Raw genomic sequence first — 57,671 nt, 5'->3', positions numbered from 1 at the left:
GCCCAAACTAATGTCCCGATAGCGAGGGCGAGAAATATCGTCCCGATAATCGCACGCGGCCAGATAGGTTTTTGGGTTTGGGTATTTTGCCTCATAGCTTCTATCGGGGCGGTAAGGGCAGCTGCGCGGGCAGGCCAGAGGGAACCAAGCACGGTTACTATGATTCCTACCGTTAAAGATAGCCAGGTAATCGACCATGACCAGCCGATTTGTAAGGCTTCGTATCCGGTTGTAACTAGCGCCCATGATACTAGCCGGGTCAGTAAAAACCCTGCTCCTACCCCGATTACGGATCCTATAATCCCTACCAATAACCCCTGGAGCGCAACGATAGAAAATACCTGGGTAGGTCCGGTTCCGATTGCCCGCAGCATCGCGAATTGGGATTGCTCGGCACGCACCATCATTTGGAAAGTATTGGCAATGATGAACGCCCCCACAAAGAGGGCGATTGCCGCGAATACCAGCAAGAATATGTTCACAAAAGCTAGGGAGCTAGCAGCTGCCGCATTGATTTCATCGTTGTATTGGGTCTGGGTCATAACTTCGGCAGTGCCTGAAAACTCTTTATTAAGTTCTGCCTGTAGGTTGTGGGAAGATACCCCTTTTTCGCCGGTGATACCGATAGCGCTGGTAAGGGTTGGACGTGGTTTTTGGGTGAAGCTCGCAAAACTGTCTGCGCCTACAAACACATAGTTAGTGAATGCTACCGGAGTGGGGAAACGGTAAATCCCGCTAACCTTGGCGTCTTTTCCCTCGCTAGAGACATAGACTTTAAGAGATTGACCGGTGGTTATTCCCAGGCGTTTGGCGGCGGATTCCTCTAAGGCGACTTCGGAACTACCCGTAGGGGCATTTCCTTTAACTAGGCGTGGTTGGCGGGTGTGACCAGGGAAAAATGCCTGTAATACCGACACTTGTTCCCCTTGTCCTAGACGTTGATTGTCTTGATTGGCAAGCATACAAACATCTACCAAGTAGGGGTCGGCGTACTTTACGCCAGTTACGTTACTTGCCTGGTCAGCCAGTTTTATAGGGAGGTTTGCTCTTACCGGGGCTTGCCCGACGACTTTTTCACCTTGAACCTTGCCTACCAGGTAAAACTGATAGGTGTTCGCAGAGGAAATCAATGAATTATAGGAATCAGCGAGAGTGGCGCGGAGGGCGAAAATCCCGGATAGAAACCCCACCCCCAGCACTACTGCTAGCAGCGCCATTTGAAAACGTACCAGGTGGGCACAAAGATTACGCCAGGCTAGTTTTATCATGCTTTGTCCTGTGAATCTTGCAGAGAATCAATCGCATCTTGTGAGGACTCTAGCAGCGCTTCTGCTTTTTTAATCATGTTGAACAGGCGTTGTTTTTCTTGATTTAGGGTCTCCTCGGGGGTGCGCGCTATGGGTGCCGAGCTCTCCCTGGGTTTGACTTGGTTACTTACAAATGCTTGCGAACTGGATTTAGCGCCTGTTGGAACTGCCGATTTAGGTTTAATGGGGGAAGCGGCTCGGGGTTTGACCCCCGTGCTTTCCCCAGCGTTATTTGAGGTGTTGGTACTGTGAGAGAGAGCAGAGTTAATAGTGTTTGTGGCGTTAGAGACAGATATTGTCGCCTGTGCCTTGGATTTTACGTCACGATTTGGGTTCTCTGGTTCTATTTCTGAGGGCGCGTCCTCCCAAAAACCAGAAGTCTCGTTTACCGGATTAGAGAATACCGAGTAAAGTCCTGACCAGCGTTCATTATCGGCCAGGTGGCGAGATTTCTTGGCGGGTGTCGCCTTTTTAGGCAGTTCCCGATTTGGTTTCCCGCTAGCTTTTTCCTGCTTTTTACTGGTTGTAGGCGGTTTTGTCTGTTTAGGGCGCGGCAATGAATCTTTTTCGCTGGCCAGCTGATTTTGTCCAGGCTTTGGTGTCCAACCTCGCCAAGTAGTGCCACGTTCATCACGGCTTTCCCAGGCGCTTCCGTTAAGTCGCTGTTTGGGTAGCTTATTAGTGCCGGGCGTATCCGTTTTAGCGGGGGCGGGTTTTAGCGGTATCTTCCGGGTATTAGATGCTGATTTAGTGGTTTGCGGCTTTTCCTGCCGGCTTTGTGCCAGGGCTCTCCGCGCGCCCTCTTTAGTTAGTAATTCCGCTGGTACTACCGGTTTTGCGGTTCCCATTAGAGCGTTAAGGGCGCCCGCATCTATCGCCGGTGCTTTGGCTTGTGGCATGACGGCAGGAGCGGTATCTATTTTTGCTCCCCGCGCTATCTGTAAGTTCGCTAGTCGGGTCTGCATTTTCTCCCTATCCGGCCAGGTTCCCGCCTTATTAGCGGCGGGAAGATAGTCGGGACTAGATAGCTCACCGTTTTGAGGTTTATCGGCATTTTGGGAAGTAGAGCTGAGCGGATGAGTTTGTATGAAGTGAGGCAATTCGCTTTGTGCCGCTAGCACGCTTTTACGTTCAGGATGGTTCAGTTCGGCAACTATTTGACCGTCAGAGAGGAAAAGTACCCGGTCAGCATAGGCAGCAGCAGCGGCCTCGTGGGTAACCATCACCACTGATTGCCCAAAATCATTAACAGCTTCCCGCAGGTAGCGGAGCACCTGCTTGGAGGATTCAGAATCTAGGTTTCCGGTTGGTTCATCGGCAAACAGCACTACTGCATCTTGCATTAGTGCCCGCGCGCAAGCTACTCGCTGCTGTTGCCCACCAGAGAGCTCACTGGGGCGATGATGTAGCCTATCTTCTAGTCCTAAAGCCGTAACTACCTGCTCGAAACGGTCTTGGGGAACTTTACGGCGGGAAATTTCAAAAGGTAGAAGAATGTTTTCTTTCGCGCTGAGGGTGGGGATTAGGTTAAAGGCTTGGAAAATAAAGCCGATATGGTCGCGACGTAGCCGAGTTAGACGACGCTGATTCATTCCCACAATTTCGGTGCCATCAATTTTGATAGATCCGGAGGTGGCGGATTCAAAACCGGCTAAACAGTGCATAAATGTGGATTTTCCAGAGCCAGATGGACCCATGATTGCGGTAAAACGCCTCCTGGCGATTCCTATTGAAATATGGTCTAGGGCGCGCACGCTGCCCGCGCCAGAAACATAATCTTTGGTCAGCTCATTGACCTCAATTACCGGATCGGGAACGCTTGAGGGCAGCTTCAGCCCTGCCTTCAAGCGAGTTTGTGCGGGTTTCACCATGTGTTTCATGTTATCTCATAGGGCGAGCTCTGCCGTTAGTCTTTTACGCGCGTTTAGTGCACACCGGGTAATGGAGGGTAGTTTTCCCGGCTTAGTTATTGCTGAAAAGAATAGCGAATCTTCTAAAAGTTAGGGTGCGAGTAACGAGTCGAGAGGGGTAAATATGGCAGGTGAGATTGCGATAGTCTCCAATATCGCTACAAATATGCAGCAAGCAGCGTCCCTAGCTGGTAGCAGTGCGGTGCAGTTAGCAACAATAAATCTGCGTGAACAATGGGAATCAGAAGCCGGGATGGTTGCCCAAAGTGTTTTGCAGCGCCGCCAGCAAGATATGGGCGCACTGGCTCAAGCGGCAGTAAATGCTGGCCGGTTGGCAAGGGAAACTACCGGAGCGCTTTTGGCACTGCAACAAGCTGGCAAACTGTGATGAATAGGCAGACCATGGCGGATTTGGTGGATAAGGCAGGGCGGATTGCTGCCCGGAAAACTTTATCTAGAGTTCGGCTCTATCTAGCGTAAGGAGGCGTCATGACCCAGAATGATAATCTGCTTCCTATTAGCGTAAATGGCGGTCACCAGCTGGGGATTAATACTGCCAATATCCGCGCTAATGCCCGTGATTTGAGCGCTGCGATTTTGAAAGTATCAAAAGTGAAAGAAATTTCTTTCGCGGCGCTTACTTCCGCTTGCGCTTTGCCTAACATTTACGCGACTACCACTTTGAAAACCGCTCTACGTGGGTTAATACAAGCAGCTACTGATTTATGTTCGCAAATTATGGCTCTGCAAAACAACTTGGATTTAGCGGCAGCTCGCTACGAGAACTGTGAAGCTCGTTCTCGTCAATTGTTTTCACCACTTTCTAGCCTGCCCACTTCGGCAAGTTTAGGACTGCCAGTAGCGCTTAGCTGGTGGTACTTAAATAAACAGCTAGATATTAATGCCGCTGCTGCTAGTAAAACCTCTCAGCAAAATGAAGAATCTCGGCTGAACTATTTTCAAAATGCCCGCGAGAGTATTTCTGGCTTCTTTTTAGCCCTACCATCTGCCCATTTAGCGGGACTAATCGCCCTTGCCAGTGGTTCTACGGGGGTATCGGTTACGCCAAAAATTGGTTCTAGCCAGCAAAAAGTTCCGGTTCCTCTTTCGGCATCCCAACTGGTTACCCAGTTTAATCAGGCTCCGGCCTATCCAGATCACGGAGAGCTGAGGGTAGTTAAGTATCGGACAGGTAATAAAATCGCCTGGCGGGTAGATATTCGCGGTACCCAGGTTTGGAGCGTCACCGGTGCAAACCCACAGGATATGCGTACTAATCTACAAACGAATGCTTGCGGATTGGCGGGTAAATCCGATATGACCAAGGCGGTTACCCGCGCACTTGATCAGGCTGGTTACCGCAGCGGGCAACCGGTAGAGCTGATAGGTCATTCCCAAGGCGGCGCGGTTGCCGCCCAAGTAGGTTCCGACCCTAAATTGGCGAAGAAATATAACGTAAAAAGCGTGGTTACGTTAGGTTCTAACACTGGAGGGTTCCGTCCAGCTCCGGGGGTTCACATGGTGGCGCTAGAAAATACTGCCGATATTGTGCCTCGCCTAGATGGCAGAGCAAATCCCAACGTGCCTAATCTGACTACGGTGCAAACCTACAAGAATGCTGGCGGTATCAGCGCCAATCATTCCAAAGAATTATATGCCCAGGTAGCAAGGGCGTGGGAACGGTCTGGGGATGGTGATTACGCGCGTTTTATTGAAGCTAGAAATTACAACCTGGGGATTAACCACACCACCCAAGCAACTGCCCAATCCTTTGTAGTGCAGCGGGAGGCCAGTCCCAGCAGTTTCGATCCCAAAGTATATGAAAAGGTGGTGAAACGCCTCAGATAGCTAAAAATTAGGCTTACCTTAAAACAGCAAGGTGATTATTACCAGCATTGCCACCGCAACCTCGATGAAACCAATCCTCGAGATGGTGACGGTCTGCGGGAAACGCTGCTGAATCAGGGGGACGGCAAGGGAGCGTGCAAATAGCCCTAGCCACACCAAAAGATGCCAGAAAGTGACCCAGCCCAGAATAAAAAACGCCAAGATTACAGCGGTCAAAACAGCGTGAACGCCAACCGAGAAAGCCAGGAATGTCTGAGAGCCGCGAGCCCTAACCAGGGAACGCACATACGGGATAGTTACCCAGTAATAGGAGGTGATAGCCCAGGCAACTACTAACATCCAGCCCCAACCTTGCAAGGTGCCGGTAGGGGAAACCACCCAGTCTACATTGGCAGTGCCGGTATGCTCTAGCCAAGAAATAGCTGCAAAAGAACGAGAAAACTGGGTTCCAATATCGTAAGCGACCAGACTCATAACTCCGGTTGCCAAAATAGTGCTGGTGCGCGCCAAAAATGAGCGTTCATGGTGACGCATAGACTCGGTCACTGCAATAAGAATCAGCGGGAAGAAAACTAGAGCCCACTCCAGCAAGGGCGGAGCCAGTAGAACACTGATTATTCCCAATACCAGGGTTATTGAGCCATAGACCTGCAAGGGAAGTAGGTAGCGGTCTTTACGGCGCGAGCGCAGCCAAATTCCCCCCACGTTAAAGGCAAAATATCCAAAAATCCATAAAGCAAAAACCAGCCAGTGAATCCAAAGTAGTGACGACTCGATAACCCCAACCCAATAGGGGATTAACGCCATTGCCCACGCGCCCTCTTGAGTGGGAATCCAGCCAGCGCGCGCCCAGTGCCTAAAGCCTTTAGCTTTATTGCTGTTACGGCTAACTATTTCTGGGTTTTCGGTGTTTACCTGGGTTTTCGCGGTGTTTTCGCTCTTGTGTACCCGCCGAAATCGGGAGGTGCGTGCCTTTACGCCTGGCAGTTGCAGTTTCTCTAATACGGAAGAACCGTTATCTGCTGTCGGTTTAACCGCAATCTCCTCCGACGTAGGTTCGCTCGCAGCAGTGCCGAGGTTAGAGGTATCTTTGCCTAGCAGCGGAGCGCGAACTTTTTGAATATTTCCCGTGTTGGGAACGGCAGTAACTCCGCCGGTGGCGGTAACCGTATTTCCGTCCTCGGCGCTAAATCCTTGAGGTTTACGTAGCAGCAGTGAACGCCGGTTAGGGCGATTTTCCGGCAGGGGGCTAGCGGTGTCCTGCTCGCTGCTTACGGGGATAGTGGTATCGGGTATGTTTGTGCGCGAAGTATCGCTTAGTCCCTCTTGGCTGCGAGGGCGTTCGGCTTCGTTCGCATTTAACACAAGGGCAACCATACTATGACCAAATCAGATTATGCTTAATCCCCGAGATTCACCTAGGGATACCTATCGTAACTAACGGCACGTTATTGCTGGTTAAAGGGTTTTGTAACACTTCGATTACATTTTCATATCAACCGCAAAGGGTGATTTTTCTTATTTAAGATACATCGGTGTCAGGGAATCCCTGAACAGCGTTAATAAAAATGGACATTAAAAATGCTGGTAGCGCGAATTTAGAACAAAGGATACGAATTGTCTGGGACAGCAGTCCTAAGGTGAAAGTATGACTGAAGTTCGTATTCATGGCAGAGGCGGACAAGGGGTTGTGACCGCAGCCGACCTGATTGCCTACGCGGCATTCACCGATGGGCATCACGCACAGGCATTCCCCTCTTTTGGCTCTGAACGCACCGGTGCGCCGGTAGTTTCCTATTGCCGGATTGCAGATAAAGAAATTCGTACCCGCGAACCCGTTCAAGAACCAGACCTGGTAGTGGTGCAAGATGCCACCCTACTGGCGATTATGGACGTATTTTCGGGGCTTAAACCCGGTGGCTTCGCCCTAGTAAATTCGGCAAAAACCGCTCAGGAGCTGGGGATAGCGGAAGTGGTAGCTGCTCACCCCAAAGGGCACGTGGTGATGATTCCCGCAACTGATCTCGCTAAGAAGCACCTGGGTCGCCCGCTGCCGAACGCGGTAATGCTGGGGGGAGCCGCCGCCTTAACTGGGATGGTCAGGCTATCTAGCGTTACCCAGGCGATTCAAAACCGTTTCCACGGAAAAGTGGGGCAGGGCAACGTAGCAGCCGCGGTTGCTGCCTATGAAATGGTCAGCTCAATGAAAGAAGAGGGCAACTAACGTGCTAAAACAGATTGAAGGTTCGCAAGCAATCGCGCAATCGGTTGCCGCCTGTAGCCCCGAGGTAATCAGCGCCTACCCGATTAGCCCGCAAACCCATATCGTAGAGGCGCTATCTGCCCTGGTAAAAGCGGGCAAGATGGGCAGTGCGGAATATATTAACGTTGAATCCGAGTTCGCTGCCATGTCGGCGTGTATCGGGGCTTCGGCAGTGGGGGCGCGTACCTATACCGCTACCGCTTCGCAGGGGCTTCTCTACATGGTAGAGGCAGTTTATAACGCTGCCGGGCTGGGGTTGCCCATCGTAATGACGGTGGCTAACCGGGCGATTGGCGGTCCTATCAACATTTGGAATGACCATTCGGACACTATGAGTCAGCGGGAATCCGGCTGGCTGCAACTATTCGCCGAAAATAACCAGGAAGCCTCGGATCTGCACGTACAAGCGTTCAGGATCGCCGAAGAACTTTCGGTTCCCGTGATGGTCTGTATGGATGGCTTCATTTTGACCCACGCGGTCGAACAGGTAGATGTACCTGAAAAAGAGCAGGTAGAACAGTTCCTGCCTCCCTATAATCCCCGCGTCGTCCTCGACCCGGCAGACCCTATCACTATTGGGGCAATGGTGGGACCGGAAGCATTCACGGAAGTTAAATATCTCCAGCACGTAAAACAGCTGCAAGCTTTAGAGCTGATTCCGCAGGTACAAGCCGAATTTAAGCAGATATTTGGGCGCGATTCTGGTGGACTGGTTCGCCCCTACCGGATTGAGGACGCAGAAACCGTTATCGTGGCAATGGGCTCGGTGCTGGGCACGATTAAAGACGTGGTGGATCAGCGCCGCGACGCGGGCGAAAAAATCGGGGTGCTCGGGATTTGTTCTTTCCGTCCTTTCCCCTTTGAACAGGTTGCCCACTATCTTGGCGGTGCTAAACGCTTCATTTGCTTAGAGAAAGCCTTCAGCCTGGGTATCGGCGGAATTGTGGCTCCTCATTGCCGCTCTGCCCTTTCGATGGCCGGAAAATCGGTTCGCGACTACGAAGTGATTGCCGGCTTGGGCGGACGTAACATTACGGAGCGTTCCCTAAATCAAATGATTGACCAGGCACAAACTGACCAGCTTGAACATTTAACGTTCTTAGATTTAGATCGCGAACTGGTCGAAGCGGAACTTAAACGCGAACAATCTACTCGCCGTTCTGGCCCGGTCAGTGAAAACATTCAACGTCACGCCACTCAGCGCGCCAATGCGGCGCGCGGAATCTAGGAGGTTGGCAATGTCAGCAACTATGAGTGTTCCTCTTCCGACACCAAGTTTTCGTGAAAGCGCCGAAACCGCGATTCCAGCCCGCGAGAACGTAAAGTTTTACCAGGTGGGCTCCTATGCGGTGGGTAACCGCCTGGCAGAACTTGATTATCGTTCGGTGCAATCTGACCCGAACCGGGTTAATTCATTAACTTCCGGTCACCGCGCTTGCCAGGGGTGCGGGGAAGCCTTGGGGGCGCGTTACGCCCTCGATACCGCAATGGAAGCTGCTGGTCGCGACCTAGTAGCGGTTAATGCTACCGGCTGTTTGGAGGTTTTTTCTACTCCTTACCCGGAAACTGCTTGGACGATTCCCTGGGTACATTCCCTGTTTGGTAACGCTCCGGCGGTTGCTTCGGGGGCGGCGGCGGCGCTTCGCGCTAAAGGCAAGAAAACCCGAGTGGTTGCCCAGGGCGGTGATGGCGGCACTGTCGATATTGGTATGGGTTGCCTGTCGGGAATGTTTGAACGCAACGACGACGTTCTCTATATTTGCTATGACAATGGTGCCTATATGAACACTGGGGTGCAGCGCAGCGGGGCGACTCCGCCCGCGGCGCGGACTGCCACTACCCAGCCGGTTGGCGAAAAACCCGGAAACGTGTTTGGTCAGGGTAAAGATGTGCCGCGAATCGCCATGGCGCACGAGGTTCCCTATGTTGCTACCGCGACGGTCGCAGATTTGCGCGACCTGGAATATAAAGTACGTAAAGCTATGACTTTTAGCGGTTCGCGCTATATTCATGTGCTGGTTCCCTGCCCGCTAGGTTGGGGCGCGCCCTCTAACCTGACTATTCGCCTGGCGCGCCTAGCCACCCAATGTGGGCTTTTCCCGGTTTATGAGGCAGAGCATGGCGAGATTACCTCGGTAACTAAGCTGCGCCGCCCGGTGCCGGTTACTGAATATATGCGTCCTCAGCGCCGTTTCGCTCACGTGTTTAAGCCAGGTCAAGAGGATGTCCTACAAAGAATGCAGCAAATCGCTGACCGGAATATCCGTCGCTACGGTTTGATTGATCCTGATCAGCTTGATGAGGACGTTTTGGAACGTATTTTGGCGGCCGGGGAAGATCCCGAGGGCCGCTACACGAAACGAATTATCGAGGAAGCGTCAAAAGCTAAACGTACCCAAAGTGATGTTTTAGCGGCGCAACCTGCTTCGGGGGAAACTTCGGCTTCTGCAATGCGCCATCTCGCCGCTAATGCGGACGTAAAGGGGGAAAACTAAATGACTGCGACTGAGCTGCCTACACCTAGAGTTCGGGCTGAGGAGAGCGCTCCTTGGGCGGTGACTTTGAATGTGGGGTCTTCGCTGGCGAACGAAACTGGTTCTTGGCGTACTGAACGTCCGGTTTATGTGCATATGCTTCCTCCTTGTAATAAGGCGTGTCCGGCGGGCGAAAACGTCCAGGCTTGGCTTTACCATGCCGAGGAGGGCGATTACGAGGCCGCTTGGCGCGAAATCATGGTAAATAACCCACTACCGGCAACTATGGGACGGGTGTGTTATCACCCTTGCCAGACTGCCTGTAATCGAGGTCAGGTTGATGAAGCGGTAGGGATTAACGCGATTGAGCGTTTCCTGGGCGATAAAGCCATTGAACAGGGCTGGAATGTTAGCGTTGATGCTGCTCCCAGCGGTAAACACGTACTGGTAGTGGGGGCAGGACCTTCGGGGCTTTCTGCTGCCTATCATCTGCGCCGTCTAGGTCACGAGGTCACGGTTAAAGATGCCGGTCCGATGGCGGGCGGAATGATGCGTTTCGGGATTCCGAAATATCGTCTGCCCCGCGAGGTGCTCGATGCCGAGATTAAACGCATCGAGGATTTGGGGGTGCGTTTCGAGTTCAACTCTAAGGTTGAAAACGTTGATGACGTGACCGATGATTTTGATGCCGTATTTTTGGCAGTCGGTGCCCATATTGGGCGTCACGCAGATATTCCTGCTGGTGGCTCTGCGAAAGTTATGGACGCGGTTCAGCTGCTTGCCGATATGGAGGGCGAGGACAAGCCGATGCTAGGGCGGCGGGTTGTTATCTATGGCGGGGGTAATACCGCTATTGATGCTGCCCGCACCGCCAAACGTCTGGGCGCGGAAGAAGCGGTGATTGTGTATCGCCGTAACCGTGACCGGATGCCTGCCCACGATTCTGAGGTTACAGAGGCCGAGGAAGAGGGGATTATGATGCGCTGGCTTTCCACTATCAAACATATTGATGGCGGCAAACTTACGGTCGAAAAGATGGAACTGGACGAGAACGGTTTCCCTCAACCGACCGGCGAATTTGAAGAACTCGGCGCTGACTCGGTGGTGATGGCGCTAGGTCAGGAATCTGATTTAGGTTTGGTTGAGCGCGCCCGCGATATTGAAATCGAAAAGGGGGTCGTTCAGGTCGATGGTCAAATGATGACCGGTCGCCGCGGCGTGTTTGCTGGTGGGGACATGGTTCCTTCGGAGCGTACCGTTACAGTGGCGATTGGCCACGGCAAGAAAGCTGCCCGCTATATTGACGCTTTCCTGCACGGCACCGAGTACCACAAGCCTCCGGTTACTGGGGACGCTACCTATGATCGCCTTACTAACTGGTATTACGCAGATGCTCCGCACCGGGTACGCGCCAAGATTGAGTCTGCCCGCCGGTCTTCTACTTTTGACGAGGTAGTGCAGGGATTAGATCAGGATTCTGCCCTATTCGAGGCGCGGCGTTGTATGTCTTGTGGCAACTGTTTCGGTTGCGATAACTGTTTCGGGGTATGCCCGGATAACGCTATCAAGAAGATTAAGCCCGGCGAATACGAGTTCAAGTATGACTATTGCAAGGGTTGCGGTATTTGTGTCGAGGAATGTCCTTGCGGTTCCATCATGATGGTTCCAGAGGAAAACTAGCCGGTGATTAGGCGCGCTAGCGAGTAAATCGGAACCGATATAAACAGGGTAGGCAGCAGGGCGAGGGCTAATTGTCGCCAGCGATAGTTTTTACCTGCGGGTACGACAAACAGTACGTTTATGCAGCCAACCAGCAGCCCGGAGCCGAATCCTATCCCCAGGGTGGTTGCCCAGATTGCCAGGGAGGGGTTGCGGTTGGCGAAGGGGATTGCCAGTGCCAGGTCTGAATATCCGTATAGCACAAAATAGGTGAGTATCCCGGCAGCGATTACCCCTGCCAGGATGCAATATAGCCAGCGAATCCAGGCATGTTTGGTGGGCAGCGCGAGCGTCAGGCACGCTAGCCCCATGGCTGGTAGCGCCGCCATAGCCAGGAGGTTCATAGTGGGGTAGGCGGTGGATAGTCCCCAGGCGGAACCGGCTGCTACCAGGGCACATCCGGTGACTGTGCTGGATAGTGACCAGGTTGTTAGGGGACGGTGTTTACCGCGGGTCATTTCGGCGATAAAGGCTGCGAATACACACCAGGAGAGCACCAGAGGCACCCAGGTGAGATTGGAGGTTAAAAAGGCCGTTAGGAGGCAACCGATTCCGCTTAATCCCACTACGATGGCGGTGCGTGGGGGGCTGGGGGCTTGAGAAAGGCTGCCCCAACTTATCGCGACCAGTACGGTTACTGTCCCGGCAACTATTACCAGCACGTAGGGGTTCCAGTTCAGGAATAGCAACATAGCTAGAGGCGGGAGCGCCGCTAACAGGGCGACCCACCAGGGGCGGGCAGCTATGGGGGAAGGAGAGTGTTTTAGGTTGGCTGCCATATCTTCCATGTTCTTGATGTTCTCACGGGTTTTGCTCTACGCCCAATTAGTTGTGCCTATTGGATAGCTTTTCATCTACTCTACTAGGCTGTTGTTTATGATGGATTTACCTTTGGGACTGGCGAAGGAATTGATTCCTTTGGCATGGCTTTTGGGTTCTTGGCGGGGCTGGGGTACGGCTCGTTTGTGGAAGAACCTGGAAGATGCTGATGATGAGCGCCAGGAATGTTTTATTTGGCAGGAGACTTCTTTCCGCGCTACTGGCACTTCGCTGCAGCAGGTAACGCTAACGTGGGGTGCACAGGCATTGGGGCAAGAGCCTGATATGCGCGCTGATGCGGCGACGGGGCTTTCTCAGTTACGTCGGGGTGCTTTGCTGTGGCGGGAGGATACTGCCTGGCAGGTGAGGGCGTCGGCGGTTGCTGATAGTGAACAGGAGGCGAGGGCGCGCTGCCGCTTGGATAGTAATGGCGGCCCGTTTACCAGCGAGGTTTCTTGGGAAGCGGTTTCGATGGGGCCTCGGGTTATGGTTTCTTCGCTTAGCGCCCCTAATCCTTTTGAAAAGTTTTCGCGAATGATGGGGCTGGTTTCTTCAGAGCTGTTTTGGGCGCAAGACTCGGTGCTGTTGGACGGAAAGAGCGAGTCTGATTTTTCGGCACGCTTGCTACGTATTCCCGCTGGCGAGGAAACTTTGAATGCTCCGGGGGTGCGCTCGCTTCCGATGCGAGAGGAGGGTTTGCAGTGACTTTTGTTGATAACCAGGTGGCTTTACTCTCGGGGCTTGGGGTTTGTGAGACTGGTTTGGAAGTTTTGACGATTTCAGGCCCGGATGCCCCCTCGTGGCTTACTACTTTGTCTTCGCAAAAAGTTGCGGATATGCCTGCCGGTGAGAGCCGTGAAATGCTGTTTTTAGATGCGACAGGTCATGTTAGCCATACTGCCGGAATTGTTTGGGCAGGTGAGGTGGCTTGGCTATTTTCTGCTGATGCGCCCGGCTTGGCGGCGTTTTTGGAGTCGATGAAGTTCCACTCGCGGGTGGAGGTTAAGCTGCGTTCTGATTTGTTAGTTTGGGGGTTTTTTGCCCCCAGCGCTGCCCGAGAGGTGTTGGCGGAGTTTGGGCCTATCTGGGCTGACCCTTGGCCGGGGGTTACTGCGGGTGGCACTGCCTATTCTCCTCGCGATTTGGTTCATCCCGGCGAAAGCTATGCTGCGTATTTAGGGGTGGTTCCTCGCGCCCAGTTGCCGCAGGTACGTGCCCGTTTGAATTCGGTTTGGGCTGATTGTTCTTGGCCGGTGGAAACTGAGGATGGCTATAGTTTGTCGGCTCCGGTTTTTGCTGAGGTTTCTGATTGGGATGCTTTGCGGATTGCGGCGTGGCGTCCTTATGGTCGTGATATTGATAAGCGTACTTTGCCGCACGAGTTGGATTGGCTGCGCACGGCGGTACATCTTAATAAGGGATGCTACTGCGGGCAGGAGACGGTGGCACGAATCGTTAATTTGGGTCGCCCGCCGCGTCGCGCCGTGTTTTTGCAGCTTGATGGGGCGCTTTCACAGTTGCCTCCTCCTGGGGCGGAGCTGTTTTCTGCTGATGGCCGGGTGGGTAGTGTGCTTTGCTGCGCTAATCATTTTGAGGACGGCCCGATTGCTTTGGGTTTGGTTAAGCGCGCGGCTCCTCTGGGGCAGTTAAGTGTTTCGTGGCGAGCCGGGGACGAGGAGTTTTCTTTACCGGCTTTGCAACGCCTGATTGTGGATTCTTCTGGGGTTTCTTGGCGCGGGCAGGTGAGTGTTGATCGCAAAGGCTTTTTTGATTTGAAACCGCCCTCTGCTGCACGTTCTTTGAATATCGGTGGATAGGTAGGGTTTTATGCGCTCTCTAGTTCAACGGGTTTCATCGGCAAAGGTCTCCGTAGCGGGGGAGGTAGTCGGCCGTCTTGACCGCCCAGGACTGTTGGTGTTTGTGGGGGTTACCCCCGGTGATGGGCAGGCTGAGATTGATTGGATGGTGCGCCGTCTGCTTAATCAACAGGTTTTTGAGGACGGATCGTCAGTTTTCAGCGCGGGCGCGCCTTTGTTGGTGGTTTCGCAGTTTACTTTGTATGGCTCGGTTCGTAAGGGGCGCCATCCCTCGTGGACTCATGCTGCGCCGGGTGAGGTGGCCCGTCCTATTTTTGAGAAACTGGTTGCGGATTTGCGCGCTGGGGGCGCACAGGTTCAGACCGGGCTTTTTGGGGCTATGATGCAGGTTTCCCTGGTTAATGAGGGGCCTTTCACTTTGTGGCTGGCAAAGGAGCCAGCGGGCTTTCCGTTGTGAGTTGCTCCTTTTATTCGTGAGTCGCCCTGCCAGTTGGCGCGGTAGCCGGTGGTGGCTAAGGAAACGGTCGCGCTATAGCTGAGTGCTTTAGTTGGGTTCGGGGGTATAGGGGTTGTTTCAGTGGCTGGCGGCGAATCCAGACCGGACGCTCTAATGGGTTTTTAATTGTTAGGGGCGTTGTGGAGGGTGTTTTCCCTGTGAATCTATGCACGTTTTATGGCTCTTTGTCAGCAAAGAATCGCGAAACCCGCTGCTATTAGCGACTTAAAATCTAAAGATTGGCGAAGTAAATGGCGAAGAACTCCCTAAATGCTATTGCGTTTCTGCATGAAAATCTAGTAATATGGTACTTGCATATAAAATATATTAACTGTACTCAGACAAGTTAATAGTGTTCCTGTCGGCATTAACAACAGGTCAGGTCCCTCCAGACGGGCATTTGGGCATGACATAACCCAGACGAACGTCTCCTCAGGACTTGTTGGTGGAGATGCCGATCCCTCCTTCTAGTAGACACAGGATGAATAATGATTAACAGTCAAACTGCGAAGTTGTTGCGGCGCTGGATTGTTGCAGGTTTAGCTGCCGCTTTAGCTCTGGTCTGGACTATCACCACCTTGGTAGCCCCCTCCCAGGCCGCCTCCGACCAGACCTACAATATTTCCGATACCTTTAGCGGAACCAGTTCTCAACAGTCAGTTTCCTTTAATATGGCTGGCGGTTGGAATAAACCGGGTGCGATATTGAACCCGACCGTAGATACCTGGAGTCCGCAGTGGCAGTCGTATGAAGATTACGCAGCGCAAAATAATCGCAGTCAGGCATTCAAAGACGCTGTGGCTCGTAACTACGTAGATAACGAAAACGCTGTATCTACTTACCAAAGGTATTTTGCGATTGAGTCCTACCCAGCAGCAGCTCATAGCCCGATTATTGGTGGTGTCTTCTGCGCCGATCCGCAAGTGATAACAAGCGCGGATTACCACACGGGAAATTCGAGCGACCTCCAGAAGAAAGCAAATAATCTGGAGATGACCCTTGACCCCAACCGAGCCATTTCAAATCATCTTGGAAAAAATAAGAACTCCGCTTTCCAGATGAGTAGCGACAAACAGAAGCAGATGCAGGTACTGGCCTATCTCTACCAAGGTGGAGACCCTCGTCTGGAATACGTAAAAGCGGATAAATCAGTAGCCGCTCAGGAATTTATACGGCAGAATCAGGAAGTATTCGACGCCTACAACACGGCAATGGCGCAGTTTGCGGGTAAGACTGTCCCACAGAAAAATGGTATGGCTCAGGTGATTGCGTGGTACATCACCAAAGGACAGTGGTGGCAGCTTGATGACCCCAATCTTAATGCAGCGGCATGGACTGCCTATAACAATATCGTTAAATTAGCTGGTCAGCCTCTAAAGCTCTGGGAAGCTTACCAGGCGTTAAAGAAGAATCAAAACATCAAAGACAAGCAAGAATACGAGAAAGCACTAGCAGAGTGGAAGAAAGCCACCCAAAAAGCTATCGCCGAACAAGACGCTCTTTATAAAACTAACTCTGAGCTTCTTAGTTCGCTGAAAATCGCGGTTTACCGCGCGAATGATAAGCAATTTAGAGTGCAGCTAACAGGTTCATCACAGGCAGCTGCTATGCTTGAGAAGTACGGCAAGGTTACCTTGACCGGTACTAACGTAAAGATTCCTAAGAACGTAACCATTGCGCAGCTAAGCGAAGGCATCCTGGTGGATGCGGAAGTACCAGCCGGCACTGCTTGCGGAAGCAAAGTTGGTGCCTCCCTTACCGCGGAATTTAGCGGCGATATGGAAATGTCAGCTGTTTATGTGTTTAGCAAAGGAACTGAGAAGTTTCAGCGTCAAGTAATCCTGAACAAATACAGAATTCACGTCTCTGGAAACTCTACGCATAGCTTCGATTTCGAGACTACCTGCCCGGTGGCTCCGGATCCTAGCATCGGCACTACTTTAGAGGGTACTGATGGCGCTAAAGCAATCGATACCGCGGGTAAAGCCAATACTGACACGGTCACCCTCACCGACAAGGTAGCCTTTAAGAATCTTAAAGGCGGACAAAATTACGTCATTAAAGGCGAACTGGTAGACGGTGACGGCAACAGCGTAGGCGTAACCGCCGTCTCTGACCCCTTTGACCCCAAAGCGTCCGGGGCAAGCGACAACGGCAATGGCTACTATTCCGGAACCATCAACATCAAGTTCCAAGTACCAGTAGCTAAAATCCGCGAAAATGCGAAACTGGTAGCATTTGAGACCCTCTATCAAGGCACCAACCCTGACACCGGGACCAAAGTTACCGAACACAAAGACAAGACCGACGAAAACCAGACCGTCACCGAAAAACCCCGCATCGGGACCAGTGCCCAGGCACAAGGCGAATCCACCGATAACGGTAAAGTAGCCGTACCCGAAGAAGGTAAAGACGTCCTCATCAAAGACACGGTTACCTGGAACAAGCTGAACCCCGGAACCTACACCCTCAGCGGACAGCTGATGAAGAAAGTAGGAAACCAGGTAACCCCGGTAGAGGGCACTAAAGCGGCTAAAAACTTCACGGTAAACACCGGAGAGCTAAAAGGCGTCCAAGAACTAACGTTCACCCTGCCTGCTAAGCAAATCGAAGCAGGTGCCTCCTATGTGGTGTACGAAAAAGTATTTAAAGGTGCTGACAACACTGCTGGAATCCTCGTGGCATCCCACGAAGACCCCAACGACAAGGGACAGACAGTAACCGTTAATCCCAAACAGCACAAGCTACCTACCATTAAAACCAAAGCGTGGGTACGTGACGACGGTAACACCCTGATTTCCAGCGTTGAAGCAAACGGCAAAGACTTCAAAGTCAAAGACCAAATCGAATACCAAAACCTGAAAGCCGGAACCTACACCGCTTTCGCCACCCTGGTAAACAAAGACAACCCGAAAGACATAATCGCTAACGGACGTCAAGTATTCACCAACGGCACCGAAAACGGAAGCACCCTGGTAGAACTCACCGTACCCGGTTCCAAAGTAAAAGCCGACGGCAAATACGTAGTATTCGAACGCATCTACCAAGGCGAGCAAAGCACCGAGCCGAGTGGCGACCCCTACGCGAAACACGAAGAAATCACCGATGGCTCCCAAACCATCACCGTAACCCCCAAGAACCCGGTACCTGCCGAGTTCAAGATCGTTAAAAAGACCGTCGGTGGCAACACCGATAGCGATCGGGTATTCGACTTCGATGTAAGCTGCGACGGATTCAAGACCACCGCCACCGTGCTAGTGCGTAAAGGCACAACCCAAGGAGAAACCAAAGTCTCCAGCCCCGCACTCACCAGCGGCATGAGCTGCCAGGTAAGTGAAAAAGCAGTAACCGACACCCTGAACACGGTAAAAGTGAAATTCACTGGCACCGAAACCAGCAGTGACGGTACCGTAGCGCGGTTTAACCTCACCGAGGACAACGCTAAGACCGTAGTGGTGACGGCCACCAACACTTACACTCCGAAAGAAGCAAAATTCACCGTTCGTAAGAACGTAGAAGCAGCCGGAGTAACCCACTTCAATGTGCCAAACTCTTTCGACTTCTCCTACAAGTGTGACGGTGACTCCACCTGGAACGCTATACCTAGCTTGAAAGCAGGAGAAACCTCTGCGGCAATCAAAGTAAAGCCCGGCGTAACCTGCCAGATTAAAGAAAACAGCGCCACCCCGGATAACCTAAACCGGCAGCTCCAATGGCAAGGCGCCCAAAGCGAAGCCGCAGGAATAGCAACCTTCAAGGCAGAAGCTGCCAACCAGCTCGCCCTCGTCGCCACCAACACCTACACCGAGAAGACCGGGCAACTGGAAATCTCCAAGCAGGTAGTAGACGGAACCGCTGGCGCCGGCACCATTCCGCGCACATTTGAAATGAAATACATCTGTGCTACCGGACAGAAGGCCGAAAGCGTAACCAAGAAGCTAACCTCCATTAGCGTAAACAAAGGTGAAACCAAGAAGATTACTGGTATTCCAGTAGGTTCACAGTGTGCAGTCTACGAAGATACCACCGGTATCAACGTACCCAACACCACTTTGACCACCACCTTTAATGGTCAAGCACCTCAGCAGGTAACCATCGGGGGACACGTTCTGCATAACGCAGCACTGTCCACCCCGATTAAAGCTGGCGAAAGCCAAAAAGCCACCATCAACGTAGAAAACAAATACGTAAACCAAAAAGTTGGCGGCTTTGAGGTAGAGAAACTCGTCTCCGGAGTAGTAGATCCCGGCACCGTCCTCAAAGACGTCGCCTTCGACTTCGGATACTCCTGCCAGATTCCCGGCAACGCTAACGCGGTTAAAGGCAGCTTCAAGCTCAAGCACGGTCAAACCTTCACCAGCGCTGACCCTGCCAACCCGCAGCTAAACAACCTGCCCGTAAACACAGTATGTAAAGTATGGGAAGAAACCCCCAAATCCAGCGAAAACGCTGACTATGTAGGTTCCAGTTTGCAGGCAAGTGCCACCAACGGTGCGGAAGTAACCGGAACTGATGGGAAACTTGAACTGACCATCAAGCTGAATAAAGCCGCTGCTAAAGCTAAGATTTTGGCGACCAACAATTACAGCCAGCAGCTCGGCGGATTCACCTTAAAGAAAGAAGTTCAGGGCAGCGCCGACAAGGCACTAAATATCCAGTCCTACAAGTTCAAACTAACCTACAAGGACGGCTCCAACACCCAAGAGATTGAAAAAGCAATCACCCCCGGTGGTTCCTACTCTGCCTGGGGTCTGCCCCTCGGTAGCCAAGTACAGGTAGAAGAACTCGGAGCTATCGACAACAACGGCAAGTTTATCCCGTTCAACGAGCTATCCACCGCCCAGGTAAACCACTCCCTCAGCTGGAATGGAACCCGCGATGATAACTCCACTGCCGCCACCAACAGCTTCACCATCAATAAAGCGATGACCGAAGCCCAGTGGAAAGAAAACGGTAAACAAGCCAACCTGGTAGTTAAAGCCACCAACGTCTACAAGCAGATTGAACAAAAAGGCACTTTCTCCGTGCAGAAGACCACGGTTAAAGTAGCCGGTGAAAGCGCCGCTAAGGTAAAGGACTTACCTGCCAGCTACAACTTCACCTACAACTGTGAAGGCACTCAAGGCAACATCAACAATGTAAAGCCCGGTGGAGAACCAGTAGTAGCGCCCGCACAATTCAAAGCGGGAACCGTCTGCACCCTAACCGAGCAGCAGATTCTACCTGCCGGAACCAACGGTCAAACCGTTAGCTGGACAGTAGACGGTAAAGGCGCTGGAGTCGGCTCAGCCTCCGGACAAAGCGTAACCTTCACCATCGGTGCAGACGCTAAAACCCCGGTAAAGGTACAGGCAGCCAACGAATACCAGACCCCCGATAGACCCCGGATTGCTACCGAGCTTAAAGGCGAAGGACGCAATGGGAATATCGACTTGGTTCAGGAAGCTGACTACACCTACACCTTGACCGATAAGATTAGTTACTGGAACCTGCAAGTCGGCAAGACCTACAAGTTCTCCGGTGAGCTAGTTGTGCCCAACGCTGACAAGACCAGCGCCACCGGCACCGGTATTAAAGCCGAAAAGGAAGTTACCATTACCAGCCCCAACGGCGTAGTGGAACTGCCGTTCAAGCTAACCCAGGCGCAAGTACTCAAATACTCAACCCTGGTAGCCTTCGAACAGCTTGACCTGAAAGTAGACGGCGGATTCGAACCGGTCACCGACCACAAAGATCCGAAAGACGAAAACCAGACCAAGCATGTGAACCCCTGGATAGCCACCGTGCTAACCGACGAGGCGAAGAACAAGCAGATTGACACCACCGGAAAAGCCGATAGCGATATCGTAAACCTGGTAGACGTGGTTAAATACCACAACCTGGAAGCAGGAAAGACCTATCACCTCACCGGAAAACTGGTAGACGGTAAAGGGAACCCGATTGGTGTAGACGCAACCTCTGAGCCGTTCACCGTGCCCGGAGAAGCCGGAACCCGCCAGTCAGGCGAAGTCCAGATGACCTTCAAAGTCACCGTGGCTCAAATCCGTCAAAACGCCAAACTGGTAGCCTTTGAGTACCTTCGTGACGGGAAACCGAACAACCCCGGTGATGGAACAGTAGTCACCAAGCACGAAGATCCTAAAGATGAAAACCAGACCGTAAACGAAGGTCCACGCGCCGGAACCACCGCAACCAACACTGCGGGAACCAAAGTATTCGACGCTAAGACCCCGGCCAAAGTGCTAGACCGCGTAACCTGGTCGAAACTACCTGCCGGAAACTACGTACTGGTCGGCACGCTGATGGACAAAGGAACCAACCAGGCAGTACCGAACGTTACCGCCCCGGTAGTGAAGTTCACGGTAGCACCTGACCAGCTGAGCGGCGTCCTAGAAATGACCTTCCAGATACCCGCCGAGCAGGTCAAAGCCAAGTCGCAGTTCGTAGCGTTTGAAAAGATTTACCGTCAAGGAGACGTTGACGATAACGGCAAAGTTATCGGCGACAAGACCCCGGTAGTAGAACACTCCGATTTGAACGATGCGGATCAGACCGTAACCATCGGTGAAGAACCGCAAAGCCCGGTAACTCCGAAACTATCCCTAGAAAAGGTAGTCAGAAGCGAAGGACTAGAGATTCCTGCCTCCAAAGAGTTCAACTTCACCATGAAGTGCTCCAACCCGGCAGACGGAACTACCAAAGAACATCACTACTCTGTGACCGCAGGAACTCCGGTAGCACTCCACTACATTAAAGGCGCAAACTGTACTCTGACCGAGGACAAAGCTGCCGCTAAAGTAGCAGGAATCGCTCCCACCAAGACCGAGTTCACCGCGAACTCACCGAAAGTAGGGTTAATCAGTTCGGAAAACACCGCATCATTCAAGATGCCGGCAGAAGAACTCACCGAAGTGAATATCAAGTTCACCGCGACCAACACCTACCCGGTACCCGAAAAGCCGACCGTAGCGACCTCCGCCAAGGATGCCGCCGGCACCAAGGGAATGTATGGGCAAACCAAGGACGCTAACCAGGTTTACGCCGGAAGCTCCGCCGAGATTATTGATGAAGTTTCCTGGGCAAACCTCTTGCCTGGTGACTACGTACTCATCGGTAAACTCATGGACAAGGCAACCGGAAACCCGGTAACCTCCTACAGCTCCGCTCCGGTTAAGTTCACGGTTAAAGAGGGCGAAAAGAACGGTAAACAGGACATCAAGTTCACGGTTACCGGTGACTCGCTGAAAGCCAACAACTCCTACGTGGTATTCGAATATGTTTACCGTGCAGGAGACGTCAACGGGGTAACCCCGAACCAGGACGCGAAAGTAGTTGCCAGTCACGAGGACATTAAAGACAGTGACCAAACCGTTCAGGCAATCACTCCTCCGTCTCCACCCGCAGCGAAAGTGAAAGTAAAGAAGACGGTAGAGGCTACTGGCATGAGCGTAGCTGGAAACCGCGCCTACTACTTCACCATTACCTGCCATGACAAGGATGGTAAAGAGGCTGGAACCAGTACCCTACTGGTACGCCCCGACGCTCCTACCGAGGTAAACGGACTACGTACCGGTTACGTATGCTCCATTACCGAAGATTTGCGCAACGCCATCGAGCAAGAGGTAACCCCCTCAGTTTCGCTAACCAGCGGAACCGCAGGATTCAGCGTGCAGCAAGACTCCACCGCAGGGTCGGCACACTTCACAGTACCGGCAGCAACCGAACAGGTTCCGGAAGTACTGGTGAACGTGACCAACACCTACAACAAGATGGGAAAACCGGAACTGCAAACCAACGCGGTAACCGATAACGGTACTCAATCAGTACAGGCCGGAACCGCGACCACGGTAACCGACACCGTTACCTGGAAGAACCTGCCAGAAGGCAAGTACCTGCTGACCGGTAACCTCATGCACATCAGTGGAAACAACGCTGCTCCGGTAGCGGGAGTAACCAACGAACCAGTGGTAGTTGAAATCACCAAGGACAACTCCTTGGCAGGTAGCACCACCATGAAGTTCAAAGTTCCCGCAAACGCGATCAGTCAAGCTGGCAAGTACGTGGTATACGAATACCTGTACAAGTTGGAGGACACTGATGGCACTAAACCGAAGCCGAATACCTCCGCTGTGGTTTCCCACAACGACCCCAGTGACGATAATCAGACAGTGACCGTTACCGAGGCGCCCTCGGTAAGCACCACTGCGACCACTGACGGGGTAAACGATAAGGAAATCCAAAAAGGGAAAGCTGCGGTCGTAACCGATACCGTAAACTGGAAGCATCTAGCAGCCGGTGAATACATCGCCCTAGGTGAACTGGTAGACCAAAAAGGTAACCCGGTAGCGGGCGCAACCACTAAAGCGGTAGCGTTCACTGTAAACCAGGGAGAAGATGCCGGAAGCGTAGTTACTAAGTTCCAGGTACCGGCATCGGCAACCACCAATGCCGGAACCAAGTTCGTAGTATTCGAGCGAATCTACCGTGCCAGTGACGTTGATTCCAAGACCGGAAGGCCTGCCGACAACGCTAAGCCGGTGGTATCCGAACTTGACCTCAACTCGGCCAACCAGACCGTGACAGTCGTAGAAAAGCCGCAAGGTCCGCCTGCGATTACCTTCACCAAGGTGACCGAAAAAGCCATGGCTGGGGAAGTACCTGACCAAGACCGCAAGTTCAAGTTCACCATCAGCTGCGACAAGAACTTCGGGGGCGCCTTCGAGTTCGAAATGCCCGCGGGAGTATCAGCTTCCCTACCTGGAGGTAAGCAGCTACAGAGCGGAACAGTATGTACCCTCACCGAGATGCTGACCGATGAAGCGAATCCGGACGGAATCCTTCCGAGCGCGATTAGCTTCAGCTCCTCCAATCCGGCAATGACGGTCTCGAAGATAAACAACCAGACAGCCCAGTTCACGGTACCTAACGTAGATACTGATGTGATTCCGGAAATCCAAATCACTATTAGGAACGTCTACAGCAAGGAATACCCGACGCTCGGAACGGTTGCGCGCGACAATGCCGACCAAGACAAGGTAGTAAACGTTAAGAAAGGCGAACCCGCCCAAGTTCAAGACGTTGCCACCTGGAAGAACCTGCCTGCTGGTGACTACACCATGATTGGTACGCTGATGGACAAACTAACCGGCAAGCCAGTTATCGGTGCTAACACCCCTGCAGTAAACTTCACTGTCAAGAAAGGTGAAAAGACCGGGACAGTTACTGCCCTATTCACCGTGCCCGCCGAAAACGTCTCTACCAAGGCAAGCTGGGTAGTATTTGAAAAAGTCTACAAAGCTGGCGACGTAACCGACGGCAAGGTGAAAGATGGAGCCAACCCGGTTGTTGATCACGCGAATATCGAGGACGCGGATCAGACCGTCAGCGTAACTCCACCTCCTGCCGGACCGGAACCCAAGACTCCTGAAATCGCTACCGTTGCGAAGAATGGAACCACCTACACAGATGGAACCAAAGATTCCAACCTAGGCAAACAGGTTCTAACCGCCGGTCAAGATGCAATCGTCGTAGACACCGTTAAGTGGAGCAACCTGGAACCGGGTGAATACACCATCACCGGTACCCTGATGGATAAAGCCACTAAAGCGCCTGTAACCTACCTAGACAAGGACGGAAAGCAGCAAAACGGGGCAGAAGCCACCAAGGGTTCATTCACCGTGAAGAAAGATGAAACCAGTGGGGAAGCCAAAGTCTACTTCCGGGTGAAAGGTCAAGCGATTCAAGCTAATAACCAATATGTGGTGTACGAGGATCTATACAAGACCGCAGACACCACCGATGGTAAACCCAACCCGGGTGCGGAAATCGTTGCCAAACACCATGACATTAACGATGCGGCACAAACCCTGAGCGTAGATAACCCCACGCCAGGAACTCCGCCAGAGACACCTAAGACCCCGAACACTCCAGGAACTACACCACCTCCGAATCCGGGCACCACACCGCCCCCATTCCCGCGGGTAGTTCGCACCATCCTAGCCAAGACTGGTTCAACTACCGGAATCATGGTTATGACTGGTGTTCTGGCAATGGTAGCCGGAGTTGGATTAGTGCTAATCCGCCGCTACCAGCGTGAAGAACTCGAGGACTAGGAAACTAAACATAAATGAATAACTAGAAGGACCTTGGGGTCGGAAGATAATCTTCCGACCCCAAGTGCTATATAGCCGCCCTCCCTTTCGGGGGTTGTAATCTGCGTGTTAAAAAGTGGGTCTGGCTCGGTAAAAGCACTCCGGGGACCCCGTGACCTGCTTCGCAGGTCAAGCCCCTCTCGTATCTTTTACCGGCCGCGACCCTGGTGTTTTGCCAGAAAATCGTTCTCTGGTTAACGTTTCTGCCGCTTTATTCCACCCGAAAGGGAGCGCGGGGGAGGGTCTTATCTTTGTCTGGTACTTTCTAAGCCGCTCACGTACTTGAATAGATCTGGAACGGTAAAAGGATATCTGTGTGAAGCGGGCATAAGTTTTATCCGAGCAGGTGCGGTGGGCATAGAGTTCGTGAAATACCGCCGGTATTTTGCGAACTCTGGGCAGGAGGAAAAACTTATGCCCGCTTCCTCGCTAGTCAGGGTCTGCCTTATTACCGAGCCAGACCCGTTCCAGGGTGTGGGCTGGTTGCACTGCGCAATTGGCATAGCAATGCCCTCCCTGCTTTTGGCAGGGAGGGCAGCTTTAACTATTTGAATGATTTACGGTTTACTTTTCAACCTTATCTTTAACCGCATCAACGGCATCCTGGGCTTTGTCGGCAACGTCCTCGGCAACCTCTTTAGCCTTGTCCTGAGCGTCCTCGACAGCTTCTTTCGGGTCAAACTCGCTGACCTCGACGTCCTCCCAGTATTCTTCAGCCCAAGGGTCGTCAACCGGCTGGGAACGGCGGTAAAGTAGATAGCCAATTCCGCCAGCTAAAGCCGCCAAAATCAGGAACAAGAAAGTCTTACGTCCTCGCTTTGGTGAAGACTTGCCAACCTTTTCCGCTAAAGCCTCACGTCCGTTTGCTGAATGTTTCTTCAATTGCTTACTAGCCTCCTTAAAAGACTTCTCGGAATACTTCTTAGCATCTTGGAACTGATCCTTCATACTATCAACCGCGCTCTCAACAGTGGGCATCAAGTCAGAGGTAACCTTTTCCTGTAAATCTTGAGCACCCTCAATCACGAACTCTTTACCCTGGTCGGCTAAATTACGTGCCTGTTTAACCAGCTTCTTGTATGGGCAGCATTTCTTCATAGTAGCTCCTTTAACTGGACTGAGCCGAGGCGCTCTCGCTTCGGTGATGCCAAATCCTACCATTCCAGTTTAGACGCTGAATGCAAACTTGGGGGAAGAATAAGCCAGGCGATTTCACTAGATTAGACTAAGACAAGTATCGGAATTACCGCATTCATGAAAGGATAAAGGCTATGGAAGCAACAATTCACACTTCAAAAGGCGACATTAAAGTCGAACTATTTCCGGATAAAACCCCGATTACCGTAAACAACTTCAAAGGTCTAGCCACCGGTGAACGCGAATGGCAAAACCCGGCAACCGGACTAAAATCCAATGAACCCCTGTATGACGGCGTAATTTTTCACCGGGTAATCCAGGGCTTCATGATTCAGACCGGCGACCCCCTGGGTACTGGCACCGGCGGCCCCGGTTACCGTTTCGGGGATGAAATCGTACCGGAACTAAGCTTTGACGAACCCTACGTTTTAGGAATGGCAAACGCTGGTCCGGGTACTAACGGTTCCCAATTCTTTATCACCCAGGTGCCAACCCAATGGCTAAACGGCAAACACACCGTGTTCGGAAAAGTTACCGATCAGGCCTCCCGTGACGTGGTAGACGCAATCGCCGCGGTAAGCACCGATGGGCGCGACCGTCCTCTAGAGGACATCACCATCAAATCCATTGAAATCAGCGAATAGCTAAAACTATCCGTAACCACTGGCAAAAAGCCCAAATGAACAGGACAAATGGTTAAAACTGGAAACCGTGTTGATGTAATAAACATTCTGATTATTACCTGCGGGATTGTCTATGTGGCATCTTGGTTATTTCCCAGCCTGGTAGAACAATTTCTGTTCCACCCGGCACTGGGGTTATATCAGCCCTGGAGATTCCTCACCGCCGCGTTCCTCCATTCCGGAATAATCCACCTCGCCTCCAATATGGCGTTCCTGTATATCCTGGGGCAATTAGCCAAACAGGTTATGAGCTCGTTCCAAATCGTCCTAATCTACTTGCTCTCTGCCTGGGCGGGGTCATTAGGAATGGTGATTTGGACACTGCTAACTGGACAGCAAAATGCAGTAGTTGGAGCCTCCGGCGCAGTCATGGGACTATGCGCCGGAGTCTTCGTCTACACTCGAAACCTACACGGAATATCAACCTCACTAGGTGGATTGCTAATCATAAACCTGTTAATCGGTTTCGTAATCCCCAATGTCGCCTGGCAAGCCCACCTAATAGGCGCACTGGCAGGGGCAATCACCGGTTGGGCGCTACACCTGGTAGCAGTAGTTTCCGGCAGGATAGGACGCAAAAAACTAGGGCAAGCAATTCCCGATGTGGTAGACCGTAGGCGCGCCGCTAACGCGGTTAAACGCACCCAAATAATAGGGAACGCGCTAGTAACAGTGATACTGACCACCCTGCTGCTATTGAGTACCCTCGCCTGCTACCTATAGGAAGCGGCAGATACCTATCGCGCCTGTTTCGTCCTCAAAATAAAAGCAGCCTCCGCCGGTAGTGAAACCAGGCGAGCATCTAAGCCAAAAACACCATAATGGACATAGTGGAGAAAATACCACCCGAAAAATCCTCCCCTAAAGGTCAAGGAGAAATATGTTCGAACGCTTTACAGACCGGGCACGCCGCGTAGTCGTTTTGGCGCAAGAAGAAGCGCGAAACCTAGAGCACAACTATATCGGTACTGAACATATTTTGCTGGGGCTGATTCGCGAAGGCGAAGGCGTAGCCGCAAAAGCCCTGGAAATGGCGAACATTACCCTAGAGGGCGTGCGCGAACAGGTCGTCGAGATTATTGGCAAGGGCGAGAACGATTCCAAAGACCATATTCCTTTTACTCCCCGCGCTAAGAAAGTCTTAGAACTGTCAATGCGGGAAGCGCTACAGCTCGGGCATAACTATATCGGTACTGAACATATTCTGCTGGGGCTAATCCGCGAGGGCGAGGGAGTCGCCAACCAGGTGCTCACCAACCTGGGGGTTGATTTGGGCAGTATCCGCCAAAACGTGATTCATCTGCTGTCTGGTTATCCCGGGTCGGCGCAAGATGCCTCTGGTGGAGAAACCGTAGGGGTTGGAACCGGTAGCCAAAAACCTCAAAAATCTGGCTCTGCAATCCTGGATCAGTTCGGGCGTAACCTTTCAGAGGCGGCACGGGAAAACAAACTAGACCCGGTGATCGGACGCGTAAACGAGATGGAAAGGGTCATGCAGATCCTTTCCCGGCGCACCAAGAACAATCCGGTGCTGATCGGGGAACCCGGGGTGGGTAAAACCGCGGTAGTAGAGGGACTTGCGCAGGCAATTGTGCGCGGAGATGTCCCCGAAACCCTGAAAGACAAGCATATATATTCCCTGGATATGGGTTCTCTGATTGCGGGATCGCGTTACCGCGGCGATTTCGAGGAACGCTTGAAGAAAGTTCTGAAAGAAATCCGCACCCGTGGCGACATTATTCTATTCATCGACGAGATTCACACCCTGGTGGGGGCGGGAGCCGCCGAGGGCGCGATTGACGCAGCCTCCATCCTTAAACCCATGCTGGCGCGCGGTGAACTGCAGACCATTGGAGCTACCACTACCGAGGAATACCGTAAATATATTGAAAAAGATGCGGCCTTGGAACGGCGTTTCCAGCCGGTGCAGGTAGAACAGCCCAGCGTGGAAGATACCGTGAAAATCTTGACCGGCTTGCGTGACCGCTACGAGGCACACCACCGGGTAATCATTACCGATGATGCGATTAACGCGGCGGCAACTTTAGCTGACCGGTATATTTCCGACCGTTTCCTACCGGATAAAGCCATCGATTTGATTGACGAAGCGGGCGCGCGCCTGCGTATCCACCGCATGACTGCACCCCCCGAGATTAGGGAAATGGATGACAAAATCGATGAGGTGCGCCGCGATAAAGAGGCCGCAATTGATGCTCAAGATTTCGAGAAAGCTGCGAGTCTGCGCGATCAGGAAAAACAGCTCGGTGAAAAACGCGCCCAGCTGGAGGCCGACTGGAAGTCCGGGGAGGGCGACCGGATTGGCACTGTCGATGAGGACTCTATTGCGGAAATCCTGGCAATGTCCACCGGCATCCCGGTGTTTAAGCTGACCGAAAAGGAAAGCGCGAAACTGCTGCACATGGAAAATGAGCTGCATAAACGGGTTATCGGCCAAAACGAAGCGGTCAGCGCCCTATCGAAATCTATTCGCAGGACGCGCGCAGGGCTTAAAGACCCGAATCGTCCCGGCGGTTCCTTTATTTTCGCCGGTCCTACCGGGGTAGGTAAGACCGAGTTGGCGAAAGCCCTGGCAGAGTTCCTGTTCGGCGACGAGTCAGCGCTAATCCAACTGGATATGTCCGAGTTCGGGGAAAAGCATACTTCTTCGCGCCTATTCGGGGCTCCTCCTGGATATGTGGGTTATGACGAGGGCGGGCAGCTGACCGAAAAGGTGCGCCGCAAACCCTTCTCAGTGGTGCTCTTTGATGAAATCGAAAAAGCCCATGCCGATATTTTCAACACTCTCTTGCAGGTGCTAGAGGACGGGCGGCTGACCGATTCGCAGGGGCGGATGGTTGATTTCAAGAACACCGTAATCATCATGACTACTAACCTGGGTACTCGGGACATAAATAAAGGGGTACAAACCGGTTTCCAGGTCGATAACGACCAGTCCGGCTCCTATGAGAGAATGAAGAACCGGGTTAAAGAGGAACTAAAACAGCAGTTCCGGCCAGAATTCCTCAACCGCGTGGACGAAGTTATCGTCTTCCCGCAACTGGGTATGGAAGAAATCCGCGAGATTGTGGATTTGATGATTGCTAAACTTCAAGAACGTACCCAAGAACAAGATATGACCTTGAAGCTCACCGATGCTGCTCGCGAGGAACTTGCCACTCGCGGTTTCGATCCCGTACTGGGGGCGCGTCCTTTGCGGCGCACTATCCAGCGCGATATCGAGGACGCCCTCAGCGAAAAGATTCTTTTTGGAGACATCGAGCCGGGTCAGGAAATCGTGGTTGATGTACGCGAGGGCGAGGACGGGGAAAAGGAGTTCACCTTCAACGGTAAGTAGACCGCACCTACTCGTCCCCCGTAAGTTGCCTCTCCCGATATATTTTCGCTGTCCCTAGCCGTGCCTCGGTATAGGGACAGTTGAGCTGTAAATGAGGGTGACTTTAAACCCTGTTTAACCCTTGTTTTTAGAACCTATAAGTTCTAAACTGCTAGTGTGTGGACAGTTGATGTTGAGCTAGTATCCCAATGGCTATTAACGCTTGACGAAAACTCGCGTGCGCAGGTAGTAGCGGCTTTGGAGATTCTGCAAGAGCATGGTCCGGCGCTGGGTAGACCCCTGGTAGACAGTATTTCGGGTTCTCGGCACCGAAATATGAAAGAGCTGCGTCCAGGCTCTAGCGGCAAGAGCGAAATCAGAATTCTGTTCGCTTTTGACCCTATTCGGCAAGCTATCTTGTTAGTTGCTGGGGATAAGTCAGGGCAGTGGCAACGCTGGTATCGAAAGAATATCCCCATTGCTGACGAGCTTTATGACTGGCATCTAGAACAGTTGCGAAGGAGGAAGTGAAATGACTGTGACTTTAGATGATTTTCTAACGGAACATCCGGTGGACAGAACTTTAGTTGATTCTCATAAGCAACGGATGATGGCGGAAGTTCGCGCCTATAAGCTGCGGGAACTGCGGGAAGCCTCCGGACTTACGCAGCAGCAACTGGCCGCGCGTATCGGGGTTTCACAACGGCAAGTTTCCAAGATTGAACGCGGAGATTTAGAAAGCACCAAAGTCGGCACTATTAGGGGTTATCTGGAGGCCGTGGGGGGAGGGCTCGCGGTAGAGTTCGTCCGTGGCGACTCCCGTATCCGGGTTGCCTAGAAAGATATCTGGCGCGGTTTTTTCCTACCGGATTCTGCTGGTACGAGCCAAAACTAGCTTCGCGGTCTGCGCTACCTATAATCTCGCTATAATGTGAAGTTAGGAGTTTAAGGAGGGCGCGTGAGTGTAGTTCCACACCCAAAAGCCGAAGCCACAGGGCTTGCGGCTGATTCTAGTCAAACCCGCGCCGCGTCCTCATCGGCAGAAACCTCTTTACCCCCGCGACCATTCCTTGAAAATTCGGGAGAGTATTCCCAGGTAAACCCGATATTATTCTTAGATGTAGACGGTCCGTTAAATCTTTGGGGTAGGGCGGGTCGGCGTATCCTTAACCCCTTATTGCGCGCCCGCCTGGTGCAGCTCAAAGAAGACGGTTCCCTCAACGTTAATCTGGTATTTTCACGCCTCCTGGGAGCAAGACTGCGTGAACTGGCGAAACATTATGAAATTTGCTGGGCTACCTCCTGGAATCAGTGGGCAAATCAGTATCTATCCCCGCTGTTGGGTATCCCTCAGGATTTACCTTGGGTTAATTGCCCGAACGGAGATCCGCGTTCTAAATTTTCCGAAGTTATCACCTCGGCTGAAACCAACAGTTTTGCCTGGGTAGATGATTTCTTGACCGAGGAGGTAGCGGAGGCTGTCCAAGAAAAGTTACATCCTGCCCAAAGTGCGCTTCTAATTTCTCCGCATATTATGTGCGGTATCGATCGCGAAGTTGCTCACCTGCTAAAATGGTTTTCAAAGATGCAGGAAACTGGACGTGAACCTGGCAAACGTGAGGTTCGCAAAGCGGCAGCTATCCTCACTTCTCGGCGAGTGGCTGCCTGGCTGGTCACGCCGGGGATGGGGACCTGTTTAAGTTCGCGAAAGGGGCGAAGCTAGGTGTCTAAGCTAACCATAGATGAGGTGGTCAGGCGCTGCCTTGAGCTAGCTGAGCAGTTGGCACCGGAGCTTGCCGATTCGCGTTTGAGCGAGCTACGTAGCGGAATCGAGCAGGCTCGCGCAGCATTCAAGACGGCAGATTTACCTCGCTGGCAAGTAAAAAGACTGGTAGATACGGTGGCGTTGGCGGGAATGCTTTGCGGTAAAGGTGAGCTTGCTGAAGCGGCTTTCGGTTTATGGATGAAAGCCGGGCAGTCCATTTCCCAAAATCCGGCATCTCTAGTTTTGGAGGCTCTGCCAGATTTAGGAAAACAGGTCTACACAGAACCAAAGAAGGCGGGGGTAGCGCAACTAGCACTACAGCCCGCCCTAGACCCTGAGCCACTATCACCGCAGGTAGCGACACCTGTGCATCCTCAAACAGTAGCTGCAGCGCCGCTACCCCCAGTACCGACGCAACCAACAGCGCCGATAGCACCACAGACGGGGGCGGAGCTAGCTCCCAGCTATTCTCCTACAGGCTCTATTGCACAGGAGGTAACCAGCGCGAAGTGGGGAAATAGCGTTGAGGAATCACCTGCTGAGGGCGTTCAGGTCACCCCGCCGGTTCAAAGCCCGCAAAATAACTCGGAACGCTTACCTGAAGATACAGGTGAGAACCAAATCTCTGGAATGGGTTTAGCTGCCATGGTTTCAGCGGCTTATGCTGCCGCCAATGATTCACCTAGCCCTACCAGCTCAACTGCTCCCAGCTGGCGCACCCCCAGCGGTGAATTATCTTGGATTCCGGTGTTAAACGGAAGTGACCACCCCCTACCGGCAGCAGAGAATCAGCAGGTAGCAGCCGTTCAATCGGGGACGCTATCACCGGTTTCCAGTCCTGAAACCAATCCTGTTGTCAAAAATACTTCCAGTAAAGAGTTTCCTGCCCGCCGTTCCCTAGCTAGCCGGCGTTCCCAGCCAAAGATGCAAGAGGGCAATCAACCCGCTATGCGTCCAGCACCTCCTCCGCCCCAAATCTCACCGGCGAGTTCACCCCCAGAAACTGCCGCCCCCATGAAACCGGCAGTTACCTCCCCGCTACCAGCTAACTCGTCCTCCCTAAAAATGCCGCTAACCCCGCAAATATCGGCAAATAACCCAAAGCTTGCCGAGATTGGTACCAACTCGGTAGCCACGCCCAATAACCTGAGCCTTCCCGCCTCGGCACTTGCCACGCCTAGCCCACAAACAGCTGTTCCCGCAGCCCCTAATCCGCTGCCAGCTGCGCCTATCCCTAGTGAGCAAAACTTATCCAAACCGGTTGATAAAACTAGAACCCCTGCAAGCTCGCCAATCCCACCCAGCTATCTGGCTCCGGCAACTTTGCTCGAAGCTATTGTCCCTAACGCTCCTGCCAGCGCGCTCCCCGCAGATTTAGGTTTCGATGCGGAACTAGAGGTAGATTTCGACGAGCTAACTTCCCAATCCCCGCCATCACCCGCAGCTGTGAAAGAAATCGACGCGGCAACGCCCGCGAAGGAGATTTCCGCACCCCCGATTAAACGTTCTGCTTTTGCAGAGGTCGAGGACGAAATGCCGGAATCTTTAACGCGCCACCAGCCCCCGCTGACGCTATCATCACTGGCAGGTTCTGATTTACGAAAACCGGCTCAAAGCGTACTCACCCCTTCACGGGTGAGCCTATCGGCACCTGCAAAACAGCGAGAGATACTAGCTGAGGCTGACCGGCAGCCTTCAACCAAGTTAATTACGATTCGCGTGCGCGGATATTTTGATTACAGACCACGTTTTACCCGCCCCAAAAAGAGCCTGGACGAGCCGGCTGTTGCTGGCTCTAGCGCCTCCTTCGAAAAAAGTATTATTAGCGCAGAAGGTCCGATGCCGCTCGCATTTTTGGCGCGTCGGCTGTGCCAAAAGTACCGGATTGAATATAACGACCAACGCCCAGATGAAGCTAGTCGCTGTCTATCTTCCGATTTGAAACTGGTATCCGAGCCGGGAATGCGGACAGTGTGGCCGGCGGAAGTGAATCCGGATGAGTGGAATATCGCCCTGCAATCCCCGATTGGTTTGCCACGTAAACTAGGCTCGCTCACCTTAACCGAGGTGGTAAATGCGTTGCGCTGGCAGATTTCTCGCACCAATAGCATGGAGCGGGAAGAAACTATTCGCTTAGCCTTTGAGCTGCTCTACGGAGTTTCACCCCTAACTGAGGAGGTGCTGGCGTTGGCGGATCGGGCTATCTCTTATGGGATTGGCAAGAATCTATTGGCAGCCGGAAATGGTAGCCTCTGGTTGCCCTAGCTGACAAGTTGGGCGGGGTGACCGGAAACTTTCGTTTCCGGTCACCCCGCCCTTATAACTTAAAGAACTCTGTTAGCTAACAGAACTACTTTAGAGCCTGTAAGCGCTCACGCAGCTTAGCTAGCTCCTGCGAAATGGCCTTTGGCAGTTTGTCACCGAACTGAGAGAAATACTGTTCAGTATCGTCAGTCTCGGCTAACCAGGCATCAGGATCAATGGCATACATCTTGTCCCATTCATCCTTACCCAAATCCAGACCTTCTAGGTTGAAGTCCTCAAAACGAGGATAGTAGCCGGTCGGACCCTCGATCGCATCAACCTGACCAGATGCACGCCGCACAATCCAATCCAATACGCGAGAGTTATCGCCATAGCCTGGCCACAAGAAGTTGCCGTCCTCGTCCTTACGGAACCAGTTAACCTGGTAAACCTTGGGGAACTTTTCGCCCAGCTTATCCTGCATTTCTAGCCAGTGACCCCAGTAGTCAGCCATGTTGTAGCCACAGAAAGGCAGCATTGCGAACGGGTCGTGACGCAGGGAGCCAACCGCGCCCTCAGCGGCAGCGGTCTGCTCCGAAGCTACCGAAGCACCAATGAATACGCCGTGAGCCGGGGAATACTGTTCAGCAACCAACGGAACATTGGAGGCGCGACGTCCACCGAACAAAATAGCGGTAACCGGAACGCCCTCCGGAGCTTCCCAATCGGGGCAAACAATCGGGCATTGAGAGGCAGGAGTAGTGAAACGGCTGTTCGGGTGAGCAGCTTTCTCGCCAGACTCTGGAGTCCAATCATTGCCGTGCCAATCAATCAGATGTGCAGGGGTATCTCCGTCAATGCCTTCCCACCAGACGTCACCGTCATCGGTGAGGGCCACATTGGTGAAGATAGTGTTTTCCTTCATGGTCTCCATAGCCATCGGGTTGGTCTTGTACGAGGTGCCCGGAGCAACCCCGAAGAAACCAGCCTCCGGGTTGATAGCCCGCAAAGTTCCGTCCTCGCCAGGACGCATCCAAGCAATATCGTCACCAACGGTTTCAACCTTGTAACCCGGAATGGTGGGTTGCAGCATCGCCAGGTTGGTCTTGCCGCAGGCAGAGGGGAAAGCAGCAGTTACGTGATACTGCTGACCGTTCTTTTCGTCGGTTAGACGCAGAATCAGCATGTGCTCTGCCATCCAGCCGTCACGGCGAGCCATAGTGGAGGCGATACGCAGGGCGTAGCACTTCTTGCCCAGAAGGGCGTTCCCGCCGTAGCCAGAACCAAAGGACCAAATCTCGTTGGTTTCAGGGAAGTGAGTGATGTACTTTTCGTCATTGCAAGGCCAGGCTTCATCAGTCTCGCCCTCGGCAAGCGGTTTGCCAACGGAGTGAACTGCCGGAACCCAGGGGCGACCCTCGTTAATCAAATCCATTGCCTTAGCTCCCATGCGGGTCATGATTCGCATATTGCAGACCACGTAGGGGGAGTCAGAGATTTCAATACCCAGCTGGGAAATCGGGCCACCCAGCGGCCCCATGGAGAAGGGGATAACATACATGGTGCGACCAGCCATAGCACCATCGAACTTTTCGTTCAGGATTTTCTTCATTTCAGCCGGGTCATACCAGTTGTTGGTCGGACCGGCGTCCTCTTCCTTTTCGCAGCAAATATAGGTGCGGGACTCTACACGAGCCACATCGGAGGGAAGGGAACGAGCCAGGAACGAATTAGGACGCTTTTCGGGATTCAAGCGGGTAAACATCCCGGTTTCTACCATCAAATCGGTTAGGCGAGTCCATTCAGCTTCGGAACCATCACAGAACTCGATAGCCTTGGGTTTGGCCAATTCAGCAATCTTTACCACCCAATCAACAACTTCTTTAGGTGCGTTTGCTGGGGCAGCAGCCAGAATATCTTTCTCATTCACTGTCATTTAATAATGCCTCCTGCGGCAGTAGACACGGCAACACGTGGTTGCTCTTACTCTTCTATTGTCGGTCATAGTTCCCGCATTCTCTAGTGCGCAGCTCTAAAAGTTAGCCAAAATAGCTGTGACCTGACTCATAGAGTAGCTACTTTAGGCCGTTAGCCATGTTCAAAACCGGCTTTTAGTTAAAGAGACGCTCCCGCGCCTCGCTCACCCCTCTACGCACTCCGCAGCCTAAACCCTCCTTACCGCCTCCCAGCACACCCTCGACCAACCTCTTTCACTCTCAGCTTGCACCCCTCCCTTTCCTCCTCCCTAAGAACCCAACCTACGCAATCGGGGCAAACTACGCGATGAATCCCAGCCACCCAGACAAGTCCCCATGCGTCCTCCTAACCGTCTTTGTTCAAAACCGGTGACCTCCTAAAACTCCTATCGAGGACGAAGCCAGATTTAGCGCGCACAAAATACTCTTCTAGAGAGTTAATCGCGGCTTTGGCTAGCATTTGCGCCCTTTACACTATGATTAAAGGCGTAAGGAAAAGTGGGAAAAGGTATCTGGATTGGTACTTTGCATAAAGGGAGGCAGATTGTGAATCGTAAACGGCTCCTAGCCTTAACGTTGCTGCCTTTGGCGCTGATTCTTTCCGCCTGCCAGTCCTATACTCAAATGCAGATTTACGATAATGACACCTACTATTTCAGCACGCACCTGATGCAGCCCCGTACTGCGCAGGACATTAAATGCAAAGACCAGATTCCCGGGATTGAGGATTATCTCAAGACTGCACAAGTGACCATCACCGATAAATCCACTGACCAGCTTTCCGATTGCACCATTACCGTCAAGGCGCAGCATATTTCGCAAGCCAAAAAACCTTTTGTAACCATTAAACATGTTGGTGACAGCTATGTGGTCAAACTTGACCCGGTGCAGAGCCTAGATTTTTTGGATACCCAAACCGACCAGTTCAGTCTGTCGATTTCTTTCCCCGGTCCGGTTCTTAAAACTGACAGCTATTCCGGGGCGAGCATGAAAGGAAACACTGTCACCTGGAAAAACCCGCAAGTCTTGGTTAAAGGTTTTGAAGTGCGCGGGCAGGATCATCCGGGGATAACTATGAACCAAAAATGGGCAATCGGCTTCCTGATAATTCTGGTCATTTTGGGAACTTCATTTGTGGTCTTTCGTAAACATCCCCGTATCGCCCCGATTTGGAACAAGCTGACGCAGGGTTTGCGTTCTTTCGGTGATTTTTGCCGTAATCTGTTCTTCCGCGCTTTAAGCTACCTGGATTTGGGAAGCACTTCTAGCGGGAAACGCTCGAAGAAATCTAAACGCCGAGGACGCAAATAGGGTAATCCCCATAGTTACGTTTCCAACTGCTAATATCCCTGTCCCCAAGGGTAGATAATCCCGCACAATCCTGTAGAGATTCTCTGCACTTTTGCCCCATATAACCCGGAAATCCCAATCTTGGAGTTGCACCGGTAATCAACTAAATGAGGGTGGGCGATGTCAGCAGTTCTATCAACATCTGCCCGGCTGCCGCTGCCTGCGACCGCTTCCCCAACTTGTTTACTCTGGGGATTTCCACCTGCGCAGCTAAAGTTTCTATCGCAAATGATTTCCCTTGCCAGTTTTCGGGCTACCACTGTGGTTCTGCCTAAAAGTAGCCAGATAAGCCTAGCGGTTGCACCTCCTGAAGCTAACCTAGGATTTTTACCCCCTAAGCTAGCCGTAATTAGGGCAGATTTCTCTCACCATGCTGCGCCATTACCAGGGGTTTTCCAGCTTCCTTGTGAACTAAACTCTTTTTTAGCTCGGGTGGATTACCTTTGCTATCCTCCTAAAGCTAACTGCATTAACGTTTTCGGTTTGACAGCGGGTGCTGGCTGTTCTTCGGTTGCTTTCGGACTGGCTAACACTGCCACTAACTCGGTATATGTGGATGCTAGCAGCAGCGATCCCCAGGATTCTCCCTCCGGTTATTCTCCTGGGTTACGCCGTCTAGGTTTTCCCGCAATCCCTGAATTTTCGTCTATTAGTATCGAGGGTGACCTGCTAGTTTCGCGTCTAGGTCAGGTTTTACCTCGGGTAGGCAGAACTCGCTTTCTTAGCCTAGGCAGCCGAAATCCGCGACATATCGCCTATATAAGTTCACTACTTTCTCGTGCGTTTTCACTGGTTATTTGGGATTGGGGTCAGCTTAAATCTGAGGATTTAAGCCCGGGAGTTACTGGAAAGAACCTGGTGATAGCTGATTATCGCCACGCTTCAGAAAATCGCTACTACCTGCGCTTACTTCGTCAAACTGATGTGCTAATAGTTACTAACCGCGCCCCCAAGAAATTCTTTCTATCAAAATCAAGGTCAGGGAACCTCTCCTTAACTAACTGCCGCGAACTTAAACATATTCAACGGCAAGGTTTAGGGCTCGCCTGGACTGGTGGTTTCCAAAACCAGGTAACTCGGCTGCTACAAACGATTCTTGAGGACGCGCAATGAGCTCTTTTCAAAACCTGGGCTTGCGTATCCGTAACGCTCTTTTTACTTCTCCTGACCATGACGCCCAAAATCCTGATTTACGTCTACAAATCGCCGAGGGGCATTCCCCAGTTGAGGTAGTTCGCACCGGAAGTGCTCCTACTGCCGGAATGAGTCATCTAATTTCCGATTTGGCGAATATAAATGCGGAACTTGCTGGTTTTGGACCCCAGCTTGCTCCCTTGATTCAAGATCCCTCAGTCACAGACATTTTAATCAATGGACCATCTGAGGTTTGGGTTGATAGTGGCAGCGGTCTAAACAAGACTACACTTAACTTCGGCTCTGCTCCTAAGTTGCGATCCTTGGCAGTTAGATTAGCGGGGGCAGCGGGAAAACGCCTAGATGATGCGGCGCCGATTGCCGACGGCACGCTGCCTGGCGGGATTCGTCTACATGCAGTATTACCTCCCCTCGCGGTTCCCTATCCGGTTATTTCTTTACGTTGTCCCAGGGCAAGGGGGCTTAACTTTGGTCAGCTAGTTAAATCCCGAACCGTTTCGGCAGCATTAGTGCCGGTAATAACCGCGTTGGTTAAACGGCGTGCCTCCTGTTTTATCTCAGGCGCTACTGGCAGCGGGAAAACCACCTTGCTGTCTGCTCTGCTCGAAATGGTGCCTGCGAATCAGCGAATCGTGTGTATCGAAGAAGTATCTGAGCTTTTCCCCTCCCATCCTCATCTAATTCATCTGCAAGAGCGCCAAGCTAATGTGCAGGGAGCGGGAGCCGTTCCTATGTCGCAGCTGGTGCGGGCAGCTATGCGGATGCGACCTGACCGTATTGTTTTGGGGGAATGTCGAGGTGCAGAGGTTCGTGAGGTGCTGTCGGCGATGAACACCGGACATGAGGGCACCTGGGCTACGGTTCATGCCAATGCGGTCACAGATGTGCCTGCACGCCTGGTGGCACTGGGAGCCTTGGCTTTAATGCCGGAATCAACTATTGGGGCGCAGGTCGTGGCGGGAATAGATGCGTTTTTGCAGATTCGTCGCTGTAGCGAGCAGGGGAGAACCAGGCGCTATATTTCGGAGATTGGAATTCCCTTTTGGGATAGAGGACGGCTAGCTGCCGGTTTAGCCTTGCAGGTTAGTCCCGCCGGGAATTTACTGCGTGGGGAGTATTGGCGCGAGTTATCAGCGCTAATCGATATCAATCTTGAGAACCTACCGGAGGTATAATGAACTGGCAAACCACTACTTTTCTTGCTGTTTTATTGTTTCTGATGGCTTTACCTTGGCATCTGCCAGATGCTGTAAATCCGATTAATCCCACTCCTAAAAGCATTCTACTTACCGGGGTAGCTAATCTCTGCCAGCATTGTCGTTCCTCCTTTTTGCGCCGCTTTAATCCCAAACCTCAGCTGGCTGCGGCAGTAATTGAGGTAGCTAGCCGTCTAAATGCCGGGTCAGATTCTGAAAGTGCCTGGTTAAAAACTTTGCCTCGTCACGGCTTCGACCCTCCTGCCAGTGCTAATGCTAGCGATTTGGAGGCAGCAATTAAGCCCCATTTAACCAGTTGGGAAAGGAATTCTTTAACTGGTCTACTAGCTGCTGTGCGCTTTTCACAGGCGCTTGGCGCGCCCCTATCACAGGTACTCACCGGTTGCGCTGACTCGCTCACTGAAGCATCTCGCGCCGCCCGTGCCCGCAAAGTTGCTTTGACCGCACCGAAAACCTCCGCCCTGATACTCGGATTCTTACCTTTAGGAGGAATTGCTCTGGGTGTCCTCTTGGGAGCTAATCCCTTGGCAGCAATTTTTTCTGGTGGTCTAGCCACGATTAGTGCGCTGGGCGGGGTTATCGCCTTACTGTCAGGGATGTTTTGGATGTTTCGTCTAGTTTCCCAAGCTGAAAAGGCATAGTCATGTTTTATCTAGGCATCTGGTTTTTCCTGGGCGCTCTACCTTGGTTTTTACCGGAAAAACCCCAAAATGCCACCAGCGTAACCCCAAACGCCCCAAAACGGATTAGCACCCTCGACCCGGCAGTTATTCTAGATTTAGCAAGTGCGGGTCTAGCTGCTGGTTCTTCAATTCCACGGGTTCTTAGCGCCCTAGCTATTGCCTGTGAAGAGCCTCGCCTAACGCAGGTTTCCAAGGCGCTCCTATTTGGGGTGAGCTGGAATGATTCCTGGTCTTTACTGCTGAAAGAAAAAGCTAGTCCCGAGTGGGCAAGCTATTTATCTCAGGCGCTGGAGCCAGCCTGGAAAGATGGGGTTGCCCCTGATGCACTGCTAAAAGGAAGCGGAATCAGAGTACGTGCCAACCGTGAGCAGCGCGCTCGGCAAGCGGCTCAAAAGCTATCAGTCCACCTGGTAATTCCCTTGGGAATATGCCAATTACCGGCATTTATCCTCCTTGGGATAGTGCCGGTAATCTTGGCGGGACTGGAAAAAATCTAGCTGTTAGTTACTAGATTCTTTATTGACCCCGGTAGTTGCTTGACCGCCTTGGGTTTTCGCAACTTCGTCTAGCTCGTCCTCATTCAGCGCTAAACCGGCACTTACCAGCGACTGATTACGTTCCCTGGCCACCGCGTCATAGTCTAATTGGCTCTTCATTCGACCTTGGGCAATATCAATCACCAAACCGATAGCCAACATTAAGAACGAGGGAGTCAACCAACCCAAACCTAGGGATGCCATCGGGATAGTGTTATCAATCCATTGAGTAACTTGTGCAGCAACCTGTGAACCCTCAAACAGACCACAGGCAGCCTTTATCCCATCGAACAGACCGAATGCTGCTGCCACCCATACCGAAAGCCGGTAAGCCCAAAACATATGCCCCGGAATGAAAATATCCAGTAAACAGGTAACTACCAGCATGATTGTTATCGGGTAGCAGAACATCATTACCGGGATTATCGCATCCAAAAGTGACTTCAAACCTAAGTTTGCAATCGCTAAAGAAACCAGCACATGTAAAATCACCCAAACCGGACGAGATACCCGGGGGAATAGTCCCTGGAAGAACTGGGTTGATGCCTCGATTAGACCGATGGCAGTAGTTAGACAGGCCAAAATAGCAATTGCGCCCAAAACTATCCGACCGGTAGAACCGAACAGGTATTGGGCGGCAAATGCCAGACCTTCACCGCCATCTTTAACTTCTGGATTAAGTCGTCCTACCCGCGAACCTACCATCGACAAGCCGAAGTAGATTATCCCCAGGAAGAATGCTGCAATCACTCCCGAGAACGCAGTTACCTTGAAAAGCTGCCTGCCGGGCTGGAATCCTTTATGTCGCAAAGCGCGAATAATCACCACGCCGAACACGAAAGATGCAATCGCGTCTAGAGTGCCGTAGCCATCAAATACACCTTTCAAGGTGGGGTTAGAAGCATATTTTTCAATCGGAGCTGCCTCCGAGGGAGACATGGTGGCTACCGCCGCAATAATCATTACTGCCAACAAAACAAGCAGCGCCGGAGTGAGCAGACCGCCAATCCGGTCAAGCACGTTGCGGGGATTTAGACACAAGAAACCGGCGATTCCGAAGAAAACCAGGGTATAAACAAATAACCAAAGGTGCGAATCACCAGCAGCTGCCTGAAAAGACATGGAATAGGAGGCAGCACCAGTACGCGGAATCGCATATAGCATTCCGGTGGACAAGAAGATTAACCAGCAGTAAATCAATCCGGGATAGTGCGAGATGCGTTCAATAATCCCCAGCACCCCTGAAGATGAGGTTGCGGCGGCAATCATCCCTGCCATTGGCAGCAACACACCGGTAAGCATAAAACCAACAGTTGCCGGTACTTGCTCGACCCCGGATTCTACCCCGATCATTACCGGGAAAATCAGGTTTCCAGCCCCAAAGAACATGGCGAATAACGCCAGACCGGTCACCACCACACTGCGAACACTTGTTTTACTATTCATTCCTTGTATTCTCCGCTCTAACTTGTTAAACCTTTTTAGTTTTACCAAGCTCAGCTAGGATTCATAATTATCTTTCGCCATTTGATACTGCGCTAATATGTGTTAAGCAGTATTTTCGGTTTATAACTGTGCGCAGTTTTACAAATGAACAGGTGAGGTGAGGTGTTTGCAGATAGAAGCGCAGCTTTCTCCGCTAGATGAGTATTTTCAGCGTCTATCCGCTCTGCTCGCACCCACCCCTATCTTGCGCCGAAATCAAATAGTTAAAGCCGTACGCTCCACAGTTCGCGAATTAGAGGAAAGCGCTACCCTGCCTCGTCTCTACACCTATGAGCAGCTGGAAGCCTATTTGGGGAGCCCTGACCAGGTAGTTGCGATAGCGGAAGCTGATTTAACCGTAATTAAAGCCGGGAATGGTTTCCAGGTTATTCAAGCGGCAGATAGTATGGCTAATGGCGATTCCACCTGGGGAAAGGCTGCTGCCCGGGTTCGGATTGAGGACGCGGAGCTGCTACGCAAATACGGTGACCTGATGGGATGGGGTGAAAACACTCCTCCCGCCCCTGTAAAACCAGATTACATAGATACCAAACTGGAATCTTTAGTTAAGTCACCGCGTGCTCGCCACGGACTCTTCACCTACTTTTTACCTATAGCTTTCGGTATTTCTTCTATCGCTACCGCACTGTTCGTACCCCTCGGGTTTTTCCTGGGAATATTTGGTCTGGCAGTGACGATTTATTTGTGGCGTAAACACGTTCGCCCAGTTTGGCCACGAGTGTTTTGTACTTTAGCGGCTCTATTTGCAATCGTTTGTACCCTGGTGGCAACTTTACGTTTGCTTGGATACGGTTCTTAAGCTGGCAATTTTTAACCCGCAGTCCCTAGCAGACCCCGCAGCCCTTAACAACTTGCCTGATGGCAGGAAGCTGTCTTCCGTGTCGTGTCGCGCCTTTGTTTTAGCTTTCGCGCCCCTATTTGGCTGCCGCTTGCCTGCGCAGCGCCGCTACCTCGGATAATACAATTCCGGTCGCTACCGCAGCGTTTAAAGATTCAACTTGGGAGGAAATCTCGATTCGGGTAAGCAGGTCGCAGTTCTCTTTTACCAAACGGGAAATCCCGTCGCCCTCAGCTCCGGTTACCAGTGCTAATGGCCCGTCAGCCAAGTTAGATTCGCGTACCGAGGACGTGCCAGCGCCGTCTAGTCCCATTACGAAACAGCCGCGCTCTTTACATTGGTTAATGGCGTTCACCAGGTTAGATACTCGCGCAATCGGTAGGCGTGCCGCAGCTCCGGCGGAGGCTTTCCAGGCGGTTACGTTCATAGTGGCACTGCGTCGCAGCGGAATTACTACCCCACTGGCGCCAAAAGCTGCCGCGCTACGCACAATAGCACCCAGATTGTGAGGATCGGTAACCCCATCTAATAGGACGATTAACGGCGGGGTAGCGTTGTTTTCGGCATTTTCAAACAAATCTTCTAAGTCGCTGTATGCAAACTCGGGAACTTCTATCGCTACCCCTTGGTGAACCGCTCCCTCGGTAGCTAAGTCCAAGTCAGAGCGGGGGACTTCCACAATTGGGGAGCCTTGGGCACTTGCCTTGGAAAGTAGGAGGGATAGTTTCTTATTCGCCGCCAGATTTCCTGCCACAAACACCCGGCTAACTGGCATATCTGATTGCAGAGCCTCTAATACCGGGTTACGTCCCGCAACCAATTGGTGACCGCGGCGCACATGGATTAGGGAACGTTTAGCGCGCGCCTTGCGTTGAGCTGCCTGTGTTTCTTCGCGGCGCTCTTTTTGGATACGGGCGCGATAGGCGGCGTGATAAGGGCGATTTTCGGCTTTTGGGGTTGGTCCTTTCGCCCGTAAACCGCGTTTAGGTCCGCCACTTCCTTTGGGAGCAGCTTTCTTGTCGGTGCGTTTTAGTCTTCCGTGATGATCTCCGCGAACTGCCATATTACAAACCTTAACTTAAATACCAGGTGGAGCCAGCAGCTCCGTCCTCTATTACTATTCCGGCCGCGCTTAAGCAATCACGAATCCCGTCCGCGCGCGCCCAATCCTTTTCTTTACGTGCCTGAAGTCGCTGTTCTAGCTGTTCAGCTACGAGCTTTTCCAAAGCAGCAGTGGCAGAATCACTACCCCTGTCTGTTTCCCGCCACTGCTCCGAGAGAGGATCGAGCCCCAATATCTCTAGCATGGCGCGAATCTGGATGGCTACCTTTGCGCCCTCGGCAGTTTTCCCGGCTTCAAACGCAGTATTAGCTTGCTTAATTTTCTCGTGTATCACCGCTTGAGCAGCCGCGATATTTAAATCATCGTCCATAGCTTCGCAAAAAGCCTCCGGGAGGGAGGTCACTGCTAACTCTGGGGCACTGACCTCAGCAACCTCGGGAGCAGCCTGGGCAAAACGCGCCAGGGAGGAAGCAAACTTATTCCAAGTTTCGCCCGCCTGTTCCAAGGTTTCCGGGGAATACTCCACGGTGGAACGGTAGTGGGTAGTCCCTAAGGCTAACCGCAACACCGCAGCCGGCGTGGTTTTCAAGATTTCCGAAACCACCAGGGAATTCCCCAGCGACTTCGACATTTTCTCACCCTTAATAGTTACCCAGGCGTTATGCATCCAGTATTTTGCGAATGGCCAACCGGCACCGTGAGATTGCGCCTGTTCATTTTCGTGATGGGGGAAACGCAGGTCAATGCCGCCCCCGTGAATATCGAAAGCTTCGCCCAGATAGCGCCGTGACATTGCCGAGCACTCTAAATGCCAGCCGGGACGACCTTTACCCCAGGGGGAATCCCATTTAGCAGTATCCGGCTCGCCAGGTTTTGCGGCTTTCCAGAGGGCGAAGTCCCGCGGATCGCGTTTGCCCGCCTCGGTTTGGTTATCAATTTGGCTCTCGTCCTCGGTGGTGCGCATATCGGAGAGCTTTTGCCGGGTCAGCGAGCCGTAGTCTTTGAGGGATTTAACATCAAAATAGACGTTTCCATTCCCATCACTATAGGCGTGACCGGCATCTATGAGACGCTGGGTGAGGGCGATTTGTTCGGGAATCTGCCCGGTGGCGCGCGGTTCATAGGTGGGAGGAAGCACCCCGAGGGCGCGATAGGCGGCCGCGAACTCCTGTTCGAAGCGGTACGCCCATGCCCACCAGGGCCAGCCAGCCTCGGCGGATTTATTCAAGATTTTGTCGTCAATATCGGTAACGTTACGCACATAGGTTACCTGGTAACCGCTGCGGCGCAGCCAGCGAATCAGCACGTCAAAGGCAATCGCCGAACGCACGTGTCCTATATGGGGAGAGCCTTGCACAGTTGCGCCACATAAATAAATGCCCACGTGTCCGGCTTTCACCGGTTCAAAGTCCACGATGTGGTGACGGGCAGAATCATATATCCGAAGGCTCATAGCCCCATGGTATCGGCAAGCAGCCCTAGGGTAGAACTTTGTCTGCCCGGTTTCCTAGAACGCTTCCTCGCCTTTTCCGCTCTCTCAGGTTTCATCTACCGCACCATGGCTACCAACTCGAGGGCAAGATAGATAAACTCGGATAGTAAGTGTGCAAGGCTGCCGGGTAAATCTAGCCAGCAGCCTTGCAAAAATCCTTATTCGAGAGGAATAGTTCATGCCCGCACTGATTGTTGTCGGAGCCCAATGGGGAGACGAAGGAAAGGGTAAAGTCACCGACCTGGTCGGTCAGAGCGTGGATTGGGTGGTGAAATTTAACGGCGGCAATAACGCTGGTCACACCATTGTAGTAGGGGATCAAAAATTTGGTTTACATCTTATCCCCGCCGGTATTCTTTCCCCTACCGTGACCCCGGTTATCGGTAATGGGGTGGTTGTTGATTTAGAGGTAATGTTTGCGGAAATCAAAATGCTCGAAGATGCCGGGGTGGATTGTTCTCGGCTGCGCATCTCCGCTAATGCTCATATTATTCCGCCTTACAACAAGGTCATGGATGGACTGGCAGAACGGTCTTTGGGCGAACGCAAGATTGGTACTACCGGTCGGGGGATTGGCCCTACCTATGCGGATAAGATGAACCGGATAGGGCTGCGCATTCAGGATTTATTTGATGAATCGATTTTGCGGCAGAAAGTTCGCTCGGCTTTGTCGGGTAAAAACTTTGTGATTGAAAAACAGTTCTCAGAGAACCCCATTGACCCGGAAGCTATTTCCGACCAGCTGCTTTCTTATGTCGAGAGAGTGCGTCCTATGGTTTTTGATTGCACTAAAGAGCTAAACCTGGCGTTAAATCGCGGGGAAACCGTGCTTTTAGAGGGCGGTCAGGCCACGATGCTAGATATTGATCACGGGACTTACCCCTTTGTTACTTCTTCTTCTTGCACCGCCGGTGGTGCATGTTCAGGAGCGGGGATTGGGCCGACCCGCATTGACCGGGTGATTGGAATCGCGAAGGCTTACACCACTCGGGTTGGGGAAGGCCCTTTCCCGACAGAGCTTTTTGGTCAAGAGGGCGAGGACTTGCGTCAGGCGGGTGGGGAGTTCGGGGTAACTACCGGCAGACCACGTCGCACCGGCTGGTTTGATTCGGTGGTTGCTCGCTATGCCGCTAGGGTTAATGGGCTTACTGATTTGGTAATCACCAAGTTAGATGTACTTTCGCGCTATGAACAGATTCCAGTATGTGTAGCCTACGATGTCGATGGTCAGCGCTTTGATGATTTGCCTGCTGATCAGACTTCTTTCCATCACGCCCAGCCGATTTATGAAATGCTGCCTGGCTGGAAAGAAGATATTACCGGTTGCCAGACTTTTGCGGATTTGCCCGCTAAGGCTCGCGACTACATCTTGCGTTTAGAGGAACTGTCTGAGTGCCGCATCAGTGTAATCGGGGTAGGCGCTGACCGCTCCGCAACTATTGTGCGGCACGAATTGCTGGATTAGTTCGATTAACTCTAGACAGTAATCTGCTTATCTGATAGCGCACAAAGCGACTTTTTCCAGGTTACTCGGCGCGGTTAGCACCGATAATAGTCCGCGTATTCTATTGTGGGGTTGTATAGACTGCACAATTTCGTTGGAGGTCAGATGAGTAATAACGAGCCGGAGAACGACTTAACTACCCGCACCTGGTTCGTAGGTGAAGATTCTGAAGAGGAACAAGCTCCCGAAGATACCTTGATTCCTGGTGAACACGCTTCTCCTGCTGCTCCTGGAAATGATTCCTTAATCGCTGGTGATGGTTTCAATCCTGCGTCTTCGCCCTCTAGCGAGGAAGATGAATCCCTGGGGAAGCTAGATCACGTGGATAACGTAATTTCCGGTGCAGACGATAGTGAGGACGACTTCCCCAAGCAGGAAGAAAGCCCTCTTCCGCAAGCAGAGGTCGAACCGGAGATTTCAGATAATTCCGGTGGCGATATTGATGCGCCGGCTCCGCAGCGTAAATCACTTACTGAACGCACCCCCAAGGTAGAGGAAGATTCTTCCTTCAGCGAACCGGTAACTGCGAAAGAGGTGGAAAGCACTGCTGAACGCCGTTATTCGCTGCTTAATGGACAGGATAATGCCCCTGCTCCTGCAAAAGATGATTCCCCGAATTGGGATTCAGTCGAGGAAACTGAACCTGAAGAGGTCTTAACCACTGCGCAGCGGGAAAAGAGTTTTGAGGACACGATTTTCGAGGGCGCAACTGTTAAACCTACGGTACCGTCGCGGGCAGCGGCTCATGTTTGGTCATTACTGCTTTTTATACTGCTTGTTCCAGTTACCTGGTATTTGGTTTTGGATGTAGCAACCCGGCTACGTACGCGCGGGGGCGAAATGTTACTGCCCACTTCTGCTCTTGATGCTGGTCAATGGCTAGAGGTAGCGTTCGCTCTGATAGCGGTGTTTATTTTGCTGTTAATAGCAAGATTCTCTTCTTTAGGAGCTTTTATTACCGGTTTGCTGCTCACCGTGGGAGGAGCTTTCTTCCTGGTTGTGCCCGCTAAAACCGCTGCGGCATTGGATTCGTTCCTGACCGCTTTGGATAATGCTGGTCAGCAAGGTCATTTCTATCAGGCTCTGCCTAGTAATATTGCACATCATTTGGCATGGTCGGGTGGCTCTGGAATGTTGTTATTTGCCGGTCTAGCCCTGTTGGGAATAGCTTTCCTTTCCCATAGTGCTCGTCGTGCGGGACGTAAAGATTACCTAATCGAACGCAAAGTTAAAGCGGCAGACGATAGCCAAGATAACAAGGTGACTGCCAGCTAGTTTGCCTAGATGCTAATAGTTTGCGGGGGGTGGCAACCAAATGGTTGCCACCCCCCGCAAAAGTTTTAGTCACCTGATTGTGGGGCTATAGGGTTAATGCTCTGTTTTAGAGCATTAACCCTATTTTTAGCGAGCGCGCCTGGCTAGGCGATCAACGTCAATCAAGGTAACAGCGCGTCCTTCCAGGCGTATCCAACCACGAGAAACAAACTCTGCCAAGGATTTGTTTACGGTTTCACGTGATGCCCCTACTAGCTGCGCCAGCTCTTCTTGAGTCAGATCGTGGGGAACGTGAATACCGTCCTCGGTACGGATTCCGAAACGGTCAGCCAAATCCAGGAGCGCTTTCGCAACCCGGCCGGGGACATCGGAGAACACCAGGTCGGCTAGCGCCTCGTTGGTGCGGCGCAAGCGCTTTGCCAGCGCTTTGAGCATATGTTTCGCCAATGAAGGATTATCGTCCAGGAAGTCCATTAAATCAGCATGGTTTAGGAACACTAGACGCGCTGGAGATACCGCCGTGGCGGTAGTGGAACGCTGTCCCGGATCAAAAAGGGTGAGCTCGCCCAGAATTTCACCAGGTCCTAAAACCGCTAGTAGGTTTTCGCGACCGTCAGGGGACTGGTGGGATAGTTTCACTTTCCCTTCGGCCACAATATATAAACGGTCGCCATCGTCGCCCTCTTCAAACAGGTTTTCTCCACGTCGTAACGTGGTTTGCCCCATCATAGAGAATAGGCGCATTTGCGCGTCCTGATTTAGTCCCTCGAACAGGGGAACTCTGGCTAGAAAGGACGAATCCAAGCTAATCACTCCTTACAGAAAATATCGATAGCTAACGAAAAGTACATACCGCTTTAACATTACTCGCTTGTTGTGACATATGCCACCTGAGGGGCGGCGTGTTTTCTACATTCTGGGGTATTCGGAAATTTCTCGCAGCTACCTGGGACTTCAATCCCCCTATCTGGGAATGGATTGAAGAGGGAATGCCTAATAATTAAGACAAAGTGGCGTTAGCTATTTTTCGTTACGCTGTCGCTGTATCCATTCGGTTAGTTCCATCCGCTTGCCGGTATAGAAGGGCGTATCCTGGCGGACATGTAAGCGAGCTTCACAGTCCCGCTGCTGACGCAGTACCCCCATAATCCGATTAATGTCATCGGATTCTAGGGTCACTGACCATTCGTAATCATTAAGCGCAAAGGTCGCCAAAGTAGAAACCGCTACGTCCAGGTAACCTGCGCCATTGCGACCATGCTCGGCGAGCATGGCACTGCGTTTAGCCTTGGGCAGGTAATACCATTCGAGGGAACGCACAAACGGGTAAACCGCCGCATAGGCACGGGGCGCCCAACCACCGAAGCAGGCAGGCAGGTGGGGCTTATTGAACTCCGCAGTCATATGAGCGCTCATAATCGACCACACCGGTACCAAGTGGGCTCCTAGCCGCGAGTTCAATACCGCATGGTAGGCAGCTTGTAGCTTGTCATTTGATTCATCTAGGAACCAGAACATTAAATCAGCGTCTGCGCGGTAACCGGCAACGTCATACCAGCCGCGTACGGTTACTCCCAATTCTGAGATGGTTTCCTCGAGTTCGCGCGCCATAGCTGCTCGCTCTGCCTCCTGGGCGGGTAGCGGCAAAGCTAGTTCAAAAACCGCGTGCATAGAAAAATTGTTGCGGGAATTAACTTCCTCGGGATCTACCTTGTAATCGCGAGGATCGGGGGATACATCATTAGGCATTGGATGAGCCATTTTTTCTCCTTTTAGCTTTCGCTTATTAGCTGTTTAATCTTTTCTGGTTTCAAACTCAACAGGCAGGTCAATAGCATTTTTGCTGCCTCTAGAATCTCCGGGAGGCGCCCAGGCTGGCCATCGGGGTTCTAAAGCATCTTGGGCATAGGCGACCTCGCCCTCTGCTTTTTCCTGAGCGCGCTCGGTCACCAAATCCGCGAGCGCTCCGATAAAGCCCGGCTCGGTACCTACCGTTGGCACTCGCAAATAATTAAGTCCCAGCTGTTCAGCTGTTTCCTTGGCTTCGGTATCCAGGTCGTAAACCACTTCCATATGGTCACAGATAAACCCGATAGGTACGCAGACTACGTCAGTTACGCCCTCTGCTTTCAGCTGTGCTAAGCGGTCGTTAATATCGGGCTCTAACCAGGGTATTCGCGGTGACCCGGAGCGGGAACAATAGGACAAATCCCAGTTCAGCTCCCGTCCTAGCTCTTTACTCGCCCTCGCCGCGACCTCGGAGCATACCTGTTGGTGTTGGCGCACATAGTCGGGGCGGCAGTTATCGGCAGGACCAGAGCATTCCTGCATGGCACTGGGAATCGAGTGGGTCACAAAGGCGACATAGGGGAGAGGTTCACTGTCTTTTTCTAGATTCTGTAGCTCTTTTACCAGCAGTTTCGTATAGGCTCCTACGAAGCCTTCAGTAGTGTAGTAGGCGCGCACTTTATCTAGTTCCAGCGATAAATCCTGAGCCTGTAGCTGGGATTTCGCGGCTGCTAAGTCTTCCCGGTATTGCCGGCACCCCGAATAGCAAACATAGGCGGAAGTAAAAATACAAAGTACCCGTTTTAACCCCCGCATAGCCAGGTCGCATAGGGTGTCGTGGATAAAGGGATGCCAGTTACGGTTCCCGATTACGACTTCAATCTCTTCCCCCCGCCGGCTCAGTTCCAGTTCAAGGGCGCGCCGGATTTCCAGGTTACGCGCATTTATGGGGCTGATTCCGTGGAAACGTCCATAGTGGGTGGAAACCTGTTTTAACCTCTCGTCAGGAACTCCCCGCCCGGAGGTCGCGTTACGCATAAACGGCAACACGTCCTCCATCTGGCGCGGCCCTCCATAGCTGACCAGCATCACCGCATCGTATTGGGCAGAAATCTCGCTCACCGTGCCTCCTTTTCGCCTGGAGAGTCCTTTTTTACCTCAGTAACTTTCAAGCCGGTTACCGGGCAGGCAGGTTCGGTATCTCCCGATTTTGGCGGTGTTTCTACAGCTAATCCCCAAACTTGTTGGAGGGCGTTTACGTATTCGCGCCCCAGCCCTTCGCGTCCGGCGCGATGAGCATTTATGGTGGGGATATGGGCTAGACGAGCCGCCAGGTGTCGCAGCGCATATTCGACTTCTGCGCGCGCAATATATTCCCCATTTGGCAAGCGGGAGATTTCATCAGCCAGCATCTGGCGAAAACTCTCGCGCAGCGCTACTACTACCGAATCCATCTGGCGGTCAGCTAACAGCTGCTCGGTTTTCTTAACCCCCTCGGATACGATTTGTTCCGCCCGCTCGACTTGGGCTTTTCCTGCTTCCGGTACGTGAGCGCTGATTTCTTCTAAGTTGATTACTTTTACCCGCTCAAGGTCGGCTACCCCGTCCTCGATATCGGTTTGTAGAGCTAAATCGAGAATCGTCTTTTCTCCGCTAGATAGCGCTAAAGCCCGTCCTACTTCCTCTTTTGTTAATACCGGCGCACCCATACCCCGGCAGGTAACAATTAAAGTCGCTGCCTGTAAAGCCGTAACTAGCTGGTCTTTGGCTACCGCTTCGAGGTCGTGTCCAGATGCGAAGCGTTCGGCACGCCCGGAGGTGGAATAAACCGCAATATCTTGCACCCCTTTGGCGCGCAGTGCTGCCACAGTGGCTCCCGCATATGAACCGGTGCCAATCAAGAGCGTGGGGGTTCCTGCCAATGGATTTATGTATTCAGCAGCCATTTCGAGGGCGCAGGCAACTACTGAACGTCCCTGGGAGGCTATCCCGGTTAGATGTGCAACCCGGCGGGAGGTGCTGAGTGCTTCTTGGCAGGAACGGGTGATAGTTGCAGATGAAACTCGGTTTTGGGTAGCAACGGTGAGGGCGCGGCGCAGCTGTCCAGAGATTTCTCGTTCCCCCACCACCATGGAGTCTAGTCCGCAGGCGACTGTAAATAAATGTTCCAAAACCTGCCGGTCACGGCGAATCTCGCAGTCGGTACCTAACCGGGATTGGATATAGCTGTCTACTGCTTTTTGCTGTTCAGCGCTGGTTGTGGGTGCAGTTTCGATGATTATTTCCACTCGGTTACAGGTGGAAAGTGGTAGCACTCCCTGCACTTCGGGCAGGCGTTGCAAAAGGTCTTTGGGTAATCCTTCGATGGTACTGGCGGCTGTGGCTACGGCGTTTAGCCCGTGCCGGAGATGATGTACCGAATAGGAAGAAAGACCCACGTGCTCATTAGACCATTTTTTTATTTTTTGAAAAGGACGGGGCGTTTTGTTTGCTCTCGTGTCTTACTTTTTTCTGTTTTCCCAGTCCAGGGGGTTGCAAAAGAATACTTATCTGCCAGAGTGTCACTAAGAATTAGGCTATTTCGCAACAGACAGATGCGGAAAATGTGTCATAAAAAGTTAGTCCCTTTTGACCTCGCGATATTTACAGGGGGTGGTGACCTAAATCTGGTTTGTTTTGCTTTGTTTTGCGCCCGCCTAACTTGCCGTAGATGATGGAAATATGTCTGAGCAGAATTCTTTCTTGCAAGCCGTTCGCGGTCTGCGTCCCGATAAAACTCCGGTTTGGTTTATGCGCCAAGCCGGGCGTTCCTTGCCCGAGTATCGCCGCTTACGCACCGGTAACGATATGCTCACTGCCTGCACCACTCCCGAACTGGCAGCGGAAATAACGCTGCAACCGGTGCGCCGCTACGGGGTCGATGCCGCGATTTTCTTCTCTGATATTGTCACCCCCCTATATCTGGCGGGTTTAAAGGTAGAGATTGTCCCCGGTAAAGGCCCGGTTTTCGCCGATCCGATTCTGAGCCCTAAGGACGTAGACCGCCTCACCAGTTTTAAGAGTTTTGATTCAAGCTGTATTACCGAGGCCGCTCAAATGGTTTGCGCCGAGCTGGGCGATACTCCGCTAATTGCTTTCGCCGCTGCGCCTTTTACTTTGGCCTCCTACCTAATTGGGGATACCCGCTCGAAGAATCACCTGGAGGCGCGGGCTTTTATGCATTCTTACCCGGATGCCTGGAACCGGCTCGCCAGCTGGTGTGCGGATATGTCGGCGGCGTTCCTGGCCGCCCAGATTGCCGGTGGGGCACGCACCGCGCAAGTTTTCGATTCGTGGGTGGGCGACCTTTCGCGCGCCGATTACCAAACCTATTGCCTTGAGCATTCTCGGGTAGTGATTGATTCTGCTCATGCCCACGGAGTACCGGTGATTCACTTCGGGGTAGGGGCTGCTTCCCTGTTGGATTTGATGCGAGATGCCGGGGCAGAATGTATCGGGGTTGATTGGCGGCTACCTCTAGGTGAAGCCGTGAAACTAATCGAACATGGCCCCGGTGACCAATTTGCGGTGCAAGGCAATATTGACCCCGCCGTTTTGTTTGCCTCTACTGAGGTACGCCGCAACCACGTCAATCAGGTGTTAGCCGAGGGCAAGCAGGCCGCCGCGCATATCGTCAATCTGGGACATGGGGTACCGCCGAACGCAGACCCGGCGGTATTACAAGAAATCGTCGATCAGGTACACGCTACTGGCTAGCGCCAATTTAGCTTTTGACCGGCAAATACCCCCTAATTAGGTGGAAAACTAGCGCTAAAAGCCCGAACATAACCAGGCAGACCAGCTGAGCTAAAATGATGGTCACATGCCCAATATCGTGTATTACGCAATAAAGTGCTGGGATTATTAAAAGCAATAATGCGGTAGCCCAAAACAATATTTCCAGGGTTTTTAAATATCTGAAAATCTCATCGCTCGCTACTGTTTGAGAACTGTTCTTATATGCAAAAATAAAGGTAACCAAGCAAGCTAATAGAATCGGCAGTAAAACTATCCATCCCACGATTCCCCAGATAGCGCCGTATTTTAATCCCCATTTTTCTGACAGCTCGACAAACAGGAAAAACTCCACAACCGCCGATAAAACCACTGACACACATCCCAGTACGCTAAAAACTGCGGTTGATTTTACAATCGACTTCTTCATGGAGACTCCTTAGTAGGATACGAAACCGCCTAGTAGCATTAGGCTAACCTAAATAAATAATATTTTGAACGTCATGTCAATAGATTTAATTTAACGTTACCAATTAGTTACCTAAGGTTTTAGCTATCAACTATTGGCATCTGCTTGATTACTGCACTACTTTCATTAAAGTAGATACTCACACTGACGGAGATGTTATGGAGACCCTTGAGCAGCTTGCAGATTACGATGTTTTGGTTATCGGAGGAGGGCTGGCCGGTTTAACCAGCGCCTATACTCTGCAAAAACAGGGTGCGCGGGTAGCGGTGATTGAGGAGAGAGGACGACCCGGTGGCCTGATTTGTTCGGGGCGTTTTGGGGACTTCACCTTCGATATTGGCGCTGAGGCTTTCGCGGCCGGGGCTAGCGAAGTTAAAGATTTATGCGCAGAGCTAGGTTTACCGCTGGTGGCTCCCCGCGGTAAATCCTGGATTTTTCACCACGCTCGCGCTGGTCACCCCGAGGGCGCGCTTCCGATTCCCCACGGAATGTTAGGGATTCCTGCCAGCCTAGATGACCCAGGCATTGTGGGAGCGCTTAGCGAAGCAGAAATGCAGCGCGCCCGTGAGGACTTAACTATGGGACCGCAGGTAGGGGCGGAAGAAACCACCGTAACCGGTCTGGTAACTGCCCGCCTAGGAAAAGCCGTTTTAGAAAAAGTAGTTGCGCCCGTTGCCGGGGGGATTCACTCGGCAAGCACCGACCGCCTAAACGCCGATACCGTGCTGCGCGGACTGCGTCCCGCCCTAAAAGAACACGGCTCGCTGGTGAAAGCAGTCGCCGCTTTGCGCGGACTAAAGCCCGGCAAACCCGCCGTACTCGCCCCCGAGGGAGGAATGTTCCGCCTGGTAGAAACCTTAGCGCAGCGTATTGAAGAGGGCGGGGGGCTGATTTTGTCTCATGCGCGCGGCCTCGAACTGAAACCGGTTGAAAATGAATCTGATGCCGCTGACAGTCCCGCTACCGACTCGAATCAGCCCGGCTCAGCAGGTTGGAAAGTCACCGTTTCTAACACCAAATCAGGGCCGACCCCGGGGGCAAGCCCGATTAACATTGGCGAAGCCGTAACGGTCACTGTCCCACAGGTAATAGTGGCTTTACCAGGCTATTTAGCCGCACCGATGCTGCGCAAAGTGCCCGGGATTAAAGTCGGTGAGCTCCCCCAGGGCGGGCCGATAGCACACGTGACCCTATTTGTGGACTGTCCGGCTTTGGATGCTAATCCGCGCGGTTCCGGAATGCTGGTACAACGCCCCAGCAGTACAGATATTGAGAACGGCTGTGTGGGAGCGAAAGCTATCACCCATTACACTTCCAAATGGCCGTGGGCGGAAGAAGCTGCCGGTAAAGGTCGCCACCTGCTGAGAGTATCTTATGGTTGGGCAAATGGGCCGGAGATTCCGGTATCGGTCGAGGGGGCGTTAAAGGATGCTTCCCGGCTGCTGGGGGTACAGATTTCCCCGGATCAGCTGCTCGGTTCGATGATTATTCACTGGGATGGCTCCCTGCCGCCTTTCACTCCTAAACATCGGGAAATGACCGCCAAGCTGCTAGAAGACCTGCATGCCTATCCCGGTCTGGATTTAGCAGGCTCTTGGGTTGCCGGTTCGGGGATTGCCGCCGTAGTCCGTCAGGCGCAAACGATTAAAATGCGCGGTACCGGCTGGATTAGCGAAGCGCGCTCGGACGCTTTAGTTTTGGGTACTCGTGCTTCCCGCCTGGCGGTAACCCAATCGGAAACCGTAGCTAACGCTTTGCGCGCTCAGGGACTAAATGTGCAACTGCGGCAAGTGCGCACCGCCGGCGATATTTCCCGCGCCTCTTTACAAAAACTGGGGGGAGTTGGGGTTTTTGCCGCGCAACTACGCCTAGCACTCTTGGAGGAAAACTGTCATTTAGCAGTGCATTCTTTCAAAGATTTACCCACCCAGGAGGCTCCGGGACTAAAAGTTGCGGCGATTCCGAGCCGCGCGGATGCCCGGGACGCCCTGTGCGCCGCTCCCGGTTTAACTTTGGAAACTTTACCGCCAGGCGCCACCGTGGGTACAGGCTCTCCGCGCCGCTCCGCCCAAATCCTGGCTTTACGTCCCGACCTCAAGATTGTGGATATTCGCGGCAATGTGCCTACCCGCCTGGGCAGGGTGAAAGGCATTGCCGCTCCTGAGGGTGACTTTACTGATGGACGGGAGACTCGGGAAAAAATTTCGCAGGGCGCACACGACTTGGATGCAGTGATTTTGGCGGCGGCCGGTTTGGATCGGATTGGGCTGGGCGCTTACGCCAATGAGCGTTTCCATCCTGAACAGGTGCTTCCAGCCCCAGCGCAAGGGGCACTCGCGGTGGAGGTTTCAGAGGTAGTGCTTAAAGCCCACCCTGATTTAGCGGCCGCGCTGGAAGAGCTTAATGACCTGGCAACTGCGCTTACTTCTACGGCGGAGCGGGCAGTGTTAGCGGAACTGAATGCCGGGTGCGCAGCGCCGGTAGGGGCCTTTGCCCAGATGGAGCGGGGGATACTCACCCTTACTGCCGCGATTATTTCCCTCGATGGTACTCGCGAGGTACGTGTCAGTGACTCCTTGCAGGCCGATCCGGAAAAAACCTTCGCCGAGATGCTTGACCAGGCGCGTCAGCTGGGTGAGAGCGTGGCGTGCGCCCTCCTAGAATCTGGGGGCGGCGAGCTTGCTGACCTGGGCGCCGCTAAGGCGCGTGGCTAATATCCGCAACAGGAAACTATTTTCGGAGGGCGACTATGGCATTTACAGTGGCACTTACGGCAGAGCCAACGCGCCCACTAGCAAAAAAACTACAGGCAGAATTGCCGGAATGTCATATAGTTAGCGCTCCAGTCACCCGTTCGCGCCCGGTCAGCGAGCCGCGAATATCTGAGTGTCTAAACAGTTTACGGCGCGGGGAGTATAGCTGGGTGGTGATTACTTCTGCCCGCACCGTCAAGTATTTACAAACGCTGTTAGCTACCGAACCGCCTCTAACTACCTTTCCCCAGGTAGCAGCGGTGAGTAAAGCCAGCGCACTGGCCGCAAGCAAGGCTGGCTGGAATGTTACTTTGCAGGCAGGCGG

At 52.5% G+C, this 57,671-nt stretch carries 42 protein-coding genes (1 of these 42 running past the window's edge); 28 read left to right on the top strand and 14 right to left on the bottom strand.

What is annotated here, in order from left to right; translation table 11 throughout:
* Both QZT94_RS00705 and QZT94_RS08875 read right to left on the bottom strand, forming a co-directional pair.
* Nucleotides 1–1,268, bottom strand: the beginning of a protein-coding gene (locus tag QZT94_RS00705; protein ID WP_296761238.1) for an FtsX-like permease family protein. The gene continues 1,288 nt to the left of window position 1, outside the view; 1,268 of the gene's 2,556 nt are visible here — the first part of the coding sequence; it begins with the start codon at nucleotides 1,266–1,268; its stop codon lies beyond the left edge, outside the window.
* Complete coding sequence (locus QZT94_RS08875) at nucleotides 1,265–3,187, bottom strand: ABC transporter ATP-binding protein (protein ID WP_363928417.1); 1,923 nt, start codon at nucleotides 3,185–3,187, stop codon at nucleotides 1,265–1,267. The genes QZT94_RS00705 and QZT94_RS08875 overlap by 4 nt, the downstream gene beginning before the upstream one ends.
* Before the next feature lie 154 nt (nucleotides 3,188–3,341).
* Here QZT94_RS08875 and QZT94_RS00695 point away from each other — a divergent pair, with 154 nt between their 5' ends.
* Both QZT94_RS00695 and QZT94_RS00690 read left to right on the top strand, forming a co-directional pair.
* Nucleotides 3,342–3,605, top strand: a complete 264-nt coding sequence (locus QZT94_RS00695; protein ID WP_296761240.1) for a hypothetical protein — start codon at nucleotides 3,342–3,344, stop codon at nucleotides 3,603–3,605.
* 101 nt (nucleotides 3,606–3,706) lie between these two features.
* A complete protein-coding gene (locus QZT94_RS00690) occupies nucleotides 3,707–5,065 on the top strand; it encodes a hypothetical protein (protein WP_296761241.1) in 1,359 nt (452 codons plus the stop codon).
* Nucleotides 5,066–5,083: 18 nt separating this feature from the next.
* Here the strand turns inward: QZT94_RS00690 and QZT94_RS00685 are convergent, their stop codons facing one another.
* Nucleotides 5,084–6,430, bottom strand: coding sequence for a YwiC-like family protein (locus QZT94_RS00685; protein WP_296761243.1), 1,347 nt, complete (start codon nucleotides 6,428–6,430; stop codon nucleotides 5,084–5,086).
* A gap of 283 nt (nucleotides 6,431–6,713) precedes the next feature.
* Between QZT94_RS00685 and QZT94_RS00680 the strand changes: the two genes are divergently transcribed.
* The 4 genes from QZT94_RS00680 to QZT94_RS00665 are packed head-to-tail and all read left to right on the top strand — an operon-like array spanning nucleotide 6,714 to nucleotide 11,482.
* Entirely contained in the window at nucleotides 6,714–7,289 is a 576-nt protein-coding gene (locus QZT94_RS00680; RefSeq protein ID WP_072510498.1) for a 2-oxoacid:acceptor oxidoreductase family protein, read from the top strand.
* A 1-nt stretch (nucleotide 7,290) separates the two neighbouring features.
* Nucleotides 7,291–8,556: a pyruvate ferredoxin oxidoreductase gene (gene porA, locus QZT94_RS00675; RefSeq protein ID WP_072510499.1), complete on the top strand. Its 1,266-nt coding sequence runs from the start codon at nucleotides 7,291–7,293 to the stop codon at nucleotides 8,554–8,556.
* Nucleotides 8,557–8,566: 10 nt separating this feature from the next.
* Nucleotides 8,567–9,823, top strand: coding sequence for a thiamine pyrophosphate-dependent enzyme (locus tag QZT94_RS00670; RefSeq protein ID WP_296761245.1), 1,257 nt, complete (start codon nucleotides 8,567–8,569; stop codon nucleotides 9,821–9,823).
* Nucleotides 9,824–11,482 (top strand): NAD(P)-binding protein, encoded by a 1,659-nt coding sequence (locus QZT94_RS00665; protein ID WP_072510500.1) that lies wholly within the window; start codon nucleotides 9,824–9,826, stop codon nucleotides 11,480–11,482.
* Here QZT94_RS00665 and QZT94_RS00660 read toward each other — a convergent pair.
* Nucleotides 11,479–12,300, bottom strand: coding sequence for a hypothetical protein (locus tag QZT94_RS00660; RefSeq protein WP_296761247.1), 822 nt, complete (start codon nucleotides 12,298–12,300; stop codon nucleotides 11,479–11,481). The two genes, QZT94_RS00665 and QZT94_RS00660, sit on opposite strands and share 4 nt — an antisense overlap.
* Before the next feature lie 97 nt (nucleotides 12,301–12,397).
* Here QZT94_RS00660 and QZT94_RS00655 point away from each other — a divergent pair, with 97 nt between their 5' ends.
* The 4 genes from QZT94_RS00655 to QZT94_RS00640 all read left to right on the top strand — a co-directional run bounded on the left by QZT94_RS00655 (nucleotide 12,398) and on the right by QZT94_RS00640 (nucleotide 24,765).
* Nucleotides 12,398–13,045, top strand: a complete 648-nt coding sequence (locus QZT94_RS00655) for a heme-binding beta-barrel domain-containing protein (protein ID WP_296761249.1) — start codon at nucleotides 12,398–12,400, stop codon at nucleotides 13,043–13,045.
* Nucleotides 13,042–14,157 (top strand): folate-binding protein, encoded by a 1,116-nt coding sequence (locus tag QZT94_RS00650; protein WP_296761250.1) that lies wholly within the window; start codon nucleotides 13,042–13,044, stop codon nucleotides 14,155–14,157. Before QZT94_RS00655 ends, QZT94_RS00650 begins: the two co-directional genes overlap by 4 nt.
* A 10-nt stretch (nucleotides 14,158–14,167) precedes the next feature.
* Complete coding sequence (gene dtd, locus QZT94_RS00645) at nucleotides 14,168–14,614, top strand: D-aminoacyl-tRNA deacylase (RefSeq protein WP_296761252.1); 447 nt, start codon at nucleotides 14,168–14,170, stop codon at nucleotides 14,612–14,614.
* A 527-nt stretch (nucleotides 14,615–15,141) separates the two neighbouring features.
* Nucleotides 15,142–24,765, top strand: a complete 9,624-nt coding sequence (locus QZT94_RS00640; RefSeq protein ID WP_296761253.1) for a VaFE repeat-containing surface-anchored protein — start codon at nucleotides 15,142–15,144, stop codon at nucleotides 24,763–24,765.
* A 603-nt stretch (nucleotides 24,766–25,368) separates the two neighbouring features.
* Here the strand turns inward: QZT94_RS00640 and QZT94_RS00635 are convergent.
* The gene (locus QZT94_RS00635; protein WP_296761255.1) at nucleotides 25,369–25,902 is read right to left on the bottom strand and encodes a hypothetical protein; all 534 of its coding nucleotides are present in this window, start codon (nucleotides 25,900–25,902) and stop codon (nucleotides 25,369–25,371) included.
* Between the two features lie 173 nt (nucleotides 25,903–26,075).
* Between QZT94_RS00635 and QZT94_RS00630 the strand changes: the two genes are divergently transcribed.
* The 7 genes from QZT94_RS00630 to QZT94_RS00600 all read left to right on the top strand — a co-directional run bounded on the left by QZT94_RS00630 (nucleotide 26,076) and on the right by QZT94_RS00600 (nucleotide 33,988).
* A complete protein-coding gene (locus tag QZT94_RS00630; protein WP_296761257.1) occupies nucleotides 26,076–26,585 on the top strand; it encodes a peptidylprolyl isomerase in 510 nt (169 codons plus the stop codon).
* 48 nt (nucleotides 26,586–26,633) lie between these two features.
* Nucleotides 26,634–27,347, top strand: coding sequence for a rhomboid family intramembrane serine protease (locus QZT94_RS00625; protein ID WP_296761258.1), 714 nt, complete (start codon nucleotides 26,634–26,636; stop codon nucleotides 27,345–27,347).
* Nucleotides 27,348–27,504: 157 nt separating this feature from the next.
* Nucleotides 27,505–29,979, top strand: coding sequence for an ATP-dependent Clp protease ATP-binding subunit (locus QZT94_RS00620; RefSeq protein WP_072510510.1), 2,475 nt, complete (start codon nucleotides 27,505–27,507; stop codon nucleotides 29,977–29,979).
* A gap of 156 nt (nucleotides 29,980–30,135) precedes the next feature.
* Complete coding sequence (locus tag QZT94_RS00615) at nucleotides 30,136–30,489, top strand: type II toxin-antitoxin system RelE/ParE family toxin (protein WP_296761260.1); 354 nt, start codon at nucleotides 30,136–30,138, stop codon at nucleotides 30,487–30,489.
* Between the two features lies 1 nt (nucleotide 30,490).
* Entirely contained in the window at nucleotides 30,491–30,796 is a 306-nt protein-coding gene (locus QZT94_RS00610) for a helix-turn-helix transcriptional regulator (RefSeq protein WP_296761262.1), read from the top strand.
* 120 nt (nucleotides 30,797–30,916) lie between these two features.
* Nucleotides 30,917–31,681 (top strand): hypothetical protein, encoded by a 765-nt coding sequence (locus tag QZT94_RS00605; RefSeq protein ID WP_296761263.1) that lies wholly within the window; start codon nucleotides 30,917–30,919, stop codon nucleotides 31,679–31,681.
* Nucleotides 31,682–33,988: a hypothetical protein gene (locus tag QZT94_RS00600; RefSeq protein WP_296773084.1), complete on the top strand. Its 2,307-nt coding sequence runs from the start codon at nucleotides 31,682–31,684 to the stop codon at nucleotides 33,986–33,988.
* Between the two features lie 85 nt (nucleotides 33,989–34,073).
* Here the strand turns inward: QZT94_RS00600 and QZT94_RS00595 are convergent, their stop codons facing one another.
* Nucleotides 34,074–35,903 (bottom strand): phosphoenolpyruvate carboxykinase (GTP), encoded by a 1,830-nt coding sequence (locus QZT94_RS00595; RefSeq protein WP_072510514.1) that lies wholly within the window; start codon nucleotides 35,901–35,903, stop codon nucleotides 34,074–34,076.
* A 538-nt stretch (nucleotides 35,904–36,441) separates the two neighbouring features.
* Here QZT94_RS00595 and QZT94_RS00590 point away from each other — a divergent pair.
* The 5 genes from QZT94_RS00590 to QZT94_RS00570 all read left to right on the top strand — a co-directional run bounded on the left by QZT94_RS00590 (nucleotide 36,442) and on the right by QZT94_RS00570 (nucleotide 40,845).
* Nucleotides 36,442–37,254, top strand: coding sequence for a hypothetical protein (locus QZT94_RS00590; protein WP_296762719.1), 813 nt, complete (start codon nucleotides 36,442–36,444; stop codon nucleotides 37,252–37,254).
* A gap of 159 nt (nucleotides 37,255–37,413) precedes the next feature.
* Nucleotides 37,414–38,406 (top strand): hypothetical protein, encoded by a 993-nt coding sequence (locus QZT94_RS00585; RefSeq protein WP_296762717.1) that lies wholly within the window; start codon nucleotides 37,414–37,416, stop codon nucleotides 38,404–38,406.
* Entirely contained in the window at nucleotides 38,403–39,623 is a 1,221-nt protein-coding gene (locus QZT94_RS00580; RefSeq protein WP_270626068.1) for a TadA family conjugal transfer-associated ATPase, read from the top strand. The genes QZT94_RS00585 and QZT94_RS00580 overlap by 4 nt, the downstream gene beginning before the upstream one ends.
* Entirely contained in the window at nucleotides 39,623–40,306 is a 684-nt protein-coding gene (locus tag QZT94_RS00575) for a hypothetical protein (protein ID WP_270626069.1), read from the top strand. The genes QZT94_RS00580 and QZT94_RS00575 overlap by 1 nt, the downstream gene beginning before the upstream one ends.
* Nucleotides 40,307–40,308: 2 nt before the next feature.
* Nucleotides 40,309–40,845: a hypothetical protein gene (locus QZT94_RS00570; RefSeq protein ID WP_072510518.1), complete on the top strand. Its 537-nt coding sequence runs from the start codon at nucleotides 40,309–40,311 to the stop codon at nucleotides 40,843–40,845.
* 3 nt (nucleotides 40,846–40,848) lie between these two features.
* Here the strand turns inward: QZT94_RS00570 and brnQ are convergent, their stop codons facing one another.
* Entirely contained in the window at nucleotides 40,849–42,330 is a 1,482-nt protein-coding gene (gene brnQ / locus QZT94_RS00565) for a branched-chain amino acid transport system II carrier protein (RefSeq protein ID WP_296762712.1), read from the bottom strand.
* 166 nt (nucleotides 42,331–42,496) lie between these two features.
* Here brnQ and QZT94_RS00560 point away from each other — a divergent pair, with 166 nt between their 5' ends.
* Nucleotides 42,497–43,189, top strand: coding sequence for a hypothetical protein (locus tag QZT94_RS00560; RefSeq protein WP_072510520.1), 693 nt, complete (start codon nucleotides 42,497–42,499; stop codon nucleotides 43,187–43,189).
* Between the two features lie 115 nt (nucleotides 43,190–43,304).
* Here QZT94_RS00560 and rlmB read toward each other — a convergent pair whose 3' ends face one another.
* Both rlmB and cysS read right to left on the bottom strand, forming a co-directional pair.
* Complete coding sequence (rlmB, locus tag QZT94_RS00555) at nucleotides 43,305–44,291, bottom strand: 23S rRNA (guanosine(2251)-2'-O)-methyltransferase RlmB (RefSeq protein WP_296762709.1); 987 nt, start codon at nucleotides 44,289–44,291, stop codon at nucleotides 43,305–43,307.
* Nucleotides 44,292–44,301: 10 nt separating this feature from the next.
* Nucleotides 44,302–45,744, bottom strand: a complete 1,443-nt coding sequence (cysS, locus tag QZT94_RS00550) for a cysteine--tRNA ligase (protein ID WP_296762707.1) — start codon at nucleotides 45,742–45,744, stop codon at nucleotides 44,302–44,304.
* 217 nt (nucleotides 45,745–45,961) lie between these two features.
* Here cysS and QZT94_RS00545 point away from each other — a divergent pair, with 217 nt between their 5' ends.
* Complete coding sequence (locus tag QZT94_RS00545) at nucleotides 45,962–47,248, top strand: adenylosuccinate synthase (protein WP_296762705.1); 1,287 nt, start codon at nucleotides 45,962–45,964, stop codon at nucleotides 47,246–47,248.
* A gap of 144 nt (nucleotides 47,249–47,392) precedes the next feature.
* Nucleotides 47,393–48,562, top strand: coding sequence for a hypothetical protein (locus tag QZT94_RS00540; RefSeq protein WP_296762703.1), 1,170 nt, complete (start codon nucleotides 47,393–47,395; stop codon nucleotides 48,560–48,562).
* Nucleotides 48,563–48,688: 126 nt separating this feature from the next.
* On the opposite strand, the gene QZT94_RS00535 is transcribed toward QZT94_RS00540, so the two are convergent.
* From QZT94_RS00535 to QZT94_RS00520, 4 genes are all read right to left on the bottom strand, one after another.
* Nucleotides 48,689–49,372, bottom strand: coding sequence for a Crp/Fnr family transcriptional regulator (locus QZT94_RS00535; protein ID WP_270626148.1), 684 nt, complete (start codon nucleotides 49,370–49,372; stop codon nucleotides 48,689–48,691).
* A gap of 210 nt (nucleotides 49,373–49,582) precedes the next feature.
* Nucleotides 49,583–50,323 carry a hydrogen peroxide-dependent heme synthase gene (gene hemQ, locus QZT94_RS00530; protein WP_296762701.1) on the bottom strand — a complete coding sequence of 247 codons (741 nt, stop codon included), beginning with the start codon at nucleotides 50,321–50,323 and terminating at the stop codon, nucleotides 49,583–49,585.
* 33 nt (nucleotides 50,324–50,356) lie between these two features.
* Entirely contained in the window at nucleotides 50,357–51,472 is a 1,116-nt protein-coding gene (gene hemH / locus QZT94_RS00525; RefSeq protein ID WP_296762698.1) for a ferrochelatase, read from the bottom strand.
* Nucleotides 51,469–52,788, bottom strand: a complete 1,320-nt coding sequence (locus QZT94_RS00520; RefSeq protein WP_296762696.1) for a glutamyl-tRNA reductase — start codon at nucleotides 52,786–52,788, stop codon at nucleotides 51,469–51,471. The genes hemH and QZT94_RS00520 overlap by 4 nt, the downstream gene beginning before the upstream one ends.
* 283 nt (nucleotides 52,789–53,071) lie before the next feature.
* On the opposite strand from QZT94_RS00520, the gene hemE reads away from it, so the two are divergent.
* A complete protein-coding gene (gene hemE, locus QZT94_RS00515; protein WP_296762693.1) occupies nucleotides 53,072–54,106 on the top strand; it encodes a uroporphyrinogen decarboxylase in 1,035 nt (344 codons plus the stop codon).
* A gap of 7 nt (nucleotides 54,107–54,113) precedes the next feature.
* Here hemE and QZT94_RS00510 read toward each other — a convergent pair whose 3' ends face one another.
* Nucleotides 54,114–54,554, bottom strand: a complete 441-nt coding sequence (locus tag QZT94_RS00510; RefSeq protein WP_296762691.1) for a hypothetical protein — start codon at nucleotides 54,552–54,554, stop codon at nucleotides 54,114–54,116.
* 197 nt (nucleotides 54,555–54,751) lie between these two features.
* On the opposite strand from QZT94_RS00510, the gene hemC reads away from it, so the two are divergent.
* Nucleotides 54,752–57,307: a hydroxymethylbilane synthase gene (hemC, locus tag QZT94_RS08870; protein WP_363928416.1), complete on the top strand. Its 2,556-nt coding sequence runs from the start codon at nucleotides 54,752–54,754 to the stop codon at nucleotides 57,305–57,307.
* Nucleotides 57,308–57,342: 35 nt separating this feature from the next.
* Nucleotides 57,343–57,671 (top strand): uroporphyrinogen-III synthase (locus tag QZT94_RS00495; RefSeq protein ID WP_296773083.1); only part of this gene is annotated, 329 nt, incomplete at its 3' end.

The sequence above is a fragment of the Varibaculum sp. genome (assembly GCF_008661855.1).
In the GTDB taxonomy this organism is placed as follows: Bacteria; Actinomycetota; Actinomycetes; order Actinomycetales; family Actinomycetaceae; genus Varibaculum; species Varibaculum timonense_A.
Note: the sequence above shows the minus strand (reverse complement) of the source record. Positions and strands in the feature narration are given on the sequence as shown.

Coding starts and splice junctions, on each gene's coding strand:
- QZT94_RS08875 (WP_363928417.1), bottom strand. CDS start 3,187: ATGAAACACATGGTGAAACCCGCACAAACTCGCTTGAAGGCAGGGCTG.
- QZT94_RS00695 (WP_296761240.1), top strand. CDS start 3,342: ATGGCAGGTGAGATTGCGATAGTCTCCAATATCGCTACAAATATGCAG.
- QZT94_RS00690 (WP_296761241.1), top strand. CDS start 3,707: ATGACCCAGAATGATAATCTGCTTCCTATTAGCGTAAATGGCGGTCAC.
- QZT94_RS00680 (WP_072510498.1), top strand. CDS start 6,714: ATGACTGAAGTTCGTATTCATGGCAGAGGCGGACAAGGGGTTGTGACC.
- QZT94_RS00670 (WP_296761245.1), top strand. CDS start 8,567: ATGTCAGCAACTATGAGTGTTCCTCTTCCGACACCAAGTTTTCGTGAA.
- QZT94_RS00665 (WP_072510500.1), top strand. CDS start 9,824: ATGACTGCGACTGAGCTGCCTACACCTAGAGTTCGGGCTGAGGAGAGC.
- QZT94_RS00660 (WP_296761247.1), bottom strand. CDS start 12,300: ATGGCAGCCAACCTAAAACACTCTCCTTCCCCCATAGCTGCCCGCCCC.
- QZT94_RS00655 (WP_296761249.1), top strand. CDS start 12,398: ATGATGGATTTACCTTTGGGACTGGCGAAGGAATTGATTCCTTTGGCA.
- dtd (WP_296761252.1), top strand. CDS start 14,168: ATGCGCTCTCTAGTTCAACGGGTTTCATCGGCAAAGGTCTCCGTAGCG.
- QZT94_RS00640 (WP_296761253.1), top strand. CDS start 15,142: ATGATTAACAGTCAAACTGCGAAGTTGTTGCGGCGCTGGATTGTTGCA.
- QZT94_RS00635 (WP_296761255.1), bottom strand. CDS start 25,902: ATGAAGAAATGCTGCCCATACAAGAAGCTGGTTAAACAGGCACGTAAT.
- QZT94_RS00630 (WP_296761257.1), top strand. CDS start 26,076: ATGGAAGCAACAATTCACACTTCAAAAGGCGACATTAAAGTCGAACTA.
- QZT94_RS00625 (WP_296761258.1), top strand. CDS start 26,634: ATGGTTAAAACTGGAAACCGTGTTGATGTAATAAACATTCTGATTATT.
- QZT94_RS00620 (WP_072510510.1), top strand. CDS start 27,505: ATGTTCGAACGCTTTACAGACCGGGCACGCCGCGTAGTCGTTTTGGCG.
- QZT94_RS00610 (WP_296761262.1), top strand. CDS start 30,491: ATGACTGTGACTTTAGATGATTTTCTAACGGAACATCCGGTGGACAGA.
- QZT94_RS00595 (WP_072510514.1), bottom strand. CDS start 35,903: ATGACAGTGAATGAGAAAGATATTCTGGCTGCTGCCCCAGCAAACGCA.
- QZT94_RS00585 (WP_296762717.1), top strand. CDS start 37,414: ATGTCAGCAGTTCTATCAACATCTGCCCGGCTGCCGCTGCCTGCGACC.
- QZT94_RS00580 (WP_270626068.1), top strand. CDS start 38,403: ATGAGCTCTTTTCAAAACCTGGGCTTGCGTATCCGTAACGCTCTTTTT.
- QZT94_RS00575 (WP_270626069.1), top strand. CDS start 39,623: ATGAACTGGCAAACCACTACTTTTCTTGCTGTTTTATTGTTTCTGATG.
- QZT94_RS00570 (WP_072510518.1), top strand. CDS start 40,309: ATGTTTTATCTAGGCATCTGGTTTTTCCTGGGCGCTCTACCTTGGTTT.
- brnQ (WP_296762712.1), bottom strand. CDS start 42,330: ATGAATAGTAAAACAAGTGTTCGCAGTGTGGTGGTGACCGGTCTGGCG.
- rlmB (WP_296762709.1), bottom strand. CDS start 44,291: ATGGCAGTTCGCGGAGATCATCACGGAAGACTAAAACGCACCGACAAG.
- cysS (WP_296762707.1), bottom strand. CDS start 45,744: ATGAGCCTTCGGATATATGATTCTGCCCGTCACCACATCGTGGACTTT.
- QZT94_RS00545 (WP_296762705.1), top strand. CDS start 45,962: ATGCCCGCACTGATTGTTGTCGGAGCCCAATGGGGAGACGAAGGAAAG.
- QZT94_RS00540 (WP_296762703.1), top strand. CDS start 47,393: ATGAGTAATAACGAGCCGGAGAACGACTTAACTACCCGCACCTGGTTC.
- hemQ (WP_296762701.1), bottom strand. CDS start 50,323: ATGGCTCATCCAATGCCTAATGATGTATCCCCCGATCCTCGCGATTAC.
- hemE (WP_296762693.1), top strand. CDS start 53,072: ATGTCTGAGCAGAATTCTTTCTTGCAAGCCGTTCGCGGTCTGCGTCCC.
- QZT94_RS00510 (WP_296762691.1), bottom strand. CDS start 54,554: ATGAAGAAGTCGATTGTAAAATCAACCGCAGTTTTTAGCGTACTGGGA.
- hemC (WP_363928416.1), top strand. CDS start 54,752: ATGGAGACCCTTGAGCAGCTTGCAGATTACGATGTTTTGGTTATCGGA.